The organism is Kitasatospora sp. NPDC051853 (assembly GCF_044452665.1).
GTDB lineage: Bacteria > Actinomycetota > Actinomycetes > Streptomycetales > Streptomycetaceae > Kitasatospora.
In genome coordinates this window covers 510907-566171 of sequence record NZ_JBITBY010000005.1, presented here as the reverse complement: position 1 = coordinate 566171, position 55265 = coordinate 510907, and the positions used below count along the sequence as shown (strand labels likewise).

Sequence of the window (55265 nt, the reverse complement as noted above, 5' to 3'; positions counted from 1 at the left end):
CCGGGGGGGGGGGGGGGGGCCGGCGCGGGGGGGGGTCGCGGCGGGGGGGGGGGGGGGGGGGGGGGGGGCGCCCCCCCGGGGGGGGGGCGCCCCCGCCCCCCCCCCCGCCCCCGATGGGACAGGTGGTCAGGGTCGGGCCAGCACGGCGGTGGCCCGGGCCAGGACGGTGTGCTGGCGTTCGGTGGCGGTGCGCAGGGCGGCCGCCCGGCGGTGGATGGCGGCGGTCTGCAGCTCGGTCTCCACGGTGAGCAGGACGGTGGGCAGACGGGTGCTCAGTTTGCAGGCGGCGTCCGCGCGGGCGGTGGCGAGTTCGAGCTCGGTGGGGGCGGGGACGGACCAGCGGGGGTCGTTGTTGGCACGCCAGATGTCGGCGTAGGAGTGGCCGGCCCGCTGCATGCAGCTGCTCCAGGCGGCGGTGGCGGCGGTGTAGCGCGGGTCCTGCTGGGCCTGGGTGAAGGAGTCGGTGCCGATCCGGTTGAGTTCGAGGCTGCCGAGGCTGAACTCGCCGATGCCCAGGCCCCGTCGGGCCTCACCGAGGCAGCCGCCCTCGGGGACGGGGCGGCCGTCGAGTTCGGAGGGGCCGCCCTTGCCGCCGTAGACGGTGAGCATCTCGGGCGTGGTGGCCGGTGCGGGGGCGGCGGGCGGATCGGCCGGCGGGTGGTAGCCGAGGCGGCCCGCCGAGGCCGGGTCCAGGACGCCGTAGCGGCGGGAGTTGGCGGGGGCGTCCGGGACGGGCGGCAGCACGGGGGCGGGCCAGTCGAGGCCGAAGCGGCTCATGCAGCCCCGGGCGAGGCGCTGCTCGGCGAGGATCACCGTCCGCTGCTGGGCGGCGGTCAGCACGTGCGCGTCGAACGGGAGCCGGATGTCGGCGTCCGACCGGACCTCGGCCACCGCGGGAACAGGGGCGGCCCCGTCCGGGGCGGGCGGCGTCGCACGGGCGCAGGCGGTGGCCAGCAGGGGGAGGAGCAGCAGGAGCGCGGCGGAGCGGCGGTGCATGGCAGGACCCTTCTCCGGTACGGTCGGGCGGCACCCGGGGCGGGGCACCTTGCCCGTGCCCCGCTCCGGGTACCGCCGTCGGGTGGTGACGGTGGGTCAGAAGTTGTAGACCGCGCCGCAGGTGTAGCCGAAGCGGTGGGAGTTCATGTTGTCGTTGGCGCTCTTGCCGTTGGGCAGCACGATGCCGCCGAAGTCGGAGACCTGGCCGAAGACCGCGACGGTGAAGCAGGGGCCGGCCCAGCCGGAGTTGTAGTAGACCGCGATCGGCTTGACCTTGTCCCAGTTGTCCAGGCTGCTGACGTTGGTGAGCACGCCGTCGCCCCGGTAGAGCGGGATGCTGGTGCCGTCGTAGGTGACGGCCGCCCAGCTGGAGCGGCTGTTGAAGTCGGTCCGCTTGTAGCCGCTGAAGCCGGCGTCGCTGTAGAGACAGGCGTAGGCGTCCGGGCAGCTGGGGTTGGCGTGGGCGGTGCCGACGCCGACGCCGACACCGGCCACGGTGGTCAGGGCGAGCAGTCCGGCGGCGGCGAGGTTCCTCAGGCGCATGACATTCCGTTCTCGAAGGATGTGGGCGGGGCCGTTCGGCTCCGGGGCCCACCCTCTCCCGGGACGCCGGGGCGGGGCTTGTAAAAATGCGAACCCTGTTGACGGACCGTCAGCCGACCCGCGTGCGGTCGCCGTTGGGGAGCAGGGCGGTGGTGACCTCGCCGGCCAGGCGGTCGGCGGGCTCGGCGCCGAGCTGGCGGCTGCGGTGGGCGAAGAACTGGGAGGGCGTGCAGCCGAGCGTGGCGCGGAACTCCCGCACCAGGTGGGCCTGGTCGAAGTAGCCGCAGTGGGTGGCGATCCGGGCGCCGTCCCGGTCGGTGGAGTCGCGGTACTCGCGCAGGGCGTGCTGGAGCCGGAGCACCCGGGCGCAGCCCTTGGGCGGCAGTCCGACCTGTTCACGGAAGGCGGTCTCCAGCCGGCGGCGGCTCCAGCCGATGGTGTCGGCGAGCTCCTTGACGGACACCTGGCCGTTGGTGCGCCGGAGTTCGCGCCAGGCCCAGTCGACGGCGGAGGTGTACGGGCGGCTGCGGGCCAGCCGGGAGAGCAGGAAGGCGTCCATCACCCGGGCCCGGGCGTCCCAGCCGGGGGCCTCGAAGAGCTGGTCCAGCAGCCGCCGGACGGTGCCGTGGCCGAGGGCGTCGGCCGGGTCGACCCACTGGTTGGTGAGGTCGCCGAGGGCGGGGCCGAAGACGCCGAACGCGGTGCGCGGGGTCATCGAGACGGCGAGGCCGTGCAGCCGTCCGTCGTGCTCGCCGATGGTGCCGGTGCGCCGCATGCCGCCGATCAGCGAGGTGAACGAGGCGGTCCTGGCCGGGTCGACGGCGTCGGTCAGCCGCATCGGGCCGTCGAAGCCGAGCACCATGGTGACCACGGCGGTGGGCACTTCGAGCCGGCGCCGCGGGTGGCGCAGGTCCATCCGGTAGCCGCGGTACTCCAGCACCTGCCCCCGTAGCGCCGCGGCCGGCTGACGGACCGCCAGCTCCCAGCCGCCGCCGTCGACGGAGGTGCCCCAGCTGTTGCCCGCCGCCTTGCCGGTGCCGGTGCCCGCGGCCGCGCTGCTGACCATGTCCGAACCCCCCTGTGCCGGTGCGGGGCGGGCCCGGGTGGTCCGGGTGCCGTCCCGGTCGTTGGTCTGGGCATGGTGGCACGGAGGAACGGGCGGACCGGCGGACTCCGGGGCGCCGGGGGCGAGCTGACGAAGTCCCGGCGGACCTTTTCCGTCGGCCCGCCCCGGCGCTCCGGAGGCCGGGTCAGCGCTGGATCGCGAAGTCCGGGTAGGGGTAGTGGCCCGGCTTGTCGCCGATCTCGTCGATGGCGGTGCGGAGTTGGCGCAGGTGGTCGACGGTGAGTTCGAGGACGTGCTCGTCGGGCTGGTAGGAGGCGAAGTACTGGTGCTCGACGCCCGGGGTGCTGGTCATCTCGATGTGGCAGCCGAGCACGTGGGTGACCGGGTGGGTCTCGGCGAAGGCGATCAGGCGGTCGACGGAGTGGGTGAAGGCCTCCCAGTCCTCGACGTAGAGGCGGCCGGGGTAGACGGTGTCGCCGGTCAGCAGGATGCCGGTGTGCGGGTCGTGGAAGGCGACCGAGGCGGCGTGGTGGCCGGGGATGGCGAAGCAGTTGAGCACCCGGCCGCCGCCGAGGTCCAGCGGGACGGTGGCGGTCGGGTCCTCGGTGAGGCCGAGGAAGGCGAAGGCGGAGTCGCGGTCGGCCTCGACGAGTTCGGTGTCCGGGCGGTCGGCGAACTGCGGGTCGCCGGCCTTGTGGTCGCCGTGGCCGTGGGTGTGCAGGACGAGCAGCCGGTAGCCCTCGCGGGGGTGGGCGGCGAGCCACCGGTCGATCAGGCCGTCCACCGTGGCGCGCAGCGGGAAGTACTCGGGGGAGGCGGTGGCGCCGGTGTCGATCAGGACGGCGCGCTCGGCCCCGAAGAACAGGAAGAGGAAGGGGGCCTCGAAGTTGACGGCCTTGTTCTGACGGAGGATCAGGGTGTGCTCGTCGTACGCGTACACCTGGATGTCCGGGTCGGTGTTGTGCTTGGAGGATTCCGAGCCGTGTATCCACCGGACGTCCAGCGGGAGGGCGGTCGGGGTGCCGTCGTTGAAGGTGATCGTGTCCACGTCGGAGCAAGCTAACGGGCGGCCAGGTGATCGTCCAGTGACTTGTCCGCCCAGGGGGTCAGCGCGGTGCGGCAGGCGTGGTCGAGGTGGCGCAGCTCGCTGAGGTCCAGGCGGACGGGGCGGTCGGCCGGCAGGCGTTCCAGGGTCTCCAGCAGGCGGGGGAGACGGAGGAAGGTGGCGTTCCCGGCCAGCCGCAGGGTGACGCTGCCGTCGCTGTGGTCGGTGACGGACAGGTGGAGGTGGGAGGTCTCCCAGGCGGCCTTGAGGACGGCCAGCAGCAGGCCGAGCAGGACGCCCTCGAAGAGGTTGGTGGCCAGGATCGCGAGCGCGGTGACGGCGAGCACCACGGCCTCGCCGCGGTGCGAACGCCACAGCGGTACAAGGGCCTTGAGGGGCAGGAGCTTGGCTCCGGCGTGCACCAGGACGCCGGCCAGGGCGGCCAGCGGGATCAGGGTGAGGGCGGCGGGGAGCAGGGCGGCGAAGAGCAGCAGCCACAGGCCGTGCAGGACGCGGGAGGCCTTGGTGCGGGCGCCGGCCTGGACGTTGGCGGCGCTGCGGACGATGACGGCGGTCATCGGGAGGGCGCCGAGCAGGCCGCAGACGGTGTTGCCGGCGCCCTGGGCGAGGAGTTCCTTGTCGTACCGGGTGGGTGGTCCGTCGTGCAGGCGGTCCACGGCGGCGGCGCTGAACAGGCTCTCGGCGGAGGCGATCAGCGCGAAGGCCAGCACCGTGCCGAGCACGTCGATCCGGCCGAGCAGCGCGAACTCCCCGGCGCCGGGCGGGTGGACGGCCTCCAGCAGGCCGGAGACCCGGACCCGGGCGACGTCCAGGCCCAGCCCCCAGACGGTCAGCGAGGCGAACGCGACGGCGGCCAGCGGGGCGGGCACCAGGCGGAAGCGGGGCGGCAGGTGCGGCCAGAGCAGCAGGACCGAGACGGTGCCGCAGCCGAGCGCGGCGGCGGTGAGGGCGCCGGGGGAGGAGGCGGTGGAGACCAGCAGCCGGGGCAGGCCGGCCAGGTTGGCCAGGCCGTGGCCGGGGGCCGGGGTGTCGGTGAGGGCGTAGAGCTGTCCGGAGATCAGCACCAGGCCGATGCCGGCCAGCATGCCCTGCACCACGGCCACCGAGATGGCCCGGAAGGCACGGCCGAACTTCAGCGCACCCATGGTGAGTTGGAGCAGGCCGGCGGCGAGCGTGAGCACCCCGAGGGCGGCGAGGCCGAAGGTGCGGACGGCCTCCAGCACCAGCACGGTGAGGCCGGCGGCGGGGCCGGAGACCTGGAGGCTGCTGCCGGGCAGCAGGCCGGTCAGCAGACCGCCCACGATGCCGGTGACCAGGCCGAGTTCGGCGGGGACGCCGGAGGCCACGGCCACGCCGACGCAGAGGGGGAGGGCCACCAGGAAGACGACCAGGGAGGCGGCGAGGTCCTGCCGCAGGAGGACGGGACGACGGGGCATCGAGTCCCTCTCAGTGTCTTGACGATGCGTCAAGAATGAGTAAAACAACATGGTCGGACCGGTAGCAGAGTACTTCGGGGGCGCACGGCTGCACCCGCGCCGGGCCCGGTGAAGGGCGCGTGCGCGGGCGTCCGGCCGGGCCGGGCGGCGCGGCCGCCGGGCGGTGCGGTCAGGAGCGGCGCAGCTGGGACAGGGCGGCCGTGCCGAGGACCAGGACCACGACGGCCACCACCCGGTAGCCCCCGGCCAGGCCCTCGCTCAGCGGCCCGGTGGAGATCGCGGTGCCGACCACGGCCACCCCGAGCGCGCTGCCCAGCTCCCGGGTGGAGCTGTTGATCCCGGAGCCCAGGCCGGCCTGCTGCGGCGGCAGCGCGGCCATGATCCCGGCCGAGAGCGGCGGGGTGGCCAGGCCCGCGCCGCAGGCCATCAGCACCATGTACACGGCGTAGAGCGGGTACGGCGTGGCGGGGCCGGTGGTGGAGAGCAGCAGCAGACCCGCCAGCAGGCTCCCGAACCCGGCGGCGACCACCGGGAACCGGCCGAAGCGGGCCGCCAGCGCGGCGGCGCGCCGGGAGACCACCAGCATGCCGACCGCCAGCGGCAGCACGCCGAAGCCGGTGGCCAGCACCGAGAAGCCCTTCACCTGCTGGAGGTACTGCGCGTTGACGTAGAAGAGGGCGAACATCCCGAAGAAGACCGCGCCGATCCCCAGCGCGCCGGCCCGGACGGCCGGGAGGCGGAACAGCCGCGGGTCCAGCATCGGGTGCGCGCACCGGAGTTCGTACCAGGTGAAGCCGGCCAGCAGCAGTGCGGCGGCGGCCAGGCTGAGCAGCACGGCGGGCGAGCCCCAGCCCTGTGCCGGGCCCTCGATCACGCCGTGCAGCAGGGCGACGAAGCCGAGCACCAGCAGCACGCTGCCCACCGGGTCCTGCCGGGTGCCGCGCAGCGGGGTGACCGGGACGACGACGGCCACCAGGGCGAGCAGCAGCAGGGCGATCGGCGCGGCGGCCCAGAACAGCGACTGCCAGGGCAGGAGTTGGAGCAGCACACCGCCGCCGACGTTGCCCAGCACCCCGGCCAGGCCGGTCATCGAGGCCCAGGTGGCGATCGCCTGCGGGCGCTCGGCGGGCGGGAAGACGTGCACGATCACGGACAGGGTGGCGGGCAGGATCAGCGCCGCGCCCGCGCCCATCACGGCCCGGCCGGCGATCAGCAGCGGGACGGAGGAGCCCAGCGCGCAGAGCAGCGCGCCGAGGGCGAAGACGGCGAGGCCGGAGAGCATGGTGCGCTTGTGGCCGTAGTGGTCACCGGCGACCCCGGCCGGTATCAGCAGTCCGGCGAAGACGATGACGTAGGAGTCGACGATCCAGAGCAGTTGGGTGGCGTCGGGGTGCAGCGCGCTCGCGGCGATCGGCGGCACGGCCAGGTTGATGGCGGCCACCATGGCGATGGTCAGCACCACGCAGGCGCAGAGCAGGGCGAGCACGCGCTTCGGCCGGTGGGCGGTGGTCGTGGGCACGGACGCTCCGGGCTCATGGAGGAGTTGGGATGGCATGGGCCCAGGCTAGGAAGCGCGGATACTTGCGTTCAAGTGCAAAGATGGCAAGGAAGAGTTGCACCGGACGCAAGTGTGGGGAGCGGTGGGCGGGATGGCCGAGCTGGACCTGAACCTGCTGGTGGCGCTGGACGCGCTGCTGGAGGAGGAGAGCGTGACCGGCGCGGCCGAACGCCTGCACCTCTCGGTGCCGGCCATGAGCCGCACCCTGGGGCGGCTGCGCAAGGCCCTGGGCGATCCGGTGCTGGTCCGCTCCGGGCGTGCGATGGTCCCCACGCCCCGGGCGGTGGCGCTGCGCGCGCGGGTGCACGGGGTGCTGGCCGAGGCGCAGGCCCTGTTCGCCCCGGACGGGGCACCCGACCCGGCCACCCTGACGGGCAGTCACAGCCTGCTCGCCCACGACGAGATCGTCCACTCGCTCGGGGCCGGGCTGCTCGCCTCGGTGGGGCGGCTGGCGCCGGGGCTCACCCTGCGGTTCCTGGCGGAGCCCCCGACCGACAGCGACCTGCTGCGGCGCGGCGAGGTCGCGCTGGAGATCGGCGTGATCGCGGACCCCCCGCCGGAGACCCGGGTGGAACGGCTGCTGACGGACCGTCTGGTCGGCGTGGTCCGGGACGGCCACCCGCTGGCCTCCGGCCGGGTCAGCGCCCGCCGCCTCGCCGCGTCCCGGCACCTGTCGGTCTCCCGGCGCGGCCGCCTCACCGGCCCGCTCGACCACGCCCTGGCCGAGGCCGGCCTGGCCCGGACGGTGGCGGCCACGGTGCCCACCTTCGCGGCGGCGCTGCTGCTGCTCCGTGAGACCGACCTGGTCGGCATGGTCCCCGAACGCCTCTGCCGCCGCACGGTCGACTCGCTCGGCCTGCGGACCTTCCCCGTCCCGGTGGACCTGCCCGACCTGCCGATCGCGATGGCCTGGCACCCCCGCTACGAACTCGACGGCGCCCACGCCTGGTTGCGCGGCCAGGTCCGCGAGGTCGCGGAGACGTACGCCCCGCGGTGAAAGTGGTCACACCAGGGGCGCGGGGCTGTGTTGATGTGCGGCTCCGCCGCGTGGGCGCGCGGTGGTGGTTACCCCAGGGGCGCGGGGAACTGCGCGAATCGGAAGGCGACGACCCGTGTACCGGGTACGGAGAATCACTTGCACGTGAGTGTCCGTACCCGGCGCACGGGTCAGCTTCTTCCGCAGCGCGCAGTTCCCCGCGCCCCTGAGGCCGCTGCCCTGCCGGGCGTCAGCGGGCCAGCCGCAGGGTCACCAACTCGAAGGGCCGAAGCCGCAGTTCGACCGCGTCGCCGTCGGCCGCGGCGTCACCCGTCGGCCGCTCCAGCAGGTCGCAGCGCTGTACCCCGGCCAACGGGAAGCCGGTGGTGAGGCGGGCGGTGGCCCGGGTGCCGTGGGCCTCGTAGAGGCGGACCACCACGTCGCCGCTGCCGTCGTCGGCCAGCTTGACGGCGCTGAGCACCACGGACTCCTGATCCACCGTCACCAGCGGCGCCACCCCCGCCGCCGCGCCGGTGACCCGCCGCTCCGGCAGGTTGATCCGGTATCCCTCGCGGACCGCGTCGCCCACCGTGGCGCCCGGGGCCAGGGCGTGCTGGAAGCGGTGCGGGCCCTGGTCGGTGTGCGGGTCGGGGAAGCGCGGGGCGCGCAGCAGCGAGACCCGGACGGTGGTCGTGGTGCCGTGGTCCTCGGGGCGCACCGTCCGGGTGACGTCGTGGCCGTAGGTGGAGGCGGTGACCAGGGCCACGCCCCAGTCCGGCTCGCCCAGGTGGAGGAAGCGGTGGTTGCAGGCCTCGAACTTGGCCGCCTCCCAGCTGGTGTTGGTGTGGGTGGGCCGGTACAGGTGGCCGAACTGGGTCTCGGCCGCGTACCGCTCGGTGTGCAGGTCCAGCGGGAAGGCGGCCTTGAGGAACTTCTCGGTCTCGTGCCAGTCCACCTCGGTGTCCAGGTCGAGCCGCCGGGCCCCGGCGGCCAGGGTGAGGGTCTGCACCACGGTGGACGAGCCGAAGGAGCGGCTCACCCGGACGGAGACCAGGCCCGGGGAGTCGGCGGCGACCTCCAGTGAGTCCAGCATGGTGAGGTCGGTGCCGGTGTTGCGGTAGAACTGGTCCACGTCCCAGGCGTCCCACATGTTCGGGAAGTCCGGGTGGAGTTGGAGCAGGTTGGCCGCGGCGCCGGGCGCCACCGCCTCCCGGCCGGTGGCCTCGTCCAGCACCGAGACGACCAGGCCGCGCCCGTCCACCTCGACCGTCAGCAGGCCGTTGGCGAGCCGGAAGCCACCGCCGGCCCGCTCCGCCACCGAGCAGCCCGGGACGGCGGCCGCCATCCCGCCGGCCCCGGCCGCGACGCCCGAGCGCCCGTGCGGTGCGGCGTTGAAGACCAGCTCGGCGGTGCCCTCACCGGCCAGCGCGGCCAGTGCCCCGTCGATGATCCCGGTCAGCTCGGCGGCCACCGCCGCGTACGTGGCCTCGGCCTCCCGGTGCACCCAGGCGATCGAGGAGCCGGGCAGGATGTCGTGGAACTGGTGCAGCAGCACCGTCTTCCAGATCCGGTCCAACTCCTGGTAGGGGTAGGGGAGTCCGGCCCGGACGGCGGCGGTCGCGGCCCACAGTTCGGCCTCCCGCAGCAGGTGCTCGCTGCGCCGGTTGCCCTGCTTGGTGCGGGCCTGGCTGGTCAGGGTGGCGCGGTGCAGTTCGAGGTAGAGCTCGCCGACCCAGACCGGCGGGGCCGGGTACTCGGCCTCGGCCTTGGCGAAGAACTCGGCGGGGCGCTCCCAGCGGACCTTGGGCGAGCCCTCCAGGTCGCGCAGCCGGGCCGCCTTGCCGACCATCTCGCGGGTGGTGCCGCCTCCGCCGTCGCCCCAGCCGGTCGGCGCGATGGAGTGCCTGGCCCGGCCCTTGTCCTTGAAGTTCCGTGCGGCGTGGGCGATCTCGCGCCCGAGCATGGAGCAGTTGTAGGTGTCGACGGGCGGGAAGTGGGTGAAGATCCGGGTGCCGTCCAGGCCCTCCCAGAGGAAGGTGTGGTGCGGGAAGGTGTTGACCTGGCTCCAGGAGATCTTCTGGGTGAGCAGCCACTTGGAGCCGGCCGCCTTGATGATCTGCGGCAGCCCGGCGGCGAAGCCGAAGGTGTCCGGCAGCCAGGCCTCCTCGTTCTCGATCCCGAACTCGTCCAGGAAGAACCGCTTGCCGTGGACGAACTGACGGGCCATCGCCTCGGAGCCGGGCATGTTGGTGTCCGACTCCACCCACATGCCCCCGGCCGGGACGAACCGCCCCTCGGCCACCGCCTTCTTCACCCGGGCGTAGACCTCGGGGCGGTGCTCCTTGATCCAGGCGTACTGCTGGGCCTGGGACATGGTGTAGACGAACTCGGGTTCGTCCTCCAGTAGGGCGGTCATGTTGGCGGTGGTGCGGGCCACCTTGCGCACCGTCTCGCGCAGCGGCCAGAGCCAGGCCGAGTCGATGTGCGCGTGGCCGACCGCGCTCAGCAGGTGGGCGGTGGGTTCGGCGGGGGAGGCGAGCACCGTCTCCAGTTCCGAACGGGCCGCTGCGGCGGTGGAGTTGACGTCCTGGAGGTCGAGCGCGTCCAGGGCCCGCTCGACCGCCCGCAGGATCTCCCAGCGGCGGGCGCCCTCCACCGGCAGCTCGGCCATCAGCTCGCCGAGCACCTCCAGGTCGAGCACCAGCTCGTGGACGGTCCGGTCGAAGACGGCGAGGTCGAGCCGGGCGAGCCGGTACTGCGGCTCGGCGCCGGCCGTCTCCTTCTCGCCCAACTCGGTGGGCAGGAAGGGGTGGTAGTCCAGGATCACCGGGTTGGAGGCGGCCTCCACGTGCAGCAGCACCTCCTCCCCGCCGACGGCCGGGTCGGCGATCCTGACCCACTGGTTGCGCGGGTTGAGCCCCTTCACCGGGGTGCCGTCGGGCCGGTAGACCAGGCCCTCGCACTGGAAGCCGGGCATGTTGGCGTCGAAGCCCAGGTCGATCAGCGCCTCCACGGTCCGGCCCGCCCAGGCGGCCGGGACGGTGCCGCTGACGGTCAGCCAGCTGGTGCCCCAGGGGGCGCCCCAGCGGTCACCGGCGGCCACCGGGGTGCGGGGCGCGGCGATGCCCTCGGCCACCGGGACCGGCTCGTCCGGGGCGGTCCAGATCCCGGCGGTCAGCGGCACGCTCTCCGGGTACACCGCCGGGCGGACGCGCTCCTCCAGGACGCGCTTGAGCCGGGCTTCGACAAGGCTGCGGTCGTCGTGCATGGGGTGAGGGCTCCCTGGGTGTGGTCAGAGGACGTCGTCGACTGTGAGGATCTCGGTGATGCCGCGCGCGGCCAAGTGGGCCCGGTCCTCGGCGTGTTCGATCAGCAGGGCGGTCGGCCGGGCGCCGTCGGCGGCCAGCCGGGCGAAGGCCTCGAAGTACGGCCCGCCGGGGGCGCAGACCGAGCGCTTGGGCGCCTCCCGTTCGCCCCCCACGTCCAGCACCAGGGCGGTGCCCCGCGGGGCCGGGGGCCGCCAGCCGGCCCGGGCCTCGGCGACCGCGGCGGCCAGCGCGAGGCCGGCCGGCTTGGGCCGCCGGTCGTTGGTCAACAGGCCGAGGGTGTACTCGAGTTCGGGGAAGTCCGCGAGCGAGCGGCTGACGTCGTGGGAGCACCACCAGGTGACGCCCCACAGGTCCGGGCAGTCCAGCGCGGCGGCCACCGTGGCGGCGGTGAAGCGGTCGGCCTGCCCGGCCGGGACGTGCGGGGCGGGGGCGCCGACCTCCTGGAGCCAGATCGGCCGGGCGGGGTCGTCCGCCCAGGCCTTGGCCAGCTCGATCAGGTAGGCGGCGTGGCCGGTGGTGGCGGGGGCGTCCGGGCCGTGCCGCTGGGCGGTGCCGTTGAAGACCCAGGAGTGCACGGCGGTGGCGCCGCCGATCCGGGCCGCCTGGCCGGGGGTGAAGGGGTGGTCGTCCTGGTAGTAGGCGGCGTCGTACTCGGCGTGCACGTGCAGCCTCCCCGGGGCGCCGCGCTCGCAGGCGGCCAGCATCCGGTCCAGCCACCGCTCGGCCTGCCGGGGGGTGATCGGGTCCGGGTCGGGATGCGGGCCGGAGGAGAACTGGTTGATCTCGTTGCCCACCGTCATGCCGAGGAAGTTCGGCCGGCCGGCCAGCGCGGCGGCCAGGGTGCGCAGGTACTCCTCCTGGGCCGCCGTCACCTCCGGGTCGGTGAAGATGTTCCGCCGGTGCCAGGTCTGGGTCCAGGCGGGCAGGAAGTCGAAGCTGGACAGGTGGCCCTGGAGGCCGTCCACCGCCACATCCAGCCCGCGTTCGGCGGCCGCGTCCACCAGGTCGGCCAGCTGCTCGACGGCGCGCGGGCGGATCAGGGTGCGGTTGGGCTGGAACAGCGGCCAGAGCGGGAAGACCCGCAGGTGGTCCAGCCCGAGCGCGGCGATCGAGTCCAGGTCCGCCCGGACGGCGCCCGGGTCGTAGTCCAGCCAGTGGTGGAACCACCCTTCGCTCGGTGTGTAGTTGACGCCGAAGCGCGGGACGGCTGTCGGCACGGCAGTTGACCTGGTCAACCCTTCACTGCTCCTTCCTCGACCCCGCGGAAGAAGAACCGCTGGAGGGTGGCGAAGACGACGACGATCGGGAGGAAAGCGATCATGGTCCCGGCGGCGATCAGCCGGGGGTTGGCGCTGAACGTGCCGTTCAGGTACTGGAGCCCGACGGTGAGGGTGTACTTCTGCGGGTCGTTCAGCACGATCAGCGGCCAGAGGAAGTCGTCCCAGGCGCCGATGAAGGTGAAGATCACCACCACGCTGAGCATCCCGCGCACGTTCGGCAGTCCGACGTGCCACAGCCGCTGCCACACGTTGGCGCCGTCCACCAGCGCGGCCGCGTCCAACTCCGGTGGCACGGCGGCGAAGGCGGTGCGCATCAGCAGCACGTTGAGCATCGCCAGCGCGCCGGGCAGCGCCACCCCGAGCAGGGTGTCGGCCAGGCCGAGGCCGCGCACGGTGACGTACTGGGAGACGATGGTGACCTCGCCCGGCAGGATCAGGGTGGCCAGGAAGAGGCCGAGCAGCAGCCGGGCGCCGCGGAAGCGCAGCCGGGCCAGTGCGAAGCCGGCCAGGGTGGCGCCGACCGCGTTGCCGAACACCGCGACGGCGGCCACCAGCAGGGAGTTGGCGGCGTAGGTCCAGACCGGGATGGTGTCGGCGACGGCCCGGTAGTTCTCCAGCGTCGGGTGCTGAGGGAGGAAGGCCGGGGTGCGGGTGTAGATGTCCTCGGCCGGGCCCTTGAGCGAGGTGGAGAGCTGCCAGAGGAAGGGGCCGACGGTCAGCAGCAGGACGAGCAGCAGCAGCGCGTAGCGGACGGCGTTCCCGGACGGGGAGGGCGAGTTGAAGCCGCGTCGGGTGGGCATCGTGGTCAGGCCGCCTTCCGGTTGAGCCGGGTCAGCAGCAGCATCGGCGCCAGGGTGATGGCGAAGAGCAGCAGACTGAGCGCGGAGGCGTACCCGAGGTGGCCGGTGAAGCCGCGGCTGTACATCTGGATCAGCATCACCACGGACATGTCGCGCCCGCCCGGGCCGCCGGTGCCGTTGGAGAGCACGTAGAGCTCGGAGAAGACCCGTAGCGCGGAGACCGAGATCAGCACCGAGACCAGCAGCATGGTCGGCCGCACCCCGGGCAGGGTGACGTGCCAGAACCGGCGCGGCGCGGAGGCCCCGTCCACGGCGGCCGCCTCGTGCAGCTCGCGGCCGACGTTCGCCAGCGCGGAGAGGTAGATGACCATGTAGTACCCGAGGCCCTTCCAGACCGTCAGGGCGATGGCGCTGAGCAGCAGCAGCCAGCGGTCGGTGAGGAAGGGGACGGGGGCGGTGACCACCCCGAGCTGCTGGGCCAGGCCGTTGACCACACCCCGGTCGTCCAGCACCCAGCCCCAGATCAGCGCGACCACCACGGCGGAGGCGATCACGGGGGTGTAGAAGGCGGTGCGGAAGAAGGTGATGCCGGGGAGGCGGTGCTGCACCAGCAGGGCGAGCAGCAGCGGGAGCAGGGTGAGGAGCGGGAGGCAGACCAGCAGGTAGACGATGCTGTTGACCAGCGCGTCGGTCAACTGGTCGTCGCTGAGGGCCCGTCGGTAGTTGGCGAGGCCGGTGAAGTGCCCGCCGCCGAGCGGCTTGGCGTTGGTGAAGGAGAGCACCACCGTGTTGAGGGTGGGCCAGAGGTTGAAGACCGCCAGCCAGACCACGGCGGGGCCGGCCAGCAGCCAGGGGGTGAACCAGCGGCGGTGGGTCATCCGTTCCTTCCTGGGGCCGGGGCGGAGCCGGGACGCGTGGGGGTGCGGCCCGGCTCCGCCGGCTGCGACGACTGGAAATTGGCGAGGGGTCAGTTCTTCAGCAGCTGGTTGCAGCGGGCCACCGCGGTGTCCAGGGCGGCCTGGGAGGTGGTGTCCCCGCTGATCGCCAGGGCGATCTGCTGGTTGATGACGTCGCTCATCGCGTCCTGCACCTGGACGGGCTGGAGCATCTTGGCCCGGGCGAGGGAGGTGAAGGCGATCACCTTGGCGTCGCTCGCGTTGGTGCCGTCGCTCTTGGCGAAGTACGGGTCGCCCGCCGAGGCCTTGGTGGAGGGGAAGATGCTGGTCAGGTGGGCGAACTTCGCCTGGTTCTCCGGGCTGGTGACCCAGCGGGCCAGCGCGATCGCGGCCGGGGCGTTCTTGGTGGACTTCGCCACCGAGACGCCCTGGACGTAGAGCGGCGGGGTGCCGAAGGCGGCGGAGGGCACCACCTTGGGGGCGAGCGTCGGGTTGTCGGTGGCCAGCGAGGTGATCAGGTTGCCGCCGCCGGTGGTCCAGGCGACGGTGCCGGCGGTGAAGAGCTTGGAGTTCCCCGCGTACTTGTCGGTCAGCACGTCGCGCGGCAGCAGGCCCTCCTTGAAGGCGGACCGGTACTTGTCCAGCAGCGCGGCGGCCTGCGGGGTGTTGAAGGTGAAGCTCTTGCCGTCGGCGGCCATGATCGGCACGCCCTCGTTGGCCAGGTCGCCGAGGCCCGGCTTGCGGCTCATCAGGTAGGCGTCGGCGCCCGCCTTCTCCTTGAACACCCGTGCCTGGGCGATGAGTTCGTCCAGGGTGGTGGGGAGTTTCTTCGGGTCGAGGCCGTACTTGGCGAGCAGTTCGGAGTTCCAGTAGTTGACGTCGGTGTTGAGGTACCACGGGTAGCCGTAGGCGCCGTCCTGGCCGGGGAAGCGGTAGGCGTCGATGCCGCCGGCCACGTACTCCCCGGTCAGCTTGGGGTCGGACTTGGCGAGGTCCAGCAGCAGGCCCTGCTTGGCGAGCGGGAGGGCGAAGTCGGGCGGGAGGTTGACCACGTCCGGCAGCGTGCCGCCCGCGGCCTGGCTGAGCACCTTGTCCGAGTACCCGTCGCCCGGCTGGTCCAGCCACTCGACCTCGGTGCCGGGGTACTGCTTCCGGAAGCCGTCGATCACCTCCTGCACGTAGGCGGTGAACTTGGGCTTCAGCGCCCAGGTCTGCAGCGAGACCTTGCCCTTGACCTCGCCGCCGACGGCGGTGTCCGCACTCGTGCTGTCGTCGCTGAGGCCGCAGCCGGTCAGTGCCGTGGTGGCGAGCACGGCGGTGGCCAGTGCCGCACGGATTCGTCTCATGAGGGTCCGGTGTCCGTCCTGCCGAGGGGTGGAAGAGGAGCTTGCAGAGGCCGGCCGGCAATCGGGGGGCAGCGTCGCGACGCCGGGGCACGCACCTCGCCGGCTTCTCGTCGGTCGCCGATGCTCCGCATGGACTCCCTCCTCGGCGCCGCCGAGCCACGCACCCCAACGCCGCTCCTTCACCTGCCCCCCGATTGCCGGTCGACCTAAACCGGTCTAGTGACGTCGGGGAGCATGCTCCTGGCTAGACTCCGGTGTCAAGAGAGAGGTCAGGTTCGATGGGCAGACCGACGATTGCCGACATCGCCCGCGAGGCGGGGGTCTCCAAGGGCGCGGTCTCGTTCGCGCTGAACGGACGGCCGGGGGTGAGCGAGGCCACCAGGCAGCGCATCCTCGCGGTGGCGGAGCGGATGAACTGGCGTCCGCACAGCGCCGCGCGGGCGCTCGGCGGGGCCCGGGCCGGGGCGGTCGGGCTGGTGATCGCGCGGCCGGCCCGGACCATCGGGGTGGAGCCGTTCTTCGCCCAGCTGCTGTCGGGCCTGCAGGCCGGGCTCTCCGCCCGCTCGGTGGCGCTGGAGCTGATGGTGGTCGAGGACACCGCGGCCGAGACCGAGGTCTACCGCCGCTGGGCCTCCGAGCACCGGGTGGACGGCCTGGTGGTGGTCGACCTCCAGACCAGGGACCGCCGGATCGCCGTGCTGGAGGAACTCGCCCTGCCCACCGTGGTGTTGGGCGGCCCCGGCGGCCACGGCACGCTCTCCAGCGTCTGGGCCGACGACCGCGAGGCGATGCTCTCGATCGTGGACTACCTGGCCGCCCTCGGGCACCGCCGGATCGCCCACCTGGCCGGCCTGCCGGCCTTCCAGCACACGCAGCGCCGGATCAGGGCCGTGCGGGACGCGGCCAAGCGGCTCGGCCTGGAGGCGGTCTCGGTGCCCACCGACTTCAGCGACGCCGAGGGCGCGGCGGCCACCCGGGCGCTGCTGGCCAGGCCGGCCCGGCCGACCGCGCTGGTCTACGACAGCGACGTGATGGCGCTGGCCGGGCTGGGCGTGGCGGCCGAGATGGGCGTCTCGGTGCCCGGCGAGCTCTCGGTGGTCTCCTTCGACGACTCGGTGCTGACCCGGGTGGTCCACCCCGCGCTCACCGTGCTGACCCGGGACACCTTCGCGCTCGGCGAGCAGGTGGCCCGCACCCTGCTCTCGGCCGTGGACGAACCGGGCCGGCAGGTGGTGCTGCAGATGCCCACGCCACGCCTGGTGGTCCGGGAGAGCACGGCGGTCTGCGCACCCGAGCGCTCTTGACAGGAACAGCTAAAGCGATTTAGGTTCCCGCCCAGCCCGGCCGCACGCCCTCGCCGCCGGGCCACAGCGCCATCCGCACCCCACCCTCTCGGCGTCCCCGCGCCGGAACGGAGCACTCGGATGAGACGAACCCTCCTGCCCCTGCTGCTCAGCGCCGCCCTCGGCAGTGCCGCACTGGCCGTACCCGCGGCGGCCGACGCGGCCCCGGTGGCGGCCGCCGCCGGGAACCAGCCCTACGCGTCCTACTGGCACCCCAGCACCATCCTGACCTGGGACCCGGCCACCGACCCGGACGCCCGCTTCAACCGCTCCAAGGTGCCGCTCCAACCCCGGGTCTCCGACCCGCAGTTGAAGGCCAACCCGAACGCCAGGGCGGGCGAGGGCAAGGTGGTCTCGCTGGTCTCCTTCGGGCCCACCTCCAACAACCCCTCCCAGGGCTCCGCCACCACGAACTACTACGCCTTCAGCCACTGGCAGTACGTCGACACCCTGGTGTTCTGGGGCGGCTCCGCCTCCGAGGGCCTGATCCTGGCCCCCAACTCCACCGTGATCGACGCCGCCCACCGCAACGGCGTCAAGGTCTACGGCACCGTCTTCTTCCCGCCCGCCGCCTACGGCGGCCAGCTCCAGTGGGTGCGCGACTTCGTGCAGAAGTCCGGCTCCACCTATCCCGTCGCCGACAAGCTGGTGCAGGTCGCCCAGCAGTACGGCTTCGACGGATGGTTCGTCAACCAGGAGACCGGCGGCGGCGATTCGACCCTGGCGACCGAGGTGCGCAACACCATGCGCTACGCCAGGTCCAAGGGCGCCGTCGACTTCATGTGGTACGACGCGATGACCGAGGGCGGCTCGGTGAGCTGGCAGAACGCCCTCACCTCGGCCAACGACGCCTTCCTCCAGGAGGGCGCCCAGCGCACCTCCGACTCGATGTTCCTGAACTTCAACTGGAGCTCCTCGGGCCTCAACTCCTCGAAGAACCTGGCCCGTTCGCTCGGCCGCACCGAGTACGAGCTCTACTCCGGCATCGACACCGAGGCCAACGGCTACAACACCTCGGTGGACTGGGCCTCGCTCTTCCCGGCCGGGCAGCCGCACACCACCTCGCTCGGCCTCTACCGCCCCGAGTGGACGTACAACTCCTCCGGTTCCCGGGCCGACTCGCACGCCCGCGAGGCCCGCTACTGGGACGGTGCCAACGGCGACCCGTCCAACACCACCACCTCCTCGTCCTGGAAGGGCCTGGCCACCTACGTGCCGGAGTCCTCCCCGGTCACCGCCAAACCCTTCGTCACCTCCTTCAACGGAGGCCAGGGCGACTTCTGGAACTCGGCCGGGGCACAGGTGAGCCCGACCGGCTGGAACAACCTCTCGCTCCAGGACGTCCCGCCCACCTACCGCTGGCTGGTCTCCTCCACCGGCAGCAAGCTCACCCCCTCGGTCGACTTCACCGACGCCTACGAGGGCGGCTCCTCGCTGCGCCTGACCGGCAGGCTGGACGCCGTCAACACCCTGCGTCTCTACCAGACCCGCCTGCCGGTGGCCGCCGACACCAAGCTCTCGGTGGTGCTGAAGACCCCGGCCGCCGGAGCCGCCGGCCTCAAGGCGGCGGTGGCCTTCACCGACGCCCCCACCACCTTCGTCCCGCTCGACCTCGGCGCCACCACCGGCACCGGCTGGGAACGCAAGACCCTGGACCTGTCGGCCCACGCCGGACGGACCATCGCCCAGCTCGGCCTCCAGGTCACCGGCAGCGCCACCTCCTACGATGTGAAGGTGGGTCAGCTCGCGGTCTACGACGGTGCGGTGGACGCCCCCGCGGCGCCCTCCGGCCTGACGGTGCTCGGCTCCACCGACGTCTCCGCCTCGCAGAAGTCGCTGCGCCTGGCCTGGACGGCCTCCTCCGGCGGCGCCCCCGTGCACCACTACGAGGTGTACCGGCGCAACGCCGACGGCAGCCGCGCCCTGCTCGGCGCGACCCCGAACGACGCGCTGTTCGCGCCCCGGCTGGACCGGGCCGGCACCGAGACCACCACCACCCTGGAGGTGGAGGCGGTCTCCACCGAGTACGGCCGCTCGGGTGCCGCCACCACCACGGTGAGCTGGAGCGGCACCACCCCGCAGACCAACCTCGCCCTCAACCGTCCCGCCACCGCCTCGGGCACCTGCAACGCCAACGAGGGCCCGGCCAAGGCCGTCAACGGCAGCGTCACCGGCGGCAACAGCGACAAGTGGTGCACCCTCACCAGCAGCAAGTGGCTGGAGGTGGACCTCGGCGCCGCCAAGCCGCTCTCCGGCTTCGTGGTCAAGCACGCGGGCGCGGGCGGCGAGAGCGCGGGCTACAACACCCGCGACTTCACCGTCCAGGTCCGCAACGCCACCACCGACCCCTGGAGCACCGCCGTCACGGTGACCGGCAACACCGCCGGCACCACCACCCACCCCGTCAACCTCACCGCCCGGTACGTCCGGCTGGTGGTGACCAAGCCGACCCAGAGCACCGACCCGGCCGCCCGGATCTACGAGTTCGAGGCCTGGGGCTCCTGATGCCCCGTCCGCTTCCGAGGTGACGAGAGAGAGGACCAGCCCCGTGCCGGTCAGCATCACCGCCGTCGAGTCCACCGACCTGTTCACCGGCACCGCCGAGGCCCCGCGCCAGCTCCTGCGGGTCACCCTGGACGGGCCGCCCGCCGTGGTCACCGTGACCGGGCCTGGGGTCGAGGGCGCCGCGGCCGGCACGGGGACGGTCGAGGTCCCGCTCGACCTCACCGCCTTCCCGGCGGGAACCGAACTCCCGGTCACCGTACGGGCCGGAGAGGCCTCGGTGACCACCACGGTGGAGGTCGCCGAGCCCGGCTGGACCATGTACATGGTCTCGCACTTCCACTACGACCCGGTCTGGTGGAACACCCAGGCCGCCTACACCTCCCCCTGGGAGCTGCTCGCCGGGGACGCCACCACCCGCCCCCTCTGGGAGCGCAACGGCTTCGCCCTGATGGAGGCCCACCTCGAACTCGCCCTGCGCGACCCGGACTACCGCTTCGTGCTGGCCGAGGTCGACTACCTCAAGCCCTACTTCGACCTCCACCCCGAGCGCCGCGCCGAGCTGCGGCAACTGCTGGCGGAGGGCCGGGTCGAGCTGGTCGGCGGCACCTACAACGAGCCCAACACCAACCTCACCGGCGCCGAGACCACCATCCGCAACGTCCTCTACGGCATCGGCTACCAGCGCGACGTCCTCGGCGGCGACCCGCGCACCGCCTGGCAGTTGGACGTCTTCGGCCACGACCCGCAGTTCCCCGGGCTGCTCGCCGAGGCCGGGCTCACCGGCAGCGCCTGGGCCCGCGGGCCGTTCCACCAGTGGGGGCCGATCCAGAAGAACTTCAAGGAGGCCAAGGACGACGCCACGGTGATGCAGTTCCCCAGCGAGTTCGAGTGGCTCTCGCCCTCGGGCCGCGGCGTGCTCACCCACTACATGCCGCACCACTACTCGGCCGGCTGGTGGATGGACAGCTCGCCCGACCTGGCCGCCGCCGAGCGGGCGGTGTACGAGCTCTACCGCAAGCTCAAGCCCGTCGGCGCGACCAGGAACCTGCTGCTGCCGGTCGGCACCGACTACACCCCGCCCAACAAGTGGGTCACCGAGATCCACCGCTCCTGGGCCGCCAAGTACCTCTGGCCGCGCTTCGTCTGCGGCACCCCGCGCGACTTCCTGGACGCCGTCCGCGCCGAACTCGCCGCCACCGGAAGGACCTTGAGCCCGCAGAGCCGGGACATGAACCCGGTCTACACCGGCAAGGACGTCTCCTACATCGACACCAAGCAGGCCCAGCGGGCCGGCGAGACGGCCGCCCTGGACGCCGAGAAGCTCGCCACCCTGGCCGCCCTCCAGGGCCTGGGCCGCTACCCCGCCGCCGCCCTGGACAAGGTCTGGCGCCACCTCGCCTACGGCGCGCACCACGACGCCGTCACCGGCTCCGAGTCCGACCAGGTCTACCTGGACCTGTCCGGGGGCTGGCGGGAGGCGCACGACCTGGCCGCCGGGGTGCGGGACACGGCCCTGGCCGCCCTCACCGGGGCGGTCGACACCCGGGGCGAGGGGCTGGCCGTGCTGGTCACCAACACGCTCTCCTTCGACCGCTCCGGCGTGCTGCGGGTCCCGCTGCCGGAGGGCGTGACCGGCGGGCGCCTGGTGGCGGAGGACGGCGGCGCCGAGCTGCCCTGCGCCGTCCGGGACGGCGAGCTCTGGTTCCGGGCCGAGCGGGTCCCGGCACTCGGCTGGCGCACCTGGCGGCTGCTGCCCGGCCCGCAGGCCCCGGCGCTCTGGTCGGAGGCCGAGGGCCGTTCGGCCGCGAACGCGCGGTACCGGGTGACCGCCGACCCGGCGCGCGGCGGGGCCCTGAGCAGCGTCCGGGACCTGCTGCACGACCGCGAGCTGCTCCAACCCGGCCGCCCCGGGAACGAACTGAGGGTCTACCAGGAGTACCCGCAGCACCCCGACTTCGGCGAGGGCCCCTGGCACCTGCTGCCCAAGGGCCCGGTGACCGGCTCCGCCGAGCACCCCGCCGAGGTGCGGCGCGAGACCGGACCGCTGGGGGAGCGCCTGGTGGTCACCGGGGAGGTCGACGGCCTGACCCACCGGCAGACCGTCACCCTCTGGGCGGGCGAGGACCGGATCGACTTCCGCACCACCGTGGTCGACCATCGCGGCGCCGACCGCCTGCTCCGGGTCCGCTTCCCGGTCGACCTGCCCGGCACCCTGCCGGTCAGCGAGGTGGCCGACGCCGTGATCGGCCGCGGCTTCGCCCTGCCGGACGTGGACGTGGCCGAGGCGCCGTGGACGCTCGACAACCCCGCCAACACCTGGTTCGGCCTCGGCTCCACCGCCCGGGTGCGGCTCACCGCCCCGGACGGCTCGGCCCTGGGGGAGCGGGCGGTCGGAGTGGCCGAGGTGGTCGTCCCCTCACTCGAACGGGCCGGTGAGTCACGGGAGTTGGTGATCGCACTGGCCCGCTGCGGGGTCACCGCGACCACCGCCGGCGCCGACTGGGCGCGCTACGGCTGGCTGGAGGTGGACTCCAACCTCCCGGACGTCCGGATCGTCCTCGGCGGCCCCGAGGCCAACCCACTGGCCCGGGAGCTGCTGGACGGGGCCGGGAGCGGGTACGCGGAGGTACTGGCCGCGCACGGCCGGGTCTGGGTGCCCGCGCACAAGCCGCTGCGCGAGGCCTGGCAGCCCAACGCCGACCTGCGCGGCCTGCGCGCCCTGCCCGCCCTGATCCTGGCCGACCCCGCCTCGGTGCCACTCGACGGCGCGGTGATCGAGGCCGTCAGCCCCGACGGACCGCTGCCCGAGGCCGAGCACCTCACCGACCACACCGTGGCCCTGCTCAACCGCGGCATGCCCGGCTTCGCGGTGGACCCGACCGGCGCCCTGCACCTCTCCCTGCTGCGCTCCTGCACCGGCTGGCCCTCCGGCGTCTGGATCGACCCGCCCCGGCGCACCGCCCCGGACGGCTCCTCCTTCCAACTCCAGCACTGGACCCACCACTTCGACTACGCCCTGGTCTCCGGCGAGGGCGACTGGCGGGCCCTCCACCTCCCCTCCCAGGGGCAGGAGTTCAACCACCCGCTGCTGCCCACCGTGCTCCCGGCCCGGGCGGGCACCCTGCCCGCCCACCACTCCTGGCTGCGGGTCGAACCGCAGCGCGAGGTGCGGCTCGGCACCCTCAAGCCGACCGGGAACCCGCACGCCCACGGCTCGGCCGCGCCCGCCGACCCGGCGGCCGGGGTCACGCTGCGCCTGGTCGAGTCCACCGGCCTCGGCCGGCGGGCCACCCTCTCCGGCGCACTCACCCTGGCCGAGCCGCACCGGGCCGACCTGCTGGAACGCCCGCTCACCCCGGCTGCCCTGCCCCTGCTCCTCGACGGTTCCGAGATCGCCACCCTGACGGCCCGTCCGGCCGCCGCCGCTCCCGGCGGCCCTCCGCTCGGCCCGGTCGCGGAGGCGGCCCAACCCGTCCACTCCCGCTACTGGCTGCACAACCGGGGCCCCGCCCCGCTCGGCTACCTCCCGGTCTCGGTCGGCCTGACGCCCGGCCTGGCCCCGGTCACGGACGGCGCCCCGGTCGAGCTCTCCGCCGTGCTCGCCTCCCAGCTGGTGGACGCCGAGGTGGAGGGCACCGCCGAGGTGATCCCCCCGGACGGCTGGCAGGCCACCCCGCGCCGCCGCCCGTACCGCCTCGCCGCCTCCGGCCACCTCCGCTTCCCGGTCACCCTCACCCCGCCCGCCGACGCCGCGCCCGGCCTGTACTTCGCGGCGGTCCGGACCGAGCACCAAAGTCAACTCGTCGAGGACGTCTGCACGGTGGCCGTCGGCGTCGAGCCGCCCGCACCCGGCCCGCTGCCCGAGGACTTCTCTCTGATCGAGGGCACCACCGCCACCGAGGGCCGGGACACCGGGCTGACGGTGGACGTCGCCGCGGAGTCGGTACGGGTCGCCCCCGGCGGCCGGGCCGAGCTGGTGGTCCGGCTGGCCAACCGCACCCGGGGCGAGATCCGCGGCGAGCTCCAACTGGTCTCGCCCTGGGGCAGCTGGGAGCTGCTGCCCGACCCGGTGCGCGGCTTCCGGGTCGCGGCCGGCGCCGAGACCGAGGCGGTCTTCGCCGTCGTCGCGCCGCCCGGTGCCCCGCCCGGCACCTTCTGGGCCGTCACCAAGGTGATGTGGTACGGCCGTTGCCAGTACGCACCGACCGTCGAGGTGGTGGTGACCCCGTGAGCGCCCCCGGAGTCCTCGGCCTGCTGGACGGCCGGCCCCTGCCGCGCACCGGCCTGGACCGCCGCCTGGCGGCGCTGCGCTCCGGCCCGCGCGCCTCCGCCCTGCCCGCACCCGGCAGCGCCGAGGACCGCCAACTCACCCGCTGGGTGGCCCAGGTACTGCTCACCGAGGAGCTCTGCGCGGCCGTCGCCGCCGAGCGCGGCCTCGACCTCGCCGAACCCGGCCCCGTCCGGCTGGACCAGCGCGCGGCCGTGGAGCTGGGCTCCATCACCGCCGCCGCCTTCGAGGGCAGCCCCGCCGTCCGCGCGGTCTACACGGCGGTGACCGCCACCGTCACGGCCCCGCCCCCACCACCCCCGCACACAGCCCCGCCCCGCTGGCAACTCTCCACCCCGGACGGCGACTTCGAGGCGGACCCGGACACCCTCCCCACCGCCCTCGCCGCCGCCCTGCGCGCCGCCCCACCCGGCACCGAGGTCACCACCGACGGCTGGACCGCCACCCTGGTCGGCCTGCGCTCCCGCCCCGCCACCACCCCCACCGCCGACCCGCTCGGAGCCGCCCGCCGCCTCACCTTCGCCCGCTGGCTCGACCAGGCCCGGGCCACCCGCCTCACCCTCGTCCCCGGCCTGGAACACCCCGGCGACCCGGCCCAGCCGGACAACCACCACCGCCACTGACCCGCCGGGTTCCGGACCGCCAATCACCGGACAGGGGACGGAGGTTGGTGGGTGGGGCTGTTCTATGATTCGTCTGTACGCAGTCAAGCGGATGGACCGAAGGAGGAACGGTGCTGACGGAGGCTCTGGCGGCCTTGGCCGCAGCCGGGGGCGCGGCGGTGGTGCAGGCCGCTGTCACCGATGCGTGGACCGGGACGAGGGCACGGGTGGCCGGATGGTTCGGCCGATCGGACGGCACTCGGGTTCCGGGTGAGCTCGAACTCCTCGACGAGACCGCGCGGTTGCTGGGCGAGGCAGTGCCCGAGCAGCTCACCGAAGTGACCGCCCGCCAGGAGGCACTCTGGCGGGCCCGGTTCGAGGCCGCACTGGCGGCGGTGCAGGACGCCGCCCAGCGCGAGCGGGCGGCGGAGGAGCTGAGGGCGCTGCTGGCCGGTACCCCGTCGGGTGACGGCGGTGTCTCCAGCGGCGACGGGAGCCTGTCGGTGGGCGGTGACGTCGAGATCCGCAGCATGCCGGGCTCGATCGCCGCCGGGGTGATCAACGGAGGCGCCGTGATCAACTCCCCTACCCGGCCGGAGCGGACGCAGGGCTGAACCGCTTCGGGAGCACCGGCCCCGTCACCATCAACGCCACCACGGTCCACGGCGGCATCCACCTCACCCCCAGACCCGATCCGCCCGGGCCCGCCCGGCCGACCGTGGTCCTCGGCATCACGCCCGACGGGGCACCCGCGTTCGCCCTGTCCTACGAGATGTCAGGAACGGCGCAGCGCAGGAGGATCCGACCGGTGGACGACTACCTGGACCGCGTGCACGCGGGCGAACTGCTGGAGGGCAGTTGGCGGAACCACCGGTGGCCGGTCCTGGATGTCAAGGTGGTCAACAACACCGCAGAAGCCGTGCTGCTCCACGAGGCGGTCCTGGAGGTCAGGTCCTCCGAGCCGGACCTGCGGGCCGTCCCGGTCCTCCAGTACGACGTGATGGACATCGTCCTGCGGAACGACGGTTGGGGACAGATGGAGGACTGCACCCTCACCTTCTCGCTCTTCGCCGCTCCGGGAGCGTCCCGGCCGGTCGGCGGTCCGTTCGTGCTGCGCTCCGCAGATCTCGTCGAGGGCACCGGGCGGAGCGGGCGGCGCCGTACGCAGTGGCCCGTGGCCGACGCCCTCCGGTCCTGCGGTGCCGACCCGGGAGCCATCAGGCACCTGGCCGGCCCGGCCGGTCGCTCGGCGAGTGGACGGGCGCAACTGGACGCCGCCCTCGGCACCTTCGCCGAACGGGGCCAGGCCTTCGTCGAGGGGATCCTCGAATACACCCACCCGGGCCCGGACGGCGCCCCGGTCCGTACGGCGAACCCGGTGCGGGGCCGTCTGGACCTGACCGACGACGGCTCGCCGAGGATCGGGGGCTACCTGCCGCCCGCCCACCGGTACTCGATGGTGCTCCCGTCCACCGGCAGCACCTACCGGGTCGCGGTGCCCCTCTCCCAGTTCGTGCAGAGCGGCGAGGCCGACCGCTTCCTCGTCACGATCGCCTCGGACCGCTCCGCCGTCCACGACTTCTCCCTGACCGTCAGGTACAACGAGCAGCAGGAGGTGGTGGTCGCCGAGCGGGTGCGGCTGGAGCTGTTCCTGCCCAGGTTGCTGGAGGCCGAGGCCCCCTCCCGTCGTCGGCGGGGCCCTGCGGTGGCCGGCCCGGCGGGGTGGCGGCGGTGGTGGCAGAGGCTGCGGCGAGGCGGCTCTTCGGGTTGACGGGATGCCCAGGAGGCCGGTGTGCGGCCCGGCGAAGCCCGACCTCCTCCGCAAGGGTGTGCTCCTCGCGTGCTGAACTCGCACCAGCCCCTACGGACCGTCGCCGGTCACCACGACGGGAGTCGAACCGCATGGGATGCCGTCCACGGTGAACAACAGGGACGTACGCCCGGGGCGAGCCGTGGCCGACCGCCGCACCTCGACCGACAGATGGATCCGGTGATCCGGTCGGCTGCTCGCCGTCTCGACCCCGGTGAAGACGAGCGCGCGGCCACCGGCCAGGGGTGTGCCGCGGCGGAAGAAGACGAAGCAGCTGTCCTCGTGATGGATCGCCAGGAGATGGGCATGCCCCGGCGAATCCTCCCGCCCCCAGGCCAGGTCGAGGTCAGGTGGAAGGGTCACGGTGACGGTCGACGGTTCGTCCGTCGCACCCGCCGGACTCCGGACCGTCACTCCCGGCTCGCCGTGGCGGCCACCGGGGACCAGGACGCTCTCCCACCCGTCGGAGGGTGACACCTCGAGCGACGGGCTCCGGCCGGGCGGCGCCGCGGTCCGCACCGGAGCGGAGGGGACGGACCGGCCGCCGACGACGAACTCGACGGCGCACTCGCCCGGGAAGACCACGTCGGCTCCGACCTGCACCGCGACGCGCAGTTCCACCACCGAGCCGGGCTCCCCGAGGTCCACCGCGTCGAAGGCCAGGGCGAGCCCGTCGGCCGAACGGCGCCCCTGGTAGGTGGCAACGCCCGACACGGTCAACTCCGGTGTCGCCCACTCCAGGCCCCGGCCGAACGGGAGCCTGACCTCCACCGGCTGCGGCCCCGTCGACCCGCCGTCACGTCCGACGGCCACCCGAACGGACGGATGGCCCGCCGGCCCGCCGGGCTCCAACTCCACGGGCCTCGCCCTGGTGGGTCTCGGCCTGGGGCGTCGCCGCGCCCCAGCGGGCACCGGCCGACGGCGCGACCCCCGGCCGATGCGAACCGCCTTGATCGGCACCCGCACTCCTCTCACTGACGGGCCGTCACGACGAGCGACGGCCGGGCCGTTATCTTCCCCCCGCCCCATCGCCCAAACGTCCCGCCCGAAGCGAGCCCGGGGGCTCCACCCTCGCCGTCCCCCTCGGATGTGAACCCGACCAACCGGCCGGTCGGACACCACCCGTGAAGGCCGACCGCCCGGAGCCGCGGGTGGTTCTCACGGGGTCCGCACCCCGCCCGGCGGCAACGGGCGTCAGGCGGCCCCGGTGAGGGCGGCGACGGCCAGGGCGGCGGACCGGCCGATGGCGGTGCTGATCGCGGCGTCGTCGGCGCCGGGGGCGGAGCGGGTGAAGACGGCGGCGGCGTAGTGGCGGCCGTCGGGGAGGGTGATCACGCCGACTTCGTTGCGGACGACGCCGAAGAGGCTGCCGCTCTTGGCGGCGACCCGGGTGGGTGGGCGGAAGCCGCTGCCGAGGCGGTGGCGGGTGAGCTGACGGGCCATCACCGAGCGGACCCGGGCGCAGGCGGCGGCGGGCCCGGCCCGGTCGGTCCAGATCAGGGTCAGCAGGCGGGCCATGTCGCGCGGGGTGGTGCGCAGCGGGGAGCGCGCCGGGTCCAGGGCGCGGGAGGCGAGCAGCAGCCGGTCGGCCTCGGTGTGCTGTTCGGGGGTGGCGGTGGGGGCCCAGTGCTGGAGGTCGGCCCAGTCGGCCCGGCCGAGGTCCTGTCCGACGGTGTCGAGCATGGTCCGCAGGTCGGTGTCGAGCACGGTGGAGGTGAGGCCGAGCCGTTCGGCGGTGGTGTTGACGGGGGCGGTGCCGATCCGGCGGAGCAGTTCGTCGGTGGCGGGGTTGTCGCTGATGGTGAGCATCAGCACCACCAGGTCCCGCAGGGAGAGTTCGGCGTCGTCGTCCAGGAGGGAGAGGCCGGTCGGGCCGTCGGTCCGTTCCCCGGCCCGCAGCACCACCCGCTCGCGCGGGTCGAGCCGGCCCTCGGCGAACCAGGTCTCCGCCTCCAACGCGATCTGCACCTTGCTCACCGAGGCCGCCACCACCGGCGCGTCGGCCTCGACCGCGAACTCGCCCTCCCCGTCGACCTCCAGGACGCACAGCGCGCCCGTGCACCCCGCCGCTTCGAACACCGCTCTAACCCGATCCGTCATGGCGCCGATTGTGCCGGAGCCGACTCGCCGGCGCCGTGAGGGGAGCAACTCGGCGATTCCTGGCAAGACGCGCGTGCGGCCGGCCCCGTCGCCGGGGGCCGCCTTGCCAGCGGGCCTCCGGCGCGCCCACACTGGCGGATCCCACCAAGTGGTCCTATCCCGGGGGTTGTTGTGCGGTTGTACCTGGTGCTCCTGGTCGCCTCCCTGGCTGTCGTCAGCCTCACCCGCTGGTGGATCCGCAGGGCGGTGGCGGAGCTGTACCGGGCCGAGCGGGAGAAGGAGGCCGAGGCCATCGGTGAACTGGACCTCTACCAACTGGCCCGGCTGGCCCAGACGGTGAAGCCGACCGTCCTGGTGGTGATGCACGAGCAGGGACGGCTGACGGCGTCCCCCGAGGGGACCGTCACGGTGACCGACCCGGTGCCCGGTGACGAGGTGGAGGCCGCCCTGATCGAGGCCGCGGGGCCGAGCCGCACGGTCAGGATCACCGCGGTGGCGGAGGCGGCGCTGATCCGGGGGGCGGATCGGGACGCCGAGTTGGTCCGCCGCGGGCTCTTGCTGGACCGGGCGCTGTACGAGCGGCTGGTCGGCCCCGGCGCAACCGTGGCCCGGGCGGTGGCCGTCCTGGTGCTGTTGTCCGCAGTGGTCTCGGCGTGGTGGTTGGCCGCTCGGGGTGAGGACCTCGCCCAGCCGCTGCTGCTGCACACGGTCCTGTTCGGCGTGGCGCTGCGCTCGGTCTTCCGGTGCGCGCCGGACTGGCGGTACCGAACCGCCCTGGGCGACCGGGCACTGGCGGAGGCCAGGGCCGACGCGGCGGGGGCGCCGTTGACGCGGGCGGTCGCCCTGCACGGCCTGTCCGCCCTGCCGGCGGGCCACGACCTGCTGCTCGCCACCGCGACCGCCGAGGCGGAGGACCGGCGCCGTTTCGATGAGCTCATGCAGCGCTACCGCGAGGCCTCCGAGCGCCGCGGCCGAGGCTAGGGGTCTCTCCTGCGACGACCCGTGGACCGGACCGGCCGGTGTGGACGGCTCGATCCGGTCCCACGTCGGATCGCCGGGCGCGGCACTAGGAGAGCCGGGCATCCGAGAGCGGGCGGACCGTCGCCAGCGTGGTGACCCCGGGGCCGGTCACCGGGGGGACCGTGCGGGTCTCGGAGCGGTCGGCGTAGCGGAGGAACTGCGGCAGCCGGTCCACCCGGCGCAGGTGACCCTTGATCAGGGCCAGCCCGTGCACGTGCTCGCCGTCCTCCCGCCAGCAGACCAGCGGGACGCGGTAGGTGTCGCCCTCGGGGGTGCCGAAGACGGCCTCGTAGGCCTGGGCGTCGAGCAGGCTCATGCCGCGCCGTCCTCGGGGGTGACGGAGAACAGGTGGCCGTAGTCGGTGACGGCGGCGGCCAGGTGGGCGGCGTCCGCGAGGTGCAGCGCGTGCCACATCAGCACCTGGTTGGCCGTCAGGACGGGGAAGCCGAGCTCCTCCTCCAGCGGCTTGACGGTGCCCACCGCGCGGATGCCGTTGCCGGCCACCAGGACGGCGTCGGGGCGGTGCGCGGCGACGGTGGTGCGGATCCAGGCGGAGAGGTTCTCCGGGGTGATCGCCTTCTGGTTCGAGGGCAGTCCGCACGGGCCGTGGTGGATCACCTGGTAGCCGAACTCCTCGAAGTAGTCGGCCCCTTGGGTGGAGAGCGCGTCGTCGAACCACGGCGGGTTGACGATCGCGATCCGGCGGGCGCCGAGCGCGTCGAAGGCGGCCCGGGCGGCCCTGGTGGTGCCGGTGATCGGCAGGCCGCGGGTGACCGGCAGCAGCCGCTCGTACAGCTGCTGCTCACCGGCGGCCTTGAGGGCGTACGAGGAGGAGGTGAACCCGAGGGTGAGGGCGTGCAGCGGCGAGGCGGCCAGCAGCTCCACCGCCTGGTCCAGGTAGGGGGCCCGGACGAAGGAGAGGATCGGGTCGTGCGGGATCTTCTCGTCCATCTCGCCGCCGGCCCGCATCGCGGCGAAGTGGATCCGCGAGCCGTGGATGGTCACCGACTCCGGTGCGAGCGCCTGGAGTTCGGCCTCGGGGCCGACGTCGGCGTGCGGGACGACGACGCCGATCCGGGTGGAGGCGTCCCAGCCGTCGACGGGCGGGGGAGTGCTGCTCATCGTCGGTCTCCTTCAGCGGGTGGGGGTGGCGGCCTCGTCGGCCAGCCGTCCGCCGGACACGGTGCCGGTGCCGGACTCGTCCAGGAACTTGGGGTGCTTGCGGCGCATGTTCGCCAGCACGAACTCGTAGGGCAGGTCGTCGAAGGCGCCGTGGTCGGTGAGGAACTCCATCGAGCCGCCGCCCTCGGCGGTCGGGTGGTAGAGGCTGTCGGTGCGGCCGTCGAACTCCAGTGGCTGCATGCCGTAGAGCTTGCAGAGCAGCTTGTTGAAGACCGGGGTGGCCTTGACCCACCTCCCCTCCAGGTGCACCTGGGTGAGGGAGTGGAAGAACACGTCGCTGCCGATGTGCTCCAGCAGCCGGGGCGAGGCCAGGTGGTTGCGCACGTCGCTGTAGAGCAGCCGGGAGGGGATGCCGACGGCCCGGACGGCGGCCGCGTAGAGCACCGACTTGTGCATGCAGAAGCCGGACCTGGTGGTCACGGTGTTCGAGGCGCGCAGGCCCTCGGGGGTCAGCGGGGCGCCGTAGACCTCGTAGAAGACGCCGTCACGGACGGCGTAGTAGAGCTCGACCGCCTTGGTGACCGGGTCGGCGGAGCGGTCCTTGACGGCGTGGTCGACGAAGGCCTGTACCTCCTCCGTCTGGTGGTCCAGGAAGGCGGTGGGGAGCGTGAGGTGGTCCAACTGCTCGGTCATGACGGGGAGTTCCTCTCGGAGGGCCCTCTCGGTGAGCTCTCTCAGAGCCCGAGAAGGGTGGCGATCCGGTTGCGCTGGATCTCGGAGGTGCCGGAGTAGATCGTCCCGGCGATCGAGTTGCGCAGGTCGCGCTCGATTCCGTACTCGGTGAGCACGCCGCGCCCGCCGTGGATCTGCACCGCGTCCAGCGCGGTCTGCAGGTTGGCCTCGGAGACCACGGTCTTGGTGACGGCCAGGTCGAGGGCGGAGTCCTCGTTGCGCTCCACCTTGGCGCCGGTGTCGGCCAGCCACTTGCGGGCGGTCTCGACCCGGATCTTCATGTCGGCGATCTTGTGGGAGACGGCCTGGTAGTCGCCGATCGGCCGGCCGAACTGGTGGCGCTCCTTGGCGAAGGCGACGGTGGTCTCCAGCCGCCTGGTCATCTCGCCCAGGGTGAGCGAGAAGCCGAACAGCACCTCGCGCTTCATCACGTGGTCCAGCACCAGGAAGCCGATGCCCTCCTGGCCGACCCGCTGACGGACCGGCACCCGCAGCTGATCGAAGGTCAGCGTGCCGACCGGGCTGGTGCGCAGGCCGATCTTGTCCATCGCGGGCCCGACGGTCAGGCCCGGGGTGCCGGCCTCCACCAGCAGGGTGGTGAGGCCGAACGGGCCGGGCTTCCCGGTGCGGACGTAGAGCAGGAAGAGGTCGGCCACGGGTGCGTTGGTGATGAACATCTTGCCGCCGTCGACCACGTAGTGGTCGCCCTCGCGGCGGGCGGTGGTGGTCAGGTTCATCGCGTCCGAGCCGCCGCCGGCCTCGGTGATCGCGTGCGCGGTGATCGCCTCGCCGGAGGCGATCCGGGGCAGGTGGTGCTCCTTCAACTCCGGGCTGCCGAAGCGTTGGAGCGGCACGCCGACCGAGACGATCTGGGTGGAGGCGGAGAACGAGAGCCCGGCGTCGTGCGAGACGTACCCGAGGCCCTCCAGGGCACGCATGGTGGCGGTCAGGCCGTGGCCCGCGCCGCCGTACCCGGTGGCGACGTGGGTGCGGAACAGGCCGCTCTCCCGGAGCGCCTTCCACTTGTCGTGCGGGAACTCCCCGGCCGCGTCCGCCGCCGCCAGGTCGGCGTTGAGTCGGTCCGCCCAGGGTGCGGTGAGCTGGTACAGGTCCTCGGTCACGTCGGGCTCCTCGGCTCCTCGGGTGGGTCGCGCGGCCCGGGCCCGCCGCCGGGGGTGCGGCGGGCCCGGGGGCGGGACGGATCAGTACTGCGAGAACCCGTCCTCGGAGAGGACGTGCTTCTCGGTGCCGACGATGGGCGGGTTGAAGATCGAGACCAGCAGCAGGTCCTCGTCGTCCGAGGCGATCAGGTAGTGCGGGTCGTGCTGGTCCAGGACGTAGATGGTGCCCTTGGTGATCTTGTGGCGGGTGCCGTCCTTCTCCACGACCTCGCCGGAGCCGCCGACGCAGTAGCAGGCCTCCAGGTGGTTGCGGTACTGCAGCGCGCTGGAGGTGCCCTTGCGCACCAGGGTGTCCGCGACGGCGAAGCCCATGCCGTCCGACTTGGTGAGCAGGCGGTGGCTGGTGCCGTTGCCCCACTCGACCGGGGCGATGTCATCGAGGCTGCGAACGAACATCTCTGTCTCTCCTCAGGGGAACTGCGGAAGGTGTTTCCGTGTGGGTGGTGGGGGTGCCGGTGGTGCTGGTGGTGCGTCAGACGGTGGCGGGGCGGTGCTCGAGGATCAGCGCCACCATCGAGTCGATGGTCCGGAAGTCGTCGGGGGTGAAGTCCAGCTCGTCGACCGGGAGTCGGTAGGTCTCGGTGAAGTGCGACAGCAGGCGCACCAGGCCCAGGCTGTGGAGCACCCCGGACTCGATCAGGTCGTAGTCGCCGGTCAGGTCCGAGGCGTCCTCGCCGGCCAGGAACTCGGCCGCGACGTAGGCGCGGACCTCGTCGGCCATCTCGGTGCTGCTCATGCTTCGCTCTCCTTCAGGCGGTCCTGCTTGATGAGGTTGCGGTCGGGCTTGCCCGTCGAGGTACGGGGCAGGGCGGTGCCGGTGACGTGCACCGAGCTGGGGATGGCGTGCCGGGGCAGGTGCCGCCCCAGGTGGGTGCGCAGCCGCAGCCCGGTGAGCGTGCTGCCGGGCCGGTGGGTGACGTGGGCGTGCAGGCGGACCCCGGCCTCCGGGTCGGGCAGCGGCACGACCACCGCCTCCGCGACGTCCGGGTGGGCGGCGATGACGTTCTCCACCTCCTGGAGGTTGGTGCGGATGCCGCGGACCTTGACGTGCCAGTCCGCGCGCCCCTCCAGGAAGTACCGGCCGTCGGTGCCCCGGCTGACGATGTCCCCGGTGCGGTAGAAGACCTTGCCGTCGAGCTCGGTGAAGGCCGCCGCGTTCAGCTCCCGGCGCAGGTAGCCGGTGGTCTGGAACGGTGTGGTGACCAGCAGTTCACCGCTGCCGGCGCCGGTGATCCGCCGGCCGTCCGGGGCCAGCACCAGGGCGTCGGTGCCGCGGACCGGCCGGCCGATCGGCATCGGGCCGGACAGGTCGGCGCGGTCCAGCCGGTGGATGAAGGAGTCGTTGGTCTCGGTGCACCCGAACACGTTGTGGAACGCCGCCCGGGGGAAGGCCGGGGCGGTCCGGCCGAGCAGCTCGGCCGGCATCCGGTCGCCGGTGAAGACCGCGTGCCGGACGGTCGGGAAGACCCCGGGCCGTTCGAGCAGCAGCCGGTACAGCATCGGCACGCCCTGCAGGAAGCTGACGCCGTGTCCGGCGACCAGGCCGGCCAGCTGCTCGCCCTCGGTGGAGCGCCGGCGGTCGACCAGGACCACGGTGGCGCCGAGCCGCAGGAAGGCCCAGACGTCCAGCAGGGCCAGGTCGAAGTTGAGCGGTGCGTAGGACAGGGCGGTGTCGTGGGCGGAGAGCCCGAACTCCTCGGTGGCCCAGTCGGCGAAGGACTCGAAGCCGTCCTGCCCGATCGGCACGATCTTCGGCGTGCCGGTGGAGCCGGAGGTGGTCAGCAGCAGCCTGGTCCGGGCCGGGTCCGGCGCCGTGAAGCCCGCGGCCTCCCGCTCGTCCGCCGCGACCGGGGCGGCGGTGAGGCCGCCGCTCTCCTCGGCGGTGAGCACCCGCACCGCCCGGGCCTGCCGGGCGAGGCGGTCGAGCACCTCGCCGCCGAGGTCGGGGGAGGGGGCCAGGGCGACGTGCCCCCGGCCGGCCAGGGCCAGCAGCAGGGCGACGGTGCGCGGCGTCTTGTGGGCCGGCACGCAGACGGTGCTGCCTTCCGGCAGTGCCAGCTGCGCCAGCTTCCTGCTCAACTCCTGTGTGAGATCGAGCAGTTGGCCGTAGGTCACGGCCTGGTCGTGGTGGTGGAGGGCGATCTGGTGGGGCCGAGTGCGGCCGTGGGAGGCGACGGTCTCGGCGAGGCGGGACGATGGCACGGCGGGATTCCTCGCAGTCGCAGCCTCCGGCAGCTGGTGTGCCGTCCGGCTGTTCGAATCGTGCGCTGTCGAGAGAAAAGTTAGCCGAGCAGGTACATGCTTGGTCAAGCATCCACTTGGCGAAGTGGTTGTGACGCGGGCCACTCAACTTGCACATGCAAATAAAAGACCCCGAACGCCGAAGCGTTCGGGGTCGGGGGCGCAGGGCCGGGCGGTCAGCCCTGGGCCGCGCGCAGCGCCTGGACCGTGGGGCCCAGCGCGGGGTCGGCGGTGAAGGTGTTCAGTGCGGAGGAGAGCACCTCCGCGTAGGTGGCCCTGGCCGCCTGGTAGCGCTGACGGCCCTCGTCGGTGATGACGGCGTAGACGCCCCGCTTGTCCGAGGGGCACAGGTCCTTGAAGGCGAAGCCGGCCGTCTCCAGGCGCCCGACCAGGCGCGTCACCGAGGACTGACCGAGGCCGACCTTGTCGGCCAGGTCCTGCATGCGCAGCTCGCTGGTGGCGGAGTGCTGGAGGTGCTCCAGGGAGCGGTACTCCGACAGTCCGATGCCGTGCCTGCGTTGCAGGGCCAGTGCCAACTCGCGCTCCACGTAGGTGTGCAGCGTCAGGACGCGGTTCCACACCGCGTGGTCGGAGGTGGGCAGGGACACGGGTGGAGAGTTCGCCATGGTGCCTCCCTTGGGGGTGCTGCGGTCCTGGCAAATGATACATGCTCATGCAAGTTTCCGGGCCGGTCGGTCGGTTTGCCGGTGCCGCGTGCTGACGGACCAGGTCCGGTACCTCATCGAAAAGGGGAGCTGCCGTCCATTCCGATGTGACGGAGTGGACGCGCTACTTTTCGCCGGTGGAAAACTGCGTGGACGTTCTTTACTGTGTGGGAAGCCCGAATTGACGCCGCGTTTCCGCAGTCACAGGAGGGATCGACGACATGAGCAGGCGGGATCCCGTCGCCCAGTTCACGGACCAACTGTTCGCCCACTTCCGCAGATCCGACCAGCGCAGGTGGGCGCACGCGTATGTGTACGGCCTCCTCGGTGCCTCCGGGAAGAAGTCCGTCCGCCGCCTGGCCGAGCTGGCCGGCGAGTCGCCCACCGCGGCGCAGGCGCTGCACCAGTTCGTCAACGAGAGCCCCTGGGGCTGGGAGCCGGTCCTCGACCGGCTGAGACAGTGGACCGAGGACCGGGCCAGACCCCTGGCCTGGACGGTCGCCCCGGTGGTCCTGCCCAAGCGCGGGGACAAGTCCTGCGGCGTGCACCGCCGTTTCGTCCCCGGCGCCGGACGGACCGTCAACTGCCAGGTGGGCACCGCCGTCTTCATGTCCACCGAGGCCGGTGACCTCCCAGTCGGCTGGCGGCTGCTGCTCCCCGAGTCCTGGACCACCGCGCCGCTGCGCGAGCAGGCCCGGATCCCGTCCGCCGTCGCGGCCACCACCGGGGAGGAGATCCTCCGGCTGGTGGACCTGACGGTGGGCCGCTCGCGCCACGGGTCCGTGCCGCTGGTGGTGGACCTCGACGGCTACCTGGACCCGGCGTTGATCGCCGAGGGGCTCAACCAACGGGGGCTGGAATTCGTGCTGGCCGTTCCGCACGGATTCGCGCTCGCCCCGCTGGACGTCCGCGCCTGCAATTCCGGCCGGGCGCTGATGCCCGCGGCCCGCATCCTCTCCGACTGCGGAGGGGGGGATCCGGCGGGGTCCGGCCGGGCGGGGGACCGGGGCGGCCTGGTGCAGGTGCCCGGGGTGACCGCGGCCGCCGGCCGGGCTCGGCTGCACCGGTTGTTCGCCCGGCCCGCGCTGCGCGCCAAGGAGCAGGACCAGCTCTGGATCACCAACATGGTGAACCGTCCGGCCGAGCAGCTGCTCGCCTGCGCGGAGCGCCGCACGGCCGCCGACGAGGCCGTGGCCAGGCTCCAACGGGGCTTCGGGTTAAGGGACTTCGAGGGGCGATCCTATCCGGGATGGCACCACCACATGGCCCTGGTCTCGGCGGCCTTCGCCTACAGCCGGCTCGCCGCCGCGCCCTCCGCAGGCGTCTCCACGGAAGCCCTGAGGGCCGCCTGAGCTCAGCGGTTGACAGGAAGATGCTTGCTCATGCAAGCTTTCTTCATCGCCAGGCCCCAGCGATGGGGCTCTGTGCGGATCTTGAATATGCAGATACATGCAAATGCTTCGGCTTCGACTAGCTCGACCAGGGGGAAGCATGCGTCACTCCGAGATCTCGGAGAGCGAGCTGACCGAGTACGTCCGCGAGGCGGTCCGGATCAGCCGCGAACACGTGGCCAGGGGTGGCATTCCGTTCTCCGGAGTGGTCGTCAACCACGGCCGCATCCTCGGCACCGGCTTCAACCGGGTGCGCGAGGACAACGACCCCACCGCGCACGCCGAGGTGGTCGCCCTGCGCCAGGCCGCCGGCACCTACGGACTGCACGCCACCACCGGGGCCACGCTGATCGCCTCCGGCGAACCGTGCGCCCTCTGCTACATGGCCTCGCTCTACTTCAACGTGTCCCACATCGTGCACGCCGTGGACCGGGTGACCGCCGCGAGGTACGGCTTCGACTACACCGGCTCGTACTCGATCTTCGCGGACGACCCGGAGAGCTGGCCGCTGCGCGTCACCTCGCTGCGGACCCCGGGCGACACCGAGCCCTTCGAGGACTTCCTCAGCCTGGACCGCACCACCATCCGCACCGACCACCGCACCACCGACCGGGAGCGACCGTGAACGAGCAGGGGCACGACCAGGGACACGAGCAGGGGGACGAGAAGGTCCGGATCAAGGTGTGGTCGGACTACGTCTGTCCGTTCTGCATGCTGGCCGAGGGCCCGCTGCACGAGGCCACCCACGACCTCGACGTCGAGATCGAGTGGATGCCCTTCGAGCTGCGGCCCCACCCCACCCCGACGCTGCGCCCCGAGGACGCCTACCTGCCCGCCGTCTGGGCCCGGTCGGTCTACCCGATGGCCCGCCGGATGGGCGTGGACATCACCCTGCCCACCGTCTCCCCGCAGCCCTACACCCGGCTGGCCTTCGAGGGCTACCAGTACGCCGCCGAGCACGGCCGGGCCGCCGAGTACACCCCGCGCCTGCTGCGGGCCTTCTTCCAGGAGAACCGGGACATCGGGCGGACCGAGGTGCTCGCCGACATCGCCACCGAACTCGGCCTGGACGCCGACGGGTTCACCCGGGCGCTGGACGAGGGCACCTACACCGAGACCCACCGGGAGGCGTTGCGGACCGCCGAGGCGTACCGCATCTCCGTCGCCCCCACCCTGATCATCGGCGAGCGCCACCGCATCGAGGGCGTCGCCACGGCGGCCCAGATCCGCAAGGCCGTGCTCGACGTCCAGGCCGAACAGGCCATCACCCGGGGAGCCGCCTGCGGGATCGACGGCTGCTGACCGGCACCCGACCCGCACGGCCCGACTCCCAAGCAGCGAAAGGGGATTTCCCATGCAGTGGCTCTACCTCGCCATCGCCGTCGTCTTCGAGATCGCGGTGGCCATCGCGGCCGGCAAGGCCGAAGGCTTCAAGAACCGCCCGTGGACCGCCGCCACCCTGGTCAGCGGCGCGATCGGCACCTACTTCCTCAGCAAGGCACTGCAGACCTTCAACGTCGGTGTCGGCTACGCCATCTGGACCTCCGTCTCCGGCATCGGCATCACCCTGCTGGGCGCCGCGCTGTTCGGCCAGAAGCTCAGCTGGCAGAAGGCGCTCGGCATCCTCGTCATCATCGCCGGCGTCGTCGGCCTCCAGCTCAGCGGCGTCTGAGCCCCGAGTCACCACTCCGATCCACCAAGAAGGGACCGCGCACATGTCCAACACCAGCTCCACTTCCGGATCGGCCAACTCGTGGCTGATGCTCCTCCTCGCCGGCGCGTTCGAGGTCGGCTACGCACTCTCGGTCGGCGGCAGTGACGGCTTCACCAAGCTCTGGTGGTCGCTGGTCGCGGTGGTGTTCTTCCTGCTGACCCTCTGGGCGCTGAGCGCCGCGCTGCGCACCATCGACGTCAGCATCGGCTACGCCGTCTGGGCGGGCATCGGCTCGGTCGGCGCCGCCCTGCTCGGGCCGGTGGTCTTCGACGAGCACCTCACCGTGGTCCAGGGCGTCTGGCTGGCCGTCATCATCGTCGGCGTGATCTGGCTCAAGCTCGCCGACCGGATGCAGAGCAGCGGCGGCCCGGCGCCCGAGGTCGAGCAGCCGGCCCGGCCGGAGGCCCCGGCCCAGCCGGTGAAGATCTGACGGGCGCTCAACCCCGCAGCGTCCAGGCGGGCCGCTCTCGCGGAGTGCGAGGGCGGCCCGCTGTCGTATGCCCACTCGTGGGGGTGAACGGTTCACCCGGACGGGTGGGCGGCGCCCGGGGGCGCCCGGCGCATCCCCTACGCTCCCCGGTGACCAGGACCGGAAGAGGGGGGAAGCGCCGTGGAGCTGTGGCTGCTGAACGGGTTCGACACGGCGGCGCTGACCCTGGTGGTGGTCGGTGGGATCGTGCTGCTGGCGGTGGCGGGGGCGTTGCTCACCCGGCACCGCTTCCCGCAGACCGTGCAGGGCGAGCACAACGAGATGGTCGGCGTGGTGCTCGGCATGTTCGGCGCGATCTACGGCATCATCCTGGCGTTCGTCATCGTCACCCTCTGGACCCAGCTGGACAGCACCAACACCATCGTCGCCTCCGAGTCCACCGCCGCCGCCTCGCTGGTGCGCAACGTCCGCGCCCTGCCGCCCCAGGAGCAGGAGAAGGTGAACGCCGCGATGAGCGGCTACCTGCACGCGGTGGTGGACGTCCAGTGGCCGCTGATGCGCGAGGGCGAGCCCAACTACGAGTCCACCGCCCGGAGCCTGGACGCGGTCTACGACGCGCTCCAGTCCTACGAGCCGCAGACCGAGACCCAGCAGACCTTCTACGAGCTGGCCGCCGCCAACCTCAACGAGGTGGTCGCCCAGCGCCGGGCCCGGATCACCATGGCCACCCAGCAACTCCCGCTGCTGCTCCAGGTGTTGGTCTTCGGCGGAGCGCTGGTGATCATCCCGCTGACCTTCCTCTACGGGGTCCGCAGCCGGCGGATGCAGCTGCTCTTCGTCGGCACGGTGGCCGCGCTGGTCGGCTTCAGCCTGCTGCTCACCCTGGTGCTCGACCGCCCGTTCTCCGGCGAACTGAGCGTCAGCCCGGCACCGTACAAGGAGGGGGCGCTGGCCCAGTTCTGGTACGGGCCGTCGGGCCCGGGGCCGGGCCCGGGATCGGCGGTTGCCCGCTGAACCGCCGGACGGCGGCTTGCACGGCGGTGTCGCCCGCTCGCGCTACCGTGGGCCGCATGAGCGAACGCAGGGGCCAGCGGAGGGGCGGGCCGTCCCGCGGCGGGGTGCTGACGAGGGCGGCCGGAGCCGTGCTCCCGGCGCTGGGGCGGATCACCGTGAGCGGGGCCGAGCACCTGGCGGACGGCGGAGGCCGGGGCCTCATCCTGACGGCCAACCACACCTCGCTGGCCGACCCGGTGCTGATGCTCGGCGTACTGGACCGGCTGGGCGTCCGCCCGGTGGTGCTGGTCACCGCCGGGCTCTGGCGGGTCCCCGTGCTGGGCCGGGCCCTCACCCGGGAGGGCTACGTCCCGGTCCACCGGGGCACCGCCCGGGCCGGGGACGCCCTGGTCGCCGCCGGGGCCGCGCTCGCGGCCGGGCGCAGCGTACTGCTCTACCCCGAGGGCGGCCTGCCGCACTACCGGGCCTCCGCCGACCGGCCGCCGCGCGCCCTGAAGTCCGGCGCGGTCCGTCTCGCCGAGGCCACCGGCGCCTCCCTGCTCCCGATCGGTCACGCGGGTGCCCGCCGGGTCGCCTCCGGCAGTGCCGCCAAGCAGCTCGCGGGCTGGGCCACCGCCCCGCTCCGCCGCCCCCGGGTCCACGTCCACTTCGGCACCCCGGTCCGCCACGACCAGGACGGCGGGCTGGAGACCGCCCTCGCCGAGGCCTGGAGCTCCGCGGTCCGCGCCCTCGACCCCACCGAGGTTCCCGACCTCTACCGCTGACGGACCGTCACGGGCCCGTCCGGCGGGCCACGGGCACGGAACCGTGACGTTCGGCGGTGCGGTGGCGGGGCGCGCAGTGGGTAGGGACCCGGCGGGGGCCGACGGTGGTGGGGCGAAGGGGGCGGATGTGTCGCGAGGGCGCAGGATCGTGGTCGTCGTGGCGGCGGTGGGGATCGTCTCCACCCCGTTGGTGTGGCTGCTGAACAGCCCTGGTGCGGGTGAGATGACGGGTGCCTCGGTGCAGGCCGCCGTCGGCATCCTCGCCCTGCTCTGGGCGGTGTTCCAGCAGCCGGCCCGCGGCAACGGGCCGAGGGACGAGGCGGTCCGGACCGGCCGGGCCGCGGACGGGGGCAACACCGGCATCAGGCGGCCCGGCGGCCGCGGGCACGGATCGGCCACCGCCAAGGACACCGGCGAGGCCACCGGAGGCGGCGCCAACTCCGGTATCGACCACACGCGTTAGGGCCGCCGCGTCGATGGCGAGGAGATGGCTGCGCCGCCCGCGGAGCGGCGAGCCGCGACCCGCGGTGACGGTGACGGGCACGGGGGACGCCTGGAGTGAGGGCGGTGCCGCCGCGGTGACCGGCTACCGCGGGCCGGCGCCGGAGCCGATGGGCGCGAGCACCCTCCAGGGCCCGGTGCGGGTGGAGAACAGCGGGCACTCGTACGCCGGGCCGGGGGCGATCTCGAACACCGGACTCCTGCACCTGACGCTGCACCTGGGCGGGCCGCGGGAACCGGCCTCCTGGCCGCACCAGGTCGGGGCCGTCCCCGCACGGGCGCAGGCGTTCCAACACCGCGCCACGGCAGACCTGTTGCGCGCGGAGTTGCGGCACGGGGGGACCGTGGTGCTGGGCCAGGTGCTGACCGGGATGGGCGGGGTCGGCAAGACCCAGCTCGCCGCCGACCACGCCCGCACCTCCTGGCGCGAGGGCCGGGTGGACGTGCTGGTGTGGGTGAACGCGAGCAACCGCACCGCAGCGGTGAGCGGACTCGCCCAGGCCGGCGTCGAGCTCTGCCGGGCCGACCCCAACGACGACACCGAGCGGGCCGCCGCCACCTTCCTGGCCTGGCTCGAACCCAAGCGGGGAACCCCGGCGTGCCGGTGGCTGGTGGTGCTGGACGACCTCACCGACCCCGAGGACCTGCGCGGACTGTGGCCGCCCGCCAGCTCCTCGGGGCGGACCGTGGTGACCACCCGCAGCCGTGAGGCCGCCCTGGACCGGCCCGGCGGCCGGGTCCTCGAAGTCGGTCTGTTCACTCCGGCCGAGGCCCTCGCCTACCTGACCGGCGCCCTGGCCGTCCACGGCCGCGCCGAACCCGCCGAGGACCTCGCCGCCCTGGCCCGCGACCTGGGGTACCTGCCGCTGGCCCTCTCCCAGGCCGCCGCCCACATCGCCGACGCCGCCGTCACCACGGCCGCCTACCGGGACCTGCTCGCGGACCGCGCCACCACCCTCGCCGACGCCGCCCCCGACCGCCTGCCCGACGACCAGCGCCACACCACGGCCGCCGCCCTCACCCTCTCCCTCGACCGCGCCGACGCGCTGCGCCCCGTCGGCCTGGCCCGTCCGATGCTCCGGCTCGCCTCGTTCCTCGCCCCCAACGGCATCCCGCACACCGTCCTGACCAGCGCCCCGGCCCTCGCACACCTGACCGGGCACCGTCCTCCTCCCGCTTCGGGCCCCTCGGACGGCGCCCCGGCGCCGGCGCCCGTCACCGCTGCGGAGGCGGTGGCCGCGCTGCGCTCCCTGCACCGGCTCCACCTCGTCGACCACGCGCCCGACACGCCGAACCGGGTCCTGAGGGTCCATCAACTCACCCAGCACGCCGTCCGGGACACCCTCACCCCCGCCCAGCGGTACGCCCTCGCCCGCACGGCCGCCGACGCCTTGGTCGCCGTCTGGCCCGAGACCGAACGCGACACCGACCTGGCCGAGGTGCTGCGCGCCAACGCGACCGCTCTCGCCGCCCACGCCCGGGCCGACCTGTACCGGCCCGAGGTCCACGCCCTGCTGCCCCGCACCGGCCGCAGCCTGGGCGAGTCCGGCCAGCCCGTCGCGGCCCGGGAGCACTTCCGCCACCTGGTGGCCGAGAGCCGGGAGGTCCTCGGCCCGGACCACGCCGACACCCTGACCGCCCGCGCCGACCTCGCCCGCTGGCGGGGCGAGTCGGGAGACGCGGCGGGCGCGGCGGCGGCCTGTGCCGAGCTGTTGTCCGACCGGGTCCGCGTCCTGGGGCCCGACCATCCCGACACCCTGGCCACCGGTGCCCACCTGCCCCACTGGCAGGCGGAGGCGGGCGACGTGGTGGGTGCGGCCGCCGCCATGGCCCGGGTGCTGCCCGAGCTGACCAGGGTGCTGGGCGACGAACACCTCGACACCCTGACCGCCCGTTCCCGCCTCGCCTCCCTGAGGGGGAAGGCGGGGGACGCGGTGGGCGCGGCGCAGGCCCTGGCCGGGCTGCTGCCCGACGCGGTACGGATCCTGGGCCCGGACCACCCGCGGACCCTCGCCGCGCGCAACGACCTCGCCGGCTGGCAGGGGACGGCGGGAGATCCGGAGGGTGCGGTGGCGGCGTGTGCCGCGTTGTTGTCCGACCGGGTCCGCGTCCTGGGGCTCGACCACCCCGACACCTTCGTCACCCGCGCGGACCTGGCCCGTTGGCGGGGCGAGGCGGGTGACGCGGCGGGCGCGGCCGCCGCCTACGCCGAGCTGTTGCCGGACATCCTGCGGGTCCTGGGGCCGGACCACCTCCTCGTGCTCATCGCGCGGCACAACCTCGCCTTCTGGCAGGGGCAGATGGGCGATGTGGCGGGTGCGGCCGCCGCCACCGGCGGCGTGCTGCTCGACATGGTGCGGGTCGTGGGGCCGGACCACCCCTACGCACTCGCCATACGGGAGAACCTCGCGCACTGGCAGGGGGAGTCGGGGGATGCGGCGGGCGCGGCACAGGCCCTGGCCGAGCTGCTGCCCGACCGGATCCGGGTCCAGCGGCCGGACCACCCGGAGACACTGGGCACCCGTCACACGCTGGCCCGTTGGCAGGGCGAGGCGGGCGACGCGGCGGGCGCGGCCGCCGCCTTCGCCGTACTGGTCCTCGAACGTGCCCGGGTGTCCGGTCCGGACCATCCGGCGGTCATGGGCGCCCGTTTCTACCTCGCCCACTGGCGGGGCGAGGCCGGGGACCCCGCGGGTGCCGCCGCCGCCCTCGGCGACGCGCTGTCCGACCACATCAGGGTGTTCGGCCCGGACCACCCGAATGTGCTCGCCTTCCGTTCCCAGCTGGCGCGTTGGCGCGGGGAGGCGGGGGACGCCGCGGGTGCGGCAGCCACCCTCGCCGACCTGCTGTCCGATGTCGTTCGGCTCCGAGGGGCGGACCACGTCGAAGTCCTCACCATCCGCTCCCAGGAGGCTCGTTGGCGGGGCGAGGCGGGGGACGCGGCCGGTGCCGCCGCCGCCCTGACGGATCTGCTGTCCGACGCGCTGCGGGTGCTCGGACCGGATCACCCCCGCACCCGCACCTTCCGGGGCGACCTGGCCCGTTGGCTGGGCGAGGCGGGGGACGCGGCCGGTGCCGCCGCCGCCCATGCGGACCTCCTCCTCGTCACGCTGCGGGTGCTCGGCCCGGACCACGCCGACACCCTGGTCGGTCGCAGCAACCTCGCCTTCTGGCAGGGGAAGGCCGGAGACGCCCGGAGCGCGGTCGCCGCCTTCGAGGAGCTGCTCCCCGACCTGGTACGAGTGCTCGGGCCCGACCACCGCACCACGCTCACCGCCCGCTTCCACCAGTCGAGTTGGCGGGGTGAGGCAGGTGACCCGGCAGGCGCGGCCGCCGGGTTCGCGGAACTGCTGTCCGACATGTCGCGGGTGCTGGGCGCCGAGCATGCCGACACGCTCAATGCCCTGTCCCACCTTGCCAGTTGGCGGGGCAGATCGGATGATGCGGCGGGTGCGGTGGCGGGGTACGCGGAGCTGTTGGCGGGGCGCACCAGGGTCCTGGGGCCCGACCATCCCGACACCCTCGCCGTCCGTAGTCAGCTGGCTCGTTGGCGGGGTGAGTCGGGCGATGCGGCGGGTGCGGTGGCGGGGTACGCGGAGCTGGTGCCGGATCTCATCAGGGTCCTGGGGCCCGACCATCCCGACACCCTCACGACCCGTGCCCTGCTCGCCCGCGGGCGGGGCGAGTCGGGCGACGTGGCGAGTGCGCTGGCCGGGTATACGGAGCTACTGCCCGACCGGATCCGGGTGCAGGGGCCGGACCATCCCGACACCCTCGTCACCCGGCACAACCTGGCTCTCTGGCAGGGCGAGTCGGGTGACGCGGCGGGTGCGGCGGACGCGCTCGCCGCGCTGCTGCCCGACGTGCTGCGGGTCTTGGGACCGGACCACCACGACGCCCTCGTCGCCAGGCACAGCCTCGCGCGGTGGCGGGGTGAGGCCGGCGACGTGCACGGGGCGGTGGTCCTCCTCGCCGAGCTGCGGCCCGACGTGGTGCGGCTCCTCGGCCCGAAGCACCCCGACACCCTCGTCGTCCGTGCCAGCCTCACCCAGTGGAGCTCGGAGATGGTGCGCGCCTGGCTCCGGCGGTGGCGGTGGGGCGGGCGGCGGTAGGCGGCAATTGCTTGACAGCCTCAACTATTCAGGTCTACGGTCGACCAAGTACTTGAGGAGCTGAAACATCGAGCTCCTCAAATCTTTATGCACAGGAGTGTCACCATGAAGGCCATCACCTACCGCGTCTACGGCGGAGCCGACGTCCTCGAGTACGGCGAGGTCCCGATGCCGAAGCTGGGCCCGGACGCCGTGCTCGTCAAGGTCCGCGCGGCCTCGGTGAACCCGGTGGACTGGAAGATCCAGGCCGGCTACCTCGACGGGGTGCTGGACGCGGTCTTCCCGGTCATCCCGGGCTGGGACGTGGCCGGTGTGGTGGAGCAGGTGGGCGTGGGCGTGACCGAGTTCGCCGTCGGCGACGAGGTGATGGGGTACGTCCGGGAGGACATGGTCGGCCGCGGGACCTTCGCGGAGTACGTGGCCGCGCCGGTCCGCACCCTGGCCCGCAAGCCCGCCGCGCTGAGCTTCGAGCAGGCGGCCGGCCTGCCGCTCGCCGGGCTCACCGCGCACCAGGCGCTGACGCAGGCGCTGGCCGTCCGGGAGGGCGAGACCGTCCTGGTGCACGCGGCCGCCGGCGGGGTCGGCTCGCTCGCCGTGCAGATCGCCGTCGCCCTCGGCGCCAAGGTGATCGGCACCGCGAGCGAGCGCAACCACGACTTCCTGCGCGGGCTCGGCGCCGAGCCGGTCGCCTACGGCGAGGGCCTGGCCGAGCGGGTCCGCGCGCTCGCCCCGGAGGGCGTGGACGCCGTGCTCGACCTGGTCGGCGGCGACGCCCTCACCGTCTCCCCGGCGCTGCTCGCCGAGGGCGGCCGGCTGGCCTCCATCGCCGACGGCGCGGTGCTCGGCCTCGGTGGCCGGTACGTCTTCGTCCGCCCCGACACGGCCGGGCTCACCGAGCTCGCCGACCTGGCCGACAAGGGCCTGCTCACCGTCGAGGTGGCCGCCACCTTCCCGCTGGAGCGCACCGCCGAGGCCCAGCGGCTGAACGCCGAGGGCCACACCCGCGGCAAGATCGTGGTCACCGTCGCCTGACCGTGTGCGGGCCGGGGCCCGTACCGCCCGTGAGGCGGTGCGGGCCCTTCGGCGATCCCAAGCTCCCTGCCGTGCAAGGCAATTCACTTGGGCGGGGCCGGTCCGCCGGTGATACTGGCGCGATGCCTTCCGAGTTCTCCGAGTTCTCCGACGCCGACGCGGCCGCGCTCTACGACCGGCTGAACCCCTGGGACCCGCAGCTGTGGCCGGGCGACGCCTTCTACGACGCCCTGGTGGCGGCCGCCCCCTCCGTCCTGGACGTCGGCTGCGGCACCGGCCAGATGCTCCACCGGGCCCGCGAACGCGGCCACACCGGACGGCTCGCCGGGATCGACCCCGACCCGGCCGCGCTGGCCCGGGCGCGCCGCCGCACCGACGTCGAGTGGGTCGAGGGCACGGCGGCCCGGGCCGCCTGGGACGGTGAGTTCGAACTCGCCACCATGACCGGCCACGCCTTCCAGTGCCTGGTCACCGACGAGGAGGTGGCCGCCTCCCTGACCGCCGTCCGGACCGCCCTGCGCCCCGGCGGCCGCTTCGTCTTCGAGACCCGCCACCCCCGGGCCCGCGCCTGGGAGGCCTGGAACCCCGCCAACGCCTCCGAGGTCACCACCGCCACCGGCCGCACCCTGCGGGTCGAGCACCACGTCGAGTCCGTCACCGGCGACGTGGTCACCTTCACCGAGACCACCACCGAGGCGGGAGCGGTCGTCCGCACAGACCGCTCCCGCCTCCGCTTCCTCGACGTCCCGGCCCTCGACGCCTTCCTCGCCTCGGCCGGCCTCCTGGTCGAGGCCCGCTACGGCGACTGGCACCACGGCCCGCTCGCCCCCGGCAGCCGGGAGATCGTCACCGTCGCCCGCCGCCCGTAGCCCGGCGGGCCCCGGAGAAGGGCCGGAGCCGGGTCAGAGCCCTGCGTCGGCGAGGAGCCGCCCGACCGCCGCGGCCGGGAGCCGGGGAGCCCGGGCGGCGGCTGCGGCGGTGCTGCGGTCCGGGTGGTCGAGGAGCTCCACCAGGACGTCCACCGGGAGGCCGGGGTGGCCGGCCGCGACGAGTCGGACGTTGCGGTCCTCGTCCCGGGCCAGCGCGGTGAGCAGCTCGACCGGCAGGTCCGGGTCACGGGCGGCCCGGCGGCGGATCCACGGGTCCTCGTCGGTGGCGAAGCGGCGCAGTGTCCCGACGGGGAAGTCGGCGTGGTCGGCCGGTCGGCCGCGGAACTTGCCCCGGGCGGGGTGGCGACGCTCCAGGCGCTCGGCGGTTCCGGGGTCGATGCCGTAGGAGGCGGCGGCCAGCCGGACGTGCGGGACGGGGTCGTCGAGGAGGCGGGCCCGCTGATCCGGCGTCAGATGATCGCTCAGGGCCGCGCTGTGGCGGAAGCACACATAGGGGGAGTCCAGGCCGAGCTGCGGTTCCTCCAGGAGCCAGGGCAGCAGGTGGAGATTCAGGTCGGCCAGGGCCAGTTCGTGGTAGACCGCGAGTTCGGCCTGCTCGTCGGTGAGGTTCTCGTCGGCGAGTGCCCGCGCACCGGCCTCCAGCCAGGCGTGGATCGAGGCCCGCAGGTCCTCCGGGCTGTCGCGGCGCAGCAGGACCGCGAGGCGGACCAACGGTGACGGGTCCTCGGCCAGCCGTGCCAGGACCGCCTCCGGCAGGTCGGCGCGGGCAGCGAGCTTCTCGCGGACGCGCTCGTCGGGATCCTCGGCCAGCGCGGTGGCCAGCTCCGGGGTGAGGTCCAGGTGCGGTACCACACCGGCCCGGGTGAGCGGGTCGTCGAGCAGGGCCCGGTGCAGATCGGCCGGAGGGACGGGGTGGGGCAGCCGCGGGTAGTACACGGCGCAGGCCGCCGCCCGCACCGCGCCGTCGGGATCGGTGAGCAAGGTCCGGCGGACGGCTTCGGGCGCCTCCACCCACCACTGGGCCAGGGCCGTCCGGACCGTGGCGTCGGGATCGGTGGCCAGCCGTGCGCGGACCTCCGGAGGGGCGCCGGAGGAAGCGGCGAGGTCGGCCCTGACCTCGGGGGCGGGGTCGGTGACGAACCGCGCGTACAGCTCGGGCGTACGCCCGTCCTCCGAGCGTAGTAGACCGGTGCGGACGAAGGCGCTCCGGTGGCCGGCCAGCCGGTGCCGGACGACCGTCGGGAGGTTCGGGTTCTTGGCCAGGTGCCGGGCGGTGTCCTCGTCCCGGGACCTCAGCAGGCGGCGGACGGCCCACTCGGGGAGCGCGGGGTTCTCGGCGAGGGCGTACAGGACTTCGGGCGGGCGGGTGCGCACACTGATCTCCGAACAGGGGTCTCCGAACCGGGGCCGGGAGTACCCACTTATTTGTGCGTACTGGGCAGGGGCGGGCCGGGCGCGCAGACTTGTGGGCAGAGGGGAGATGACGGGAGGTCAGGAGGCCGGTCGTTCGGCCCGTTCGGCCGCCAGCAGGTCGAGGCGCTCGTGGCCCAGGTCGGAGACCGGGCCGAGGGCCACGGAGAGGCGGCGGCCGAAGTCGGTCAGGGAGTAGACCGTCTTCAGTGGCAGCACGTCGTGCACCTCGCGGTGCACCAGGCCGTCGGAGGCCATCTCGCGCAGCGCCTGGGTGAGGACCTTCTCGCTCAGGCCGGGCAGCCGTCGGCGGAGTTCGGCGGGGCGGTGCGGGCCGGACTCCAGCAGCCAGAGCAGGGACGTCTTCCACTTGCCGTCGATCACGGCGATCGCGGCGGTGACCCCGCACACGCTCGGGTCCACGGCCTGACTGCGCGTCATCTCTTCCCCCGGGAGTCCTCGTTCAGGGTTCCTCGTTGTCCACCACCATGTCTACAGGAGACCCCGTATGTCCACCAACCACACCTTCCCCACCGTCACCGTGCTGGGCCTGGGCCCGATGGGCCGCGCCCTGGCCTCCGCCTTCCTGGCGGCGGGCGTGCGCACCACCGTGTGGAACCGCACCCCGGGCCGGGACGCCGAGCTGGTCGCGGCCGGGGCGGTGAGCGCCGCGACGGCCGAAGAGGCGGTGGCGGCCAGCGAGTTGACCGTCGTGTGCGTGGTCAACTACGACGCCTCGGACGCGCTGCTGCGCCGCCCGGAGGTCGAGGCCGCGCTCAAGGGCCGCACCCTGGTCAACCTCACCGCCGACTCCCCGGACCGGGCCCGTGACACCGGCGCCTGGGCGGCGGAGCACGGCATCGACTACCTGGACGGCGCCATCATGACCCCGGCCCCGAGCATCGGCGGCCCGGAGGCGGTCTTCATCCACAGCGGGCCGGCCGCCCTGTACGAGAAGTACGCGCCGGTGCTGGCGGTGCTCGGCGGCACCCACACCCACCTCGGCGAGTCCATCGGCCGGGCGGCCGGCTTCGACATCGCGCTGCTGGACATCTTCTGGACCGCGATGGCCGGTTACGTGCACGCGCTGGCGCTGGCCAAGGCCGAGGGGATCAGCGGGCGGGAGCTGGCGCCGTTCGCCCAGGGCATCGGGGCCATCCTGCCGCCGCTGTTCGCGGAGTTCGCCGAGGACTTCGACGACCGCACCTACTCGGGCGCGATCAACCCGCTCACCTCCGGGGTCTCGACGATGGCGCACGTGGTGCACACCGCCGAGGCGCACGGCATCGACTCCTCGGTGATGCGTGCCGCCGAGGGGCTGACCCGCCGCACCATCGCGCTCGGGCACGGGGCGGACGGCGTCAGCCGGCTCGCCGAGGTGCTCGGCCGGCGCTGACCGCCGTTGCGGTGACCACCGTTGCGCTGAGCGCCCGTGCGGCGGGCGGGAGTTCAGGCGATGGCGTCGAGTTCGCTGAGGAGTGCGGACACCCCGAGGCCGGTCGTGAGGTACTGCACGAACACCTCGTTGTGCAGTGCCCAGGGCGACCGCCGCCGCCGGATCAGGTCGACCGCGTCGGGCACCCGGTGGCCCAGATCCACCAGGGCCTGCGCGGTGATCAGGCCCGAACGGTTGTAGCCGGAGTGGCACCGCACCAGCACGGTGCCGCCGCTCCGGACGGCCCGGGCCACCGATCCCGCGATCCGCTCCGCCGTCCGCAGCTGAGCGCCCGTCAGCGGGCCGTCCGGCATCGGTACGACCAGGTGTTCCACTCCGGCGGCCGGGCCGTGCCCCGGCGCGCTGTACAGGCTCACCACCAGGTCGAACTCGGTTCCGACCACCGCCAGTTGCAACTCGCCGGTCCGGCTATCGTGCCAGACGTGCCCGCCCATCCAGAGGCCCGGAACGATCTCGTTCCACGGCTGCTCCGGCCCCGGCACGTCCCGGTCCCTCTGCCTCGTCCGCATCGTCCGCACCCCTCCTGTCCGCCCCAACGGGGGAGCCGGCACGGGAGTTCCGGGGTGTGGTTAGGGTGGCGGCATGGCGGATGATCTCGGCGCGCTGGCGCAGCGGACGGCGGACGGACTGGCTCGGGAGCGGGTGGGCGTGGTGGTCGCCGCGCTGGCCGGTGGTGAGGTGGAGGTCCGGGCCGCCGGGGCGGTCGGGGTCGACGACGTCTTCGAGATCGGCTCGGTGACCAAGGTGTTCACCGCGTTGGCGCTGGCCGCGCTGGTGGTGGACGGTGAGGTCGGGCTGGACCAGCCGCTGGCCGAACTCCTCCCGGAGGCAGGCCATCTGGTCAAGGACGGCAAGGCGGTGACGCTCGGTCAGCTGGCCCAGCACACCTCCGGCCTGCCACGGCTGCCGCACGGGATGCTGCTGCGCGCGCTGCTGCGCCCGTCCGCGCCCGACCCGTACGCAGGGCTGACCGAACCGGTCCTGCTCGGCACCCTGGCCAGGACCAGGCTGGGCGCGGTGCCGGGCGTGCGCCACCGCTACTCCAACCTCGGGGCCGGGCTGCTCGGGCTGGCCCTGGCCCGGCACGCCGGCACCGACTACGAGGGCCTGCTGGCCCGGCGGGTCACCGGGCCGCTCGGCCTGCCCGGCGTGCGGGTGGCCGCCGGGCGCCCGCAGGTCCAGGGCCACGACCGCCGGCGCCGTCCGGTCGCGGCCTGGCACCTGGCGGCGCTGGCCGGGGCGGGCGCCCTGCACGCCACCGCCGGGGAGCTGGCGGCCTTCCTGCGGGCCCAACTGGAGCCGGAGGAGAGCGGGTTGGCCGAGGCGATCGCCCTGACCCGGAGCGTCCGGCACCCGGTGAACCCCTTCGCCTGGGCCCATCTCGGCTGGATCGGGCAGCAGTTGCACGCCAAGCAGGGCGGGGCGGTGGAGCTCTGGCACAACGGCGGCACCGGTGGCTTCTCCTCCTTCGCCGGCCTCGCCCCCGAGCGCGGTACCGGCGTCGTGGTGCTCAGCAGCACCCAGCGCTCGGTGGACGGCCCGGCCTTCGCCCTGCTGCGCGAACTCCCGTCCTCCTGAGGGGAGTCAGCGGGCCGGGGCGAGCACGTGCGGGAGGTCGTCGTCGAGCCAGCAGGCGGAGTCCTCGGTGACGACGAGGAGTTCCTCGAAGGCGACCCCGACGCCGCGGAAGGTGACCCGGGGGGTGACGGCCCACAGGCCCGGGGGGAGGGGGCGGGTGTCGGGGAGGTGCTGGGGGTGCTCGGGGCGGGAGAGGGCGGGGGAGAGGGCCGAGCGGGCGATGACGCCGCCCGGCAGGTCGTGGTCGGGGCGGCCGTAGCCGTGGCGGGCGGCGAGGGCGTCGACGGCCCGGCGGATGCGGAACAGCGGGTTGCCCAGCCGGACTTCGCGCAGGACGAGGTCGCGGTAGGCGGGTAGGTCGGCCCGGAGGACGTCCCAGACGGGGTTGCCGCCGAAGCGTCCGGCGAGGGCGATGCCGATGGTGCAGCCCTGGGCGGTGACGACGCCGTCGAGCAGGTAGGGCGTGCCGTCCCGCAGGACCTCCGGCTCGCGCAGGAGGGAGAGCAGCCGCCCCCCGGTGCCCGTCAGGCCGCCGCCCGTCGGCCCGTCGGCGGTCCGCCGCCCGAACCGGGCCCGCGGCCGCCGGACGGAGCCGCCCAGCCCGGCCGCCCGCAGGGACTGCCGCAGCCACTCGGCCGCGTCGCCCTCCCGCATGCCCGCGCGCAGCTGCGCGGCGGCCCGTTCGGCCACCCGGTAGGCGAGTTGCTGCAGGTCGCGGTAGCGGTCGAGGTCGGACTCCTCGTACGGGAGCGCCGGCCGGCGGGCGCGGACCGGGGCCGTGCCGGGCGACCGGAGGGGGCTGCTGGGCATGGCGGATACCTCGCCTCGCGGGTCGGCCGGACGGACCTTGTTGAGTAGTACTCAAAAGTAGCCACGTGCGGGGGGAAGTCAATAGGATGCGCACGTGCATCCCCCACCCCGCGCCGGACGGCGGCTCTCGGCGGACCAACGCCGCCGCCAGATCCTGGACTCTGCCCGGGAGTTGGTGCACGCCGACGGGCTGGAGACGCTGTCGGTGGAGTCCGCGGCCCGTTCGGCGGGGGTCTCGCCCGGGCTGCTGTTCCACTACTTCGGCTCCCAGCGCGGGTTCCGGTCGGCCGTGGTGCAGCTGGTGGCGGAGGAGCTGCTCGGCCAGGTCGCGCCGGATCCGACGCTCAGCGGGGCCGAGCAACTGCGCGGCGGCATCGAGACGTTCATCGCCTTCGTCCGGCGCCACCCCACGCTCTACCTGGCGGTGGTCCGGCAGGTGGAGCGCGGCGGCACGGGCACCATGGCGACGCTCCACCGGGACCTGCGGGCCCGGTTCGCGGAGTGGATCCTGGCCGCCCTGGTCGCGGCGGGGACGCCTCGGACGCCCGCCGTCACCGCCACCGTGCACGGCTGGTTGGCGTACATGGAGGAGCTGTTGGTCGGCTGGCTGGACGGGGCGGAGCTGACCGCGGCCCAGCTCGCCGACCTGTGCGAGCGCAGCGCGTACCAGCTGGTCTCGGTGGCCGTCGACGACCCGGACCGCTGGCGGGCGGTTCGCGACGCCCTCGACCGCCGGCCCTGAACACGGGGCCGCCCGGGTCTTCCGCAACGGGCGCCCGCCCGGCTACCGTCCCACACCGGCGAGTCGCACCCGCACCGTCAACCGGCCCTCTCCCCTCAGGAGCGCCCGATGCCGACTGCCCAGCCCGCCACGGACGTTGCCGTCGGCGCCGAGCCCGCACGCCCGCGCGGCCGCACCGCCCGGGTGCTGTCCGGCCTGCTGGCGGGACTGCTCGTGCTGTGCGTCTTGGCCGCCGTGGCGGTGGCCGCGCTCGCGGTGCGGGTGGACGGGTCCAGCATGCGGCCCACGCTCGCCGACGGGCAGCGGCTGCTGACCGTGCCCGGCACCGACGGGGCGTCGGTGCGGCGGCTGGACGTGGTGCTGCTGAAGCGCCCCGGGCGGGACGAGGTGATCGTCAAGCGGGTGATCGGCCTGCCCGGTGACCGGGTGGAGATCGTCTCGACGCCGCAGGAGCCGTTCGCCGTGCTGGTGCAGCCGGGCGGCAGCGGCCCGTGGTTCCGGGCCGACCTCCCCGCCTGGCGGGACCAGGCGCACCGGACCGTCAGCTGCTGCACGCCGGAGGGCGGCAGGACGGCGGCCCCGACCGCGCAGACCGTCCCGCCGGGCCGGCTGTTCTTCCTCGGCGACAACCCGGACGGCTCGGAGGACTCGCGCGCCTTCGGCTGGGGCGACCTGGCCACCGTCTCCGGCCGGGTCGGCCTGCGGGTCTGGCCCCCGGCGGCGTTCGGGACGGTCGACGCCGCGCCGACCCTCACCGAGGTCCCGGCGCCGACGGGCTGACGCCGGGTCAGCCACCGGCCTGCGGGCCTGCGGGCCTGCTGGTCCGCCGGTCCGGCGGCCTGCCGTTCCGCCGGTCCGGCCTCAGGCGCGGGCGACCCGGACGAAGACCTCGGCGATCCGGCGGGCGGAGGCGGCGGGGTCGCCCGCGCCCTGGACGATGTGACTGGCGGTCAGCCGGACGGCGGAGTCGACGGCGAGCTCGCGGGAGTCGGCGTCGATCTCCGGCCAGGCGGCGGCGGCGTAGCCGTCGAGCATCGCGGTGGCGGTGGTGAAGGCCGACTCGGCACGGGTGGTGAGGTAGGAGAGCAGGCCGTCCTCGCCGTCCCGGGTGGCGGTGAGCATGGCCTTGACCAGCGGGTTGCGCCCAGCGAGCCGGAGGGTGAAGAGCGCGGCGGCCTCGGCCGCGGCCCGCGGGTCCGCGGGGTGCTCGTCGAGCTGCTGCTCGATGCCGGTGAGGCAGAGCTCGAGCTCGCGGCGGAAGAGCGCCTCGCCGAGCGCGTCCTTGGAGCCGAACTCGTTGTAGACGGTCTGCCGGCTGACTCCCGCGACGGCGGCGACCTGGGTCATCCGCAGCCGGTCGAAGCCGTCGGCGGCGACCAGGTCCCGGGCGGTGTCGAGCAGCCGGTCCCGCAGCAGTGACCTGACGGTCTCCCTGATCCATGCCATCCGCCGACTATAGCCACGCCCCAGGTCAGGTGAGCGGACACCGTACCGACTGCTGCCGACTCTCTTGACACCTACTCACCTCCTGCTTACTTTCTGGACACGCAGCCGAAATATGTAAAGCGCTCCGGGGGTGTCGGGATGGGCGCTCCCGGGGCCGGCCGCGTCTCAGGTACCCGCGCAACCCCTCAGCCGCGCGGGACGACGGATGGAGACCCCATGCAGGAAGAATCCAGAGGCGTCACGCGCTGGCGCAGATCCGCGCTGATCGCGGTGCCGGCCACGGCCACCATCGCGGCGATGACGCTGGCGATGGTCCAGGGCGTGCTGGCCGCGAACCTCTCGCTCACCAGCGTTCCGTTCACCCTGTCCTCGAACACCGTCGCGGCCTCCAAGGGCCTCGGCGCGGTCCTGACCACCGTGACCGCCGGCAGCCCCACCGCCGCGGCCGAGGTCGGTCTGCCCAAGGCGGGGCTGGACGGGATCTGCATCCACGCCGTCCAGTCGGTCAACCTGCCGGTCGTCGGCACGGTCGGCACCTGGTCGCTGAACATCTCCTCGCCGGCCGCGGCCACCCCCCTCACCACCGCCCAACTCGCCGCCGGGCAGGGCATCCAGGCGAACAACCTGATCCTGGACGCCCAGTCGGTGAAGGGCGCCACCGCGACCCTCAACGCCACCGCCGCCACCCCGAACCAGATCGGTGCGGCGGCCGACAGCGCCAACATCAAGGGCACCGGCATCACCGACGGCACCGCCGGCCAGTTCGGCCTGGACGCCACCGGCGGCCAGACCGACATCCTCGGCCTCAAGGCCAACGCCAACGGCGCCACCATCGGCGGCGCCATCACCCTGCCGAACCTGGCGATCAACCTGGCCAACGGGGACACCGCCGGGAAGGGCGCGGGCGGCGGCGACTGCTGACGGACCCCCGGTCCGGCAGTACCGCCCGCACCCGGGGTGGGGGGGCCGGGCCCGGCCGGGGCCCCCCCCCCCCCCCCCCCCCCCCCCCCCCACAACAACGCCCCCCCCCCCCCCCACCCCCCCCACCCCCCCCCCCCCACACCCCCCCCCCAC

General features: G+C 73.7%; 50 protein-coding genes. 24 read left to right on the top strand and 26 right to left on the bottom strand.

The features are described from left to right. Positions 1-126 precede the first annotated feature (126 nt). The 6 genes from ACIA8O_RS18020 to ACIA8O_RS17995 form a co-directional block, all read right to left on the bottom strand. Positions 127-996, bottom strand: coding sequence for a hypothetical protein (locus ACIA8O_RS18020; protein WP_396294818.1), 870 nt, complete (start codon positions 994-996; stop codon positions 127-129). 96 nt (positions 997-1092) lie between these two features. Continuing rightward, complete coding sequence (locus tag ACIA8O_RS18015) at positions 1093-1539, bottom strand: peptidase inhibitor family I36 protein (RefSeq protein ID WP_396294817.1); 447 nt, start codon at positions 1537-1539, stop codon at positions 1093-1095. A gap of 109 nt (positions 1540-1648) precedes the next feature. After that, positions 1649-2605, bottom strand: a complete 957-nt coding sequence (locus ACIA8O_RS18010; protein WP_396294816.1) for a helix-turn-helix domain-containing protein — start codon at positions 2603-2605, stop codon at positions 1649-1651. A 184-nt stretch (positions 2606-2789) separates the two neighbouring features. Beyond that, positions 2790-3653, bottom strand: coding sequence for an MBL fold metallo-hydrolase (locus ACIA8O_RS18005; RefSeq protein WP_396294815.1), 864 nt, complete (start codon positions 3651-3653; stop codon positions 2790-2792). 11 nt (positions 3654-3664) lie between these two features. Continuing rightward, a complete protein-coding gene (locus ACIA8O_RS18000; RefSeq protein WP_396294814.1) occupies positions 3665-5107 on the bottom strand; it encodes a SulP family inorganic anion transporter in 1443 nt (480 codons plus the stop codon). Between the two features lie 169 nt (positions 5108-5276). Beyond that, the gene (locus tag ACIA8O_RS17995) at positions 5277-6626 is read right to left on the bottom strand and encodes an MFS transporter (protein WP_396294813.1); all 1350 of its coding nucleotides are present in this window, start codon (positions 6624-6626) and stop codon (positions 5277-5279) included. 130 nt (positions 6627-6756) lie between these two features. On the opposite strand from ACIA8O_RS17995, the gene ACIA8O_RS17990 reads away from it, so the two are divergent. Beyond that, entirely contained in the window at positions 6757-7662 is a 906-nt protein-coding gene (locus ACIA8O_RS17990) for a LysR family transcriptional regulator (RefSeq protein WP_396294812.1), read from the top strand. 229 nt (positions 7663-7891) lie between these two features. On the opposite strand, the gene ACIA8O_RS17985 is transcribed toward ACIA8O_RS17990, so the two are convergent. From ACIA8O_RS17985 to ACIA8O_RS17965, 5 genes are all read right to left on the bottom strand, one after another. Next, the gene (locus ACIA8O_RS17985; protein WP_396294811.1) at positions 7892-10909 is read right to left on the bottom strand and encodes an alpha-mannosidase; all 3018 of its coding nucleotides are present in this window, start codon (positions 10907-10909) and stop codon (positions 7892-7894) included. Positions 10910-10933: 24 nt separating this feature from the next. Beyond that, positions 10934-12205: a glycosyl hydrolase gene (locus tag ACIA8O_RS17980; RefSeq protein ID WP_396294810.1), complete on the bottom strand. Its 1272-nt coding sequence runs from the start codon at positions 12203-12205 to the stop codon at positions 10934-10936. Further along, entirely contained in the window at positions 12202-13050 is an 849-nt protein-coding gene (locus tag ACIA8O_RS17975; RefSeq protein ID WP_396294809.1) for a carbohydrate ABC transporter permease, read from the bottom strand. The genes ACIA8O_RS17980 and ACIA8O_RS17975 overlap by 4 nt, the downstream gene beginning before the upstream one ends. Positions 13051-13055: 5 nt before the next feature. Continuing rightward, positions 13056-13928 (bottom strand): carbohydrate ABC transporter permease, encoded by an 873-nt coding sequence (locus ACIA8O_RS17970; RefSeq protein WP_396294808.1) that lies wholly within the window; start codon positions 13926-13928, stop codon positions 13056-13058. Positions 13929-14017: 89 nt separating this feature from the next. After that, positions 14018-15292 (bottom strand): extracellular solute-binding protein, encoded by a 1275-nt coding sequence (locus tag ACIA8O_RS17965; protein ID WP_396294807.1) that lies wholly within the window; start codon positions 15290-15292, stop codon positions 14018-14020. A 278-nt stretch (positions 15293-15570) separates the two neighbouring features. On the opposite strand from ACIA8O_RS17965, the gene ACIA8O_RS17960 reads away from it, so the two are divergent. From ACIA8O_RS17960 to ACIA8O_RS17935, 6 genes are all read left to right on the top strand, one after another. Beyond that, positions 15571-16596: a LacI family DNA-binding transcriptional regulator gene (locus tag ACIA8O_RS17960; protein ID WP_396294806.1), complete on the top strand. Its 1026-nt coding sequence runs from the start codon at positions 15571-15573 to the stop codon at positions 16594-16596. A 120-nt stretch (positions 16597-16716) separates the two neighbouring features. After that, positions 16717-19140: a discoidin domain-containing protein gene (locus ACIA8O_RS17955; RefSeq protein ID WP_396294805.1), complete on the top strand. Its 2424-nt coding sequence runs from the start codon at positions 16717-16719 to the stop codon at positions 19138-19140. Between the two features lie 43 nt (positions 19141-19183). Continuing rightward, complete coding sequence (locus ACIA8O_RS17950; RefSeq protein ID WP_396294804.1) at positions 19184-23371, top strand: glycoside hydrolase family 38 C-terminal domain-containing protein; 4188 nt, start codon at positions 19184-19186, stop codon at positions 23369-23371. After that, positions 23368-24051, top strand: coding sequence for a hypothetical protein (locus ACIA8O_RS17945; protein WP_396294803.1), 684 nt, complete (start codon positions 23368-23370; stop codon positions 24049-24051). The genes ACIA8O_RS17950 and ACIA8O_RS17945 overlap by 4 nt, the downstream gene beginning before the upstream one ends. Before the next feature lie 110 nt (positions 24052-24161). Next, entirely contained in the window at positions 24162-24644 is a 483-nt protein-coding gene (locus ACIA8O_RS17940) for a hypothetical protein (RefSeq protein ID WP_396294802.1), read from the top strand. Positions 24645-24838: 194 nt separating this feature from the next. Continuing rightward, positions 24839-25801 (top strand): hypothetical protein, encoded by a 963-nt coding sequence (locus tag ACIA8O_RS17935; RefSeq protein WP_396294801.1) that lies wholly within the window; start codon positions 24839-24841, stop codon positions 25799-25801. A 90-nt stretch (positions 25802-25891) separates the two neighbouring features. On the opposite strand, the gene ACIA8O_RS17930 is transcribed toward ACIA8O_RS17935, so the two are convergent. Further along, the gene (locus ACIA8O_RS17930; protein ID WP_396294800.1) at positions 25892-26554 is read right to left on the bottom strand and encodes a hypothetical protein; all 663 of its coding nucleotides are present in this window, start codon (positions 26552-26554) and stop codon (positions 25892-25894) included. Between the two features lie 480 nt (positions 26555-27034). Then, positions 27035-27940 carry a serine hydrolase gene (locus tag ACIA8O_RS17925; RefSeq protein WP_396294799.1) on the bottom strand — a complete coding sequence of 302 codons (906 nt, stop codon included), beginning with the start codon at positions 27938-27940 and terminating at the stop codon, positions 27035-27037. Between the two features lie 186 nt (positions 27941-28126). Between ACIA8O_RS17925 and ACIA8O_RS17920 the strand changes: the two genes are divergently transcribed. Beyond that, on the top strand, positions 28127-28921 hold the full coding sequence (locus ACIA8O_RS17920; protein ID WP_396294840.1) for a TIGR04222 domain-containing membrane protein: 795 nt from the start codon (positions 28127-28129) through the stop codon (positions 28919-28921). 85 nt (positions 28922-29006) lie between these two features. Here ACIA8O_RS17920 and ACIA8O_RS17915 read toward each other — a convergent pair whose 3' ends face one another. From ACIA8O_RS17915 to ACIA8O_RS17880, 8 genes are all read right to left on the bottom strand, one after another. Then, on the bottom strand, positions 29007-29276 hold the full coding sequence (locus tag ACIA8O_RS17915) for a DUF6253 family protein (protein WP_396294798.1): 270 nt from the start codon (positions 29274-29276) through the stop codon (positions 29007-29009). Next, entirely contained in the window at positions 29273-30082 is an 810-nt protein-coding gene (locus ACIA8O_RS17910) for a maleate cis-trans isomerase (protein WP_396294796.1), read from the bottom strand. Before ACIA8O_RS17910 ends, ACIA8O_RS17915 begins: the two co-directional genes overlap by 4 nt. Positions 30083-30094: 12 nt before the next feature. After that, on the bottom strand, positions 30095-30775 hold the full coding sequence (locus tag ACIA8O_RS17905) for a transglutaminase family protein (RefSeq protein ID WP_396294795.1): 681 nt from the start codon (positions 30773-30775) through the stop codon (positions 30095-30097). Between the two features lie 41 nt (positions 30776-30816). Beyond that, on the bottom strand, positions 30817-31935 hold the full coding sequence (locus tag ACIA8O_RS17900; RefSeq protein WP_396294794.1) for an acyl-CoA dehydrogenase family protein: 1119 nt from the start codon (positions 31933-31935) through the stop codon (positions 30817-30819). Between the two features lie 81 nt (positions 31936-32016). Continuing rightward, positions 32017-32391 carry an ectoine synthase gene (locus ACIA8O_RS17895; protein ID WP_396294792.1) on the bottom strand — a complete coding sequence of 125 codons (375 nt, stop codon included), beginning with the start codon at positions 32389-32391 and terminating at the stop codon, positions 32017-32019. 76 nt (positions 32392-32467) lie between these two features. Continuing rightward, a complete protein-coding gene (locus ACIA8O_RS17890; RefSeq protein ID WP_396294791.1) occupies positions 32468-32731 on the bottom strand; it encodes an acyl carrier protein in 264 nt (87 codons plus the stop codon). Then, positions 32728-34197, bottom strand: a complete 1470-nt coding sequence (locus tag ACIA8O_RS17885) for an AMP-binding protein (protein ID WP_396294790.1) — start codon at positions 34195-34197, stop codon at positions 32728-32730. Before ACIA8O_RS17885 ends, ACIA8O_RS17890 begins: the two co-directional genes overlap by 4 nt. A gap of 215 nt (positions 34198-34412) precedes the next feature. Further along, positions 34413-34862 (bottom strand): MarR family winged helix-turn-helix transcriptional regulator, encoded by a 450-nt coding sequence (locus ACIA8O_RS17880; RefSeq protein WP_396294788.1) that lies wholly within the window; start codon positions 34860-34862, stop codon positions 34413-34415. Between the two features lie 260 nt (positions 34863-35122). Here ACIA8O_RS17880 and ACIA8O_RS17875 point away from each other — a divergent pair, with 260 nt between their 5' ends. From ACIA8O_RS17875 to ACIA8O_RS17825, 11 genes are all read left to right on the top strand, one after another. Next, positions 35123-36253, top strand: coding sequence for an IS701 family transposase (locus ACIA8O_RS17875; RefSeq protein WP_396294786.1), 1131 nt, complete (start codon positions 35123-35125; stop codon positions 36251-36253). Between the two features lie 139 nt (positions 36254-36392). Further along, entirely contained in the window at positions 36393-36917 is a 525-nt protein-coding gene (locus ACIA8O_RS17870) for a nucleoside deaminase (protein ID WP_396294785.1), read from the top strand. Then, positions 36914-37594: a DsbA family protein gene (locus ACIA8O_RS17865; protein WP_396294783.1), complete on the top strand. Its 681-nt coding sequence runs from the start codon at positions 36914-36916 to the stop codon at positions 37592-37594. The genes ACIA8O_RS17870 and ACIA8O_RS17865 overlap by 4 nt, the downstream gene beginning before the upstream one ends. 52 nt (positions 37595-37646) lie before the next feature. Continuing rightward, the gene (locus tag ACIA8O_RS17860) at positions 37647-37964 is read left to right on the top strand and encodes a DMT family transporter (RefSeq protein ID WP_396294782.1); all 318 of its coding nucleotides are present in this window, start codon (positions 37647-37649) and stop codon (positions 37962-37964) included. Between the two features lie 43 nt (positions 37965-38007). Beyond that, the gene (locus ACIA8O_RS17855) at positions 38008-38436 is read left to right on the top strand and encodes a DMT family transporter (RefSeq protein ID WP_396294781.1); all 429 of its coding nucleotides are present in this window, start codon (positions 38008-38010) and stop codon (positions 38434-38436) included. Positions 38437-38616: 180 nt separating this feature from the next. Further along, positions 38617-39450: a hypothetical protein gene (locus tag ACIA8O_RS17850; RefSeq protein WP_396294780.1), complete on the top strand. Its 834-nt coding sequence runs from the start codon at positions 38617-38619 to the stop codon at positions 39448-39450. A 56-nt stretch (positions 39451-39506) separates the two neighbouring features. Next, positions 39507-40214 carry a lysophospholipid acyltransferase family protein gene (locus tag ACIA8O_RS17845; protein ID WP_396294779.1) on the top strand — a complete coding sequence of 236 codons (708 nt, stop codon included), beginning with the start codon at positions 39507-39509 and terminating at the stop codon, positions 40212-40214. A gap of 127 nt (positions 40215-40341) precedes the next feature. After that, complete coding sequence (locus tag ACIA8O_RS17840) at positions 40342-40677, top strand: hypothetical protein (protein ID WP_396294778.1); 336 nt, start codon at positions 40342-40344, stop codon at positions 40675-40677. A 115-nt stretch (positions 40678-40792) separates the two neighbouring features. Continuing rightward, on the top strand, positions 40793-44827 hold the full coding sequence (locus ACIA8O_RS17835) for a tetratricopeptide repeat protein (RefSeq protein ID WP_396294777.1): 4035 nt from the start codon (positions 40793-40795) through the stop codon (positions 44825-44827). A 105-nt stretch (positions 44828-44932) separates the two neighbouring features. Further along, entirely contained in the window at positions 44933-45859 is a 927-nt protein-coding gene (locus ACIA8O_RS17830; protein WP_396294775.1) for an NADP-dependent oxidoreductase, read from the top strand. 122 nt (positions 45860-45981) lie between these two features. Beyond that, complete coding sequence (locus tag ACIA8O_RS17825) at positions 45982-46728, top strand: class I SAM-dependent methyltransferase (protein WP_396294774.1); 747 nt, start codon at positions 45982-45984, stop codon at positions 46726-46728. A gap of 33 nt (positions 46729-46761) precedes the next feature. Here the strand turns inward: ACIA8O_RS17825 and ACIA8O_RS17820 are convergent, their stop codons facing one another. Both ACIA8O_RS17820 and ACIA8O_RS17815 read right to left on the bottom strand, forming a co-directional pair. Then, the gene (locus tag ACIA8O_RS17820; protein WP_396294773.1) at positions 46762-48123 is read right to left on the bottom strand and encodes a hypothetical protein; all 1362 of its coding nucleotides are present in this window, start codon (positions 48121-48123) and stop codon (positions 46762-46764) included. Between the two features lie 117 nt (positions 48124-48240). Beyond that, positions 48241-48600 carry a winged helix-turn-helix transcriptional regulator gene (locus tag ACIA8O_RS17815; protein ID WP_396294771.1) on the bottom strand — a complete coding sequence of 120 codons (360 nt, stop codon included), beginning with the start codon at positions 48598-48600 and terminating at the stop codon, positions 48241-48243. Positions 48601-48667: 67 nt separating this feature from the next. Here ACIA8O_RS17815 and ACIA8O_RS17810 point away from each other — a divergent pair, with 67 nt between their 5' ends. Continuing rightward, the gene (locus ACIA8O_RS17810) at positions 48668-49555 is read left to right on the top strand and encodes an NAD(P)-dependent oxidoreductase (protein ID WP_396294770.1); all 888 of its coding nucleotides are present in this window, start codon (positions 48668-48670) and stop codon (positions 49553-49555) included. A gap of 53 nt (positions 49556-49608) precedes the next feature. Here the strand turns inward: ACIA8O_RS17810 and ACIA8O_RS17805 are convergent, their stop codons facing one another. Continuing rightward, entirely contained in the window at positions 49609-50124 is a 516-nt protein-coding gene (locus ACIA8O_RS17805) for a protein phosphatase (protein ID WP_396294769.1), read from the bottom strand. A 73-nt stretch (positions 50125-50197) separates the two neighbouring features. Between ACIA8O_RS17805 and ACIA8O_RS17800 the strand changes: the two genes are divergently transcribed. Next, entirely contained in the window at positions 50198-51193 is a 996-nt protein-coding gene (locus ACIA8O_RS17800) for a serine hydrolase domain-containing protein (protein WP_396294768.1), read from the top strand. Between the two features lie 6 nt (positions 51194-51199). On the opposite strand, the gene ACIA8O_RS17795 is transcribed toward ACIA8O_RS17800, so the two are convergent. Beyond that, entirely contained in the window at positions 51200-52003 is an 804-nt protein-coding gene (locus ACIA8O_RS17795; protein ID WP_396294767.1) for a M24 family metallopeptidase, read from the bottom strand. 94 nt (positions 52004-52097) lie between these two features. Between ACIA8O_RS17795 and ACIA8O_RS17790 the strand changes: the two genes are divergently transcribed. Next, complete coding sequence (locus tag ACIA8O_RS17790; RefSeq protein ID WP_396294766.1) at positions 52098-52745, top strand: TetR/AcrR family transcriptional regulator; 648 nt, start codon at positions 52098-52100, stop codon at positions 52743-52745. 108 nt (positions 52746-52853) lie between these two features. Then, positions 52854-53525: a signal peptidase I gene (gene lepB, locus ACIA8O_RS17785; RefSeq protein WP_396294765.1), complete on the top strand. Its 672-nt coding sequence runs from the start codon at positions 52854-52856 to the stop codon at positions 53523-53525. An 81-nt stretch (positions 53526-53606) separates the two neighbouring features. Here lepB and ACIA8O_RS17780 read toward each other — a convergent pair whose 3' ends face one another. Then, a complete protein-coding gene (locus ACIA8O_RS17780; RefSeq protein ID WP_396294764.1) occupies positions 53607-54191 on the bottom strand; it encodes a TetR family transcriptional regulator in 585 nt (194 codons plus the stop codon). Positions 54192-54407: 216 nt separating this feature from the next. On the opposite strand from ACIA8O_RS17780, the gene ACIA8O_RS17775 reads away from it, so the two are divergent. Next, positions 54408-55112 (top strand): cholesterol esterase, encoded by a 705-nt coding sequence (locus tag ACIA8O_RS17775; RefSeq protein ID WP_396294763.1) that lies wholly within the window; start codon positions 54408-54410, stop codon positions 55110-55112. The last annotated feature ends 153 nt before the right edge of the window (positions 55113-55265 follow it).

What these genes read in the sequence shown, in the direction of transcription:
- ACIA8O_RS18020 (WP_396294818.1), bottom strand. Translation starts at nt 996, where the DNA reads ATGCACCGCCGCTCCGCCGCGCTCCTGCTGCTCCTCCCCCTGCTGGCC.
- ACIA8O_RS18015 (WP_396294817.1), bottom strand. Translation starts at nt 1,539, where the DNA reads ATGCGCCTGAGGAACCTCGCCGCCGCCGGACTGCTCGCCCTGACCACC.
- ACIA8O_RS18010 (WP_396294816.1), bottom strand. Translation starts at nt 2,605, where the DNA reads ATGGTCAGCAGCGCGGCCGCGGGCACCGGCACCGGCAAGGCGGCGGGC.
- ACIA8O_RS18000 (WP_396294814.1), bottom strand. Translation starts at nt 5,107, where the DNA reads ATGCCCCGTCGTCCCGTCCTCCTGCGGCAGGACCTCGCCGCCTCCCTG.
- ACIA8O_RS17990 (WP_396294812.1), top strand. Translation starts at nt 6,757, where the DNA reads ATGGCCGAGCTGGACCTGAACCTGCTGGTGGCGCTGGACGCGCTGCTG.
- ACIA8O_RS17985 (WP_396294811.1), bottom strand. Translation starts at nt 10,909, where the DNA reads ATGCACGACGACCGCAGCCTTGTCGAAGCCCGGCTCAAGCGCGTCCTG.
- ACIA8O_RS17975 (WP_396294809.1), bottom strand. Translation starts at nt 13,050, where the DNA reads ATGCCCACCCGACGCGGCTTCAACTCGCCCTCCCCGTCCGGGAACGCC.
- ACIA8O_RS17970 (WP_396294808.1), bottom strand. Translation starts at nt 13,928, where the DNA reads ATGACCCACCGCCGCTGGTTCACCCCCTGGCTGCTGGCCGGCCCCGCC.
- ACIA8O_RS17965 (WP_396294807.1), bottom strand. Translation starts at nt 15,292, where the DNA reads ATGAGACGAATCCGTGCGGCACTGGCCACCGCCGTGCTCGCCACCACG.
- ACIA8O_RS17960 (WP_396294806.1), top strand. Translation starts at nt 15,571, where the DNA reads ATGGGCAGACCGACGATTGCCGACATCGCCCGCGAGGCGGGGGTCTCC.
- ACIA8O_RS17955 (WP_396294805.1), top strand. Translation starts at nt 16,717, where the DNA reads ATGAGACGAACCCTCCTGCCCCTGCTGCTCAGCGCCGCCCTCGGCAGT.
- ACIA8O_RS17925 (WP_396294799.1), bottom strand. Translation starts at nt 27,940, where the DNA reads ATGACGGATCGGGTTAGAGCGGTGTTCGAAGCGGCGGGGTGCACGGGC.
- ACIA8O_RS17915 (WP_396294798.1), bottom strand. Translation starts at nt 29,276, where the DNA reads ATGAGCCTGCTCGACGCCCAGGCCTACGAGGCCGTCTTCGGCACCCCC.
- ACIA8O_RS17910 (WP_396294796.1), bottom strand. Translation starts at nt 30,082, where the DNA reads ATGAGCAGCACTCCCCCGCCCGTCGACGGCTGGGACGCCTCCACCCGG.
- ACIA8O_RS17905 (WP_396294795.1), bottom strand. Translation starts at nt 30,775, where the DNA reads ATGACCGAGCAGTTGGACCACCTCACGCTCCCCACCGCCTTCCTGGAC.
- ACIA8O_RS17895 (WP_396294792.1), bottom strand. Translation starts at nt 32,391, where the DNA reads ATGTTCGTTCGCAGCCTCGATGACATCGCCCCGGTCGAGTGGGGCAAC.
- ACIA8O_RS17890 (WP_396294791.1), bottom strand. Translation starts at nt 32,731, where the DNA reads ATGAGCAGCACCGAGATGGCCGACGAGGTCCGCGCCTACGTCGCGGCC.
- ACIA8O_RS17880 (WP_396294788.1), bottom strand. Translation starts at nt 34,862, where the DNA reads ATGGCGAACTCTCCACCCGTGTCCCTGCCCACCTCCGACCACGCGGTG.
- ACIA8O_RS17875 (WP_396294786.1), top strand. Translation starts at nt 35,123, where the DNA reads ATGAGCAGGCGGGATCCCGTCGCCCAGTTCACGGACCAACTGTTCGCC.
- ACIA8O_RS17870 (WP_396294785.1), top strand. Translation starts at nt 36,393, where the DNA reads ATGCGTCACTCCGAGATCTCGGAGAGCGAGCTGACCGAGTACGTCCGC.
- ACIA8O_RS17860 (WP_396294782.1), top strand. Translation starts at nt 37,647, where the DNA reads ATGCAGTGGCTCTACCTCGCCATCGCCGTCGTCTTCGAGATCGCGGTG.
- ACIA8O_RS17855 (WP_396294781.1), top strand. Translation starts at nt 38,008, where the DNA reads ATGTCCAACACCAGCTCCACTTCCGGATCGGCCAACTCGTGGCTGATG.
- ACIA8O_RS17845 (WP_396294779.1), top strand. Translation starts at nt 39,507, where the DNA reads ATGAGCGAACGCAGGGGCCAGCGGAGGGGCGGGCCGTCCCGCGGCGGG.
- ACIA8O_RS17830 (WP_396294775.1), top strand. Translation starts at nt 44,933, where the DNA reads ATGAAGGCCATCACCTACCGCGTCTACGGCGGAGCCGACGTCCTCGAG.
- ACIA8O_RS17825 (WP_396294774.1), top strand. Translation starts at nt 45,982, where the DNA reads ATGCCTTCCGAGTTCTCCGAGTTCTCCGACGCCGACGCGGCCGCGCTC.
- ACIA8O_RS17815 (WP_396294771.1), bottom strand. Translation starts at nt 48,600, where the DNA reads ATGACGCGCAGTCAGGCCGTGGACCCGAGCGTGTGCGGGGTCACCGCC.
- ACIA8O_RS17810 (WP_396294770.1), top strand. Translation starts at nt 48,668, where the DNA reads ATGTCCACCAACCACACCTTCCCCACCGTCACCGTGCTGGGCCTGGGC.
- ACIA8O_RS17805 (WP_396294769.1), bottom strand. Translation starts at nt 50,124, where the DNA reads ATGCGGACGAGGCAGAGGGACCGGGACGTGCCGGGGCCGGAGCAGCCG.
- ACIA8O_RS17800 (WP_396294768.1), top strand. Translation starts at nt 50,198, where the DNA reads ATGGCGGATGATCTCGGCGCGCTGGCGCAGCGGACGGCGGACGGACTG.
- ACIA8O_RS17795 (WP_396294767.1), bottom strand. Translation starts at nt 52,003, where the DNA reads ATGCCCAGCAGCCCCCTCCGGTCGCCCGGCACGGCCCCGGTCCGCGCC.
- lepB (WP_396294765.1), top strand. Translation starts at nt 52,854, where the DNA reads ATGCCGACTGCCCAGCCCGCCACGGACGTTGCCGTCGGCGCCGAGCCC.
- ACIA8O_RS17780 (WP_396294764.1), bottom strand. Translation starts at nt 54,191, where the DNA reads ATGGCATGGATCAGGGAGACCGTCAGGTCACTGCTGCGGGACCGGCTG.
- ACIA8O_RS17775 (WP_396294763.1), top strand. Translation starts at nt 54,408, where the DNA reads ATGCAGGAAGAATCCAGAGGCGTCACGCGCTGGCGCAGATCCGCGCTG.